This window comes from Alphaproteobacteria bacterium (assembly GCA_030739735.1).
GTDB lineage: Bacteria > Pseudomonadota > Alphaproteobacteria > UBA7887 > UBA7887 > UBA7887.
Genome location: JASLYQ010000002.1, coordinates 172,869 through 226,979 on the forward strand (window position 1 = coordinate 172,869; position 54,111 = coordinate 226,979).

Here is a 54,111-nt window from a genome sequence, read left to right on the forward strand (position 1 = left end):
CCGCCAACTCAGGCGATGCCCCGACCGGCGGAGCTGGTAGCGGTGCAAGCGCCGGCGGCGGCACATCCGGGACCGGCGTGATCCGCGGTTCCGGTGGCGTCGGGCGCGGCAGCGGTTCTTCCGGCAACGGCAGCAGGCGCTCCACTACGGTCTCGACCGAACCGTCCTCGAAGGCTTCGTAGATCAGCTTTTCGCGATGGGGAACATCCATGCCGCCGGGATCTTCCGGGCGCCGGCGGATCGGCCCGGCTTCAGCCCTCAGCAACGGCACTTCGGCTACGATCGTCGCCTCCTGCGCGGCCTTATAAGCGCGCAACATCACCAGCGATAGCAGACCGAGCGCGAGCATGAAAAGCAGCAGCGCAATACGTCGCGGTCTGCGGCCGGGGACATCGACGCCGGCATTCATTCAGCGCATCTCCTCAAGTGGTGTGATACCCATGACACCTAGGCCCGAGGCGATCACCAGCTTGACCCCGGCGAGCAAATCGAGCCGTGCCCGCGACAGAGCAGGGTCGTCATCGATGAGAAAACGCATCTTCGGCTCGTCATTGCCACGGTTCCACAGGGCATGGAAGGCAGCCGCCAGATCATAGAGGTAAAAGGCTAGGCGATGAGGCTCATGCGCCTGGGCAGCCGCCTCCAACAGACGTGGCCAGCCGGCCAGGTTGCGGATAAGTGCTATTTCGTCGGGATGCGAGACCAGGGCAAGGTTCGCCGCGCCAGCATCCAGGCCTGCCTCGGCGGCATTCCGCTGCACGGAGCATATACGCGCGTGGGCATACTGGACGTAGAAGACCGGGTTGTCGCGCGACTTCTCGGTCACCTTGGCAAAGTCGAAGTCGAGCGCCGCGTCATTGCGCCGGGTAAGCATGATGAAGCGGACAACATCCTTACCAACGGCATCGACCACATCGCGTAACGTGACGAAGGTGCCAGCGCGTTTTGACATCTTCACCGGCTCGCCACCGTCGAGCAAATTCACCATCTGACAGATCTTGACGTCAAGATTGGCCCGCCCTTCGCTCACTGCGTTCACGGCTGCGGCGACACGCTTGACGTAACCGCCATGGTCCGCGCCCCAGACGTCGATCATGTCCTCGTAGCCGCGCGCCAGCTTGTCGAGGTGATAGGCGATGTCAGTTGCAAAATAGGTCCACTCGCCATTAGCCTTGCGCAAGGGCCGGTCGACGTCATCGCTAAAATCGGTAGCCTTAAAGAGAGTCTGGGGTCGCGCTTCCCAATCCTCATCCGGCTGCTTACCCTTGGGCGGCTGCAGCACGCCGATATAGAGCAGACCGCGCCTGTCCAGAACCTCCAGAACCTGGTCGACGCGCCCGGCCGCGACCAGCGCCCGCTCTGAGGAAAAGCGGTCCATGTGAATGCCGAGCGCGGCAAGGTCGTCCTGGATCTCGGAGATCATGGCCGTCAGTGCGACTTCACGGCAAACACCGAGCCAATCCTCCTCGGTCGCGTCGCGCCAGCGCTCGCCATCGCGAACGGCAAGCGCCTCACCCACCGGAATCAGGTACTCACCCGGATAGAAGCCCGAGGGAATCTTGCCGATATCCACACCCAGCGCCTCGCGGTAGCGCAAATAGGTCGAACGCGCTAGCACCTCGACTTGGGCACCCGCGTCATTGAGATAATATTCTCGGGTCACGTCGTAGCCGACATGGGCGAGCAGCGAAGCCAGGGCATCGCCGAATACAGCACCACGACTGTGGCCCACGTGCAGCGGCCCTGTCGGGTTAGCCGAGACATATTCGACATTGACCAGCCGGCCATTTCCGATATCGCTACGCCCGTAATCGGAACCGGCCGCAAGCGCCTCCACCAGCGCATCGTGCCAAGCACCGTCGGCTAGGCGCAGATTGAGAAACCCCGACCCGGCAATATCCACCGCCGCGACGCCCTCGACATGGCCCAGATGCGCTGCGAGCGCCTCTGCCAATTCGCGTGACTTCATCCCCGCCTGCTTGGCCAGCACCAGAGCCGCGTTGGTGGCTATATCGCCATGGCTAGCATCGCGCGGCACCTCTACGCTGACGGCGCTAGTATCCAATCCTGCCGACAATACTGCCGTTAGGGCATCATCCACATGGCCACGAAACGTCTTGAAGATATCCATCAGGTCAGGACCGTGACATCGAAGAGGCGGGTATGCTCAGCAAGCGCATAACGGTCTGTCATACCAGCAATATAGTCGCAGACCACGCGAGCGGTAGGCGGCGTTCCAGGTTCAACAACGCCCTGCTGCCAGTCGCCCGGCAAGCATTCGGGCTCGGCCAGGAACAAAGCAAAGAGATCTTCGACCACCCGGCGCGCTTTACTGGCCATGCGGTTAACGCGAAAATGGCGGTACATGTTGGCGAACAGGAAGCGCCTGAGTTCGTCGGTGCACGTGCTCATTTCGTCGGAAAAGCCTATCAGCGGCACGCCCAGCCCGCGAACCGCTGCCGCGGTGTCTGGCGCATGCGCCGCGATGCGCCGACGGCTCTCAACAATAACATCCTCGACCATGGCCGCTATCAGGCGGCGCACCGATTCGTGGATCAGACGCTGGCGCTCGATGCCAGGATAGCGGGCCGCTACCTCAGCAAAGATCGGTCCCGCTAGGCCCGTATCAGCAAGCGCCTCCGTACCAAACAGGTCGGCCCGCAAGGCATCGTCGACATCGTGGTTGTTGTACGCGATATCGTCAGCCAGCGCCGCCACCTGAGCTTCCGGCCCGGGCCAGGTTGCTACCTCCAAGTCATGCCCGCGCAGGTAATTCGCCACCGTCTCGGGCAGTGTCTCCGGCGCTATGGGTCCGTTGTGCTTGACCACACCTTCCAATGTCTCCCAGGTCAGATTGAGGCCGTCAAAACCCGCATAGCGTCCTTCCAGCCGGGTCACGATACGTAGCGCCTGAGCGTTATGGTCGAAACCGCCGAAAGGGGCCATCGCCGCATTTAGTGCATCCTCTCCGGCATGGCCGAAAGGGGTGTGGCCAAGATCGTGAGCCAAGGCAAGCGCCTCGGCCAGATCCTCGTTTAGCGCCAGCACTCGGCTGATGGACCGGGCGATTTGCGCCACCTCCAAACTGTGCGTCAGGCGGCTTCTGTAATGGTCGCCCTCATGATGGACAAACACCTGTGTCTTGTGCTCAAGCCGACGAAAGGCCGCACAATGGACGATGCGGTCACGGTCACGCTGAAAAGGGGTGCGGGAGGCGCTTTCCGGCTCGTCATAAAGGCGGCCACGGCTACCTTCCGGCCGGGTGGCGAACGGCGCCAGCGAATGTACGATCATGGTGGTCAACCTAGCCCTGCGCTGAAAGCTGATCAACGTTGCTGTATGGGCCGATTGACAATGCCCAGCAGGTACCCAAAATACCCTTAGAGACAAGCGCAACGACGCTGCTGATGTGGATGGAGAGCCTATGTTGGAGATGAAGGTGGAATCCGCGGCCGATTTCGGACTCACGATGACCGCCGCGGCGGCCGATCAAGTCAAGCAGGTGATCGCCGCCCAGAAGACGCGCTGTTTTCTGCGCATCGCGGTCGTCGGTGGTGGCTGTTCCGGCTTCCAATACGCCTTCTCCATCGACGACACGGAAGCAGAGGACGACCTGGAAGTGCGCCGGGACAACGCCGTGATTATGGTCGACGAGACATCGCTCAACCTGCTGCAGGGCTCCGAGATCGATTTTCACAGCGGCCTCGAAAGCTCGATGTTCACGGTCTCAAATCCAAACGCGACCTCGTCCTGCGGCTGCGGCACCTCATTTGCGATGGGCTGACGCACAGTGACAACAGCGGCCAATGAGGCGGACAGATTGCTTCATTTTGCGAAGCGCCGCAAAGATAGAGAACACCCTCAGATATCCCACTAGCTGTAACAAACGGCGGTTTCACACTGAAAGTTACAAACGTGCTCCAAGGCGACGAACTACTCGCCGTACCTCTTGACACGATGTCTGATCAGGATGGCTATCAGACCACCTTAGGCGAGATGTGAAGTGAGCATCAGTAGATAACGAATTCAATAGATCGTGTAGCATTTTCTCAGATTCTTGGCACGCTGGGCTTTTCCAGCCAAACCTGAAGGACTAGATCAACAAGACGCCCATGGCAGCCACGCGCGAAAGCAAGGACAACATCACTGACCTGCCCCGCTTAACTTGATCCAGTTTGTAAGTTAGGCTCTAGACACATAATCAATAGCATATCGCAGAAACGAGACAAACGGCGGTGAGACGTTGCTAGGGGGCGCTATCGCTTTCAGCATCATCGCCTCCATCACTGGTCACTATTTTAACCGATTACGACAATCTCGTCTCTCAGTGATAGCGGTGGTTGACGCCAGCCTCGAACATGGCGACCACGTTTCCCGGCGGCACCTCGGCCTGAATGTTATGTACGCTGTTGAGCACGTAGCCGCCACCCTTACCCAGAATGTCGATCACGCGCCGGGTCTCTGCCGCGACCTCCTCGGCCGTACCGAAAGGCAGAATACGCTGGGTGTTGATACCACCCCAGAAGCAGATGCGGTCACCGAACTCTTCCTTGAGGCGCTCGGGCTCCATGTTGCGAGCCGTCACTTGCACCGGATTGAGCGCATCGACCCCGATGTCGATCAGGTGCGGGATGAAATGATAGGCCGAACCGCAACAATGGAAGCAAACCTTGGCGCGCCCGCCGGTCAGGCCCTTGACCGTCTCCACCATGCGGCGGTGGCGCGGCTTGAGATACGTGGCATAGATGTTCTCGGGATCGAACATGCAGCCTTCCTGGGTGCCGAGATCCTCGCCGAAATAGACGATATCCACATTCTTGGGGCCAGCCGCCGCGACCATGGTTTCGGCCGTGTCACACCAGAAATCACAGAGCTTGTCCATCAGACGCTCCAGCGCCTCCGGGGCCTTGTAGAGATCCTTCAGATAGGCCTCGAAACCGCGCATGGCATAGCCGCGGTGGATCACACCGCCAGGCAGATAGAGGCATATGGCGTGATCACCCCGACTCTGGATCTGCTGTACCCGCTCTGCGACGCCCTCGCCCAACCCCGGATTGCTGCCGTCTGGCCAATTGCATTCCTCGACCCGCTCCACGGTCAGCTGGCCGCCATAGAACGGGCCATCTCGGTGCAGAAAGTGCTGGTCAACATCTTTTTCGGTGCGCTTCCACAGCACGCCGAACATATCGACGTAGTTATTGTCGTCGATCCAATGATCGACACCGCCGCGATAGGCACCGGGCTGGATGTTGCGGGTATCCACGCCGAAACGCTCAAGGATGGATTCCGTGGGATGGGCCACCGAATGGATGATCGACATCGGCTCCGTCGGCTCAGTAATGCCCAGATGCGTCTTCAGGCGCTCATACGCCGACAGCGTGATGGTAGTGAACTCGGCCCCACCGAAATCAATCGGCACCCGATCAGGTTGCTCATGGTCGAGCGCAGCCAATATGCGATCACGATGCGTCCACGTCATGCTACAAATCTCCACATCTTAGAGCGTGTCTCCAGCGCCCTGAATTTGCGTTAACTAACCTGCATGAACTGCTCAATCAAAGCAACCAGCACAGCCGGCGCGTCCTCCTGGCAGTAATGCCCGACCCCGGGAAGCCGCACCACGGGCGCCTCCGGAAACAGTGCCTCAAAATCCGCTATGCCATAGTCGGGCACTATGGCCTGGTCCGCCATGCCGTAGGCGAGCATGGCGGGCTTGGCACGTAACGCCATTATGTCTCCCTGCTTGAGACATTGGGTGACAAACGGGCGCGCCTTGCCGAGCACGACATCCAAGGGAAAGGCGATGGCGCCGGCACAGGAGGTACGGTCCGGAAACGGTGTCGCGTAGGCGCGCAGCCAGTCGTCCGTGACCACGGCGCTGTTCTGAAAGCCGGGAATCTTCATCACGGAGAGCACCGTGCTGCCGAGCTCGCCGAGAATGCCGTCTAGGGTGCCTTGCTCGTGATGCTTCGTGATCCAGGCAAACCACGGTGACAGGCGCTCCGGCTGCACGCCGCCATAGCCAAGCAGGGTATTCATCAGTACCAGGCGTTTGACGCGCTGCGGATTGCGCAGGGTGTAGGCGCCCGTCATCGGCCCGCCCCAGTCCTGGCCAACAAAGGTGATGTCATCAGTCCCGAGATATTCAATTAGGTTTTCCAGATTCTCCACATGGGTCTGCAGGGTGTAGACGCGATCAGGTGGCGTTTCGCTCTTGCCGAAACCCATATGGTCCGGCACAATCACGCGGTAGCGCTCCGACAGCTTGGGGATAAAGTTGCGATACAGATAGCCCCATGTTGGTTCGCCATGCAGGAAAATTATCACCTCGCCACCACGCGGTCCCTCATCAACATAATGCTGGCGAAACCCGTGGCCATCGAAGACATGCGGCGCGAAGGGGAACGTTCCGTTAAAAGTCTCAGTATCGGGGATCGTCATGCGGCTCTCCAAGGTGGCAAATGTAGCAACGCGAATTCTCGGATAGCATGCTGCAGCAGCTCGACAAAGGGAGAACATCGTGTTGTTGAACCGCGAGGCCCCTGCCAATATCGCGCCGACGACGACAGGCACCAAATACAGCGACAGCGTCGAGATGTCGGCCGATGCTCGCTCGCTCTACATCTCCGCCCGGCTCGGCGCGCTACCGGACGGCTCGGTACCGGATACTTTCGACAGGCAGAGGCGGCTTGAACCTGCCGCCTTATCTCTGCGAAGTGGTCGCCATCGCCGCAAAAGACTAGGAAGGAGACGCGGTGAGTAAGACCATTCTCCTGATTGGCTCGTTCGATACCAAAGGTGAGGACTATGGCTTCGTGCGCGAGCGCATCCTCGCTCGCGGGCATGAAGTGCTGACGCTCGACACAGGCGTGCTGGGTGAGACCAATCTGTTCCTCGTAGATGTCGGGGCCGCCGCTGTGGCCGCGGCGGGAGGCGGCAATCTCGCAGCGCTGCGTGCAAAGGGCGACCGCGGTGAGGCCATGAAGGTTATGTGCCGCGGTGCCGAGGTCGTGATCGCCAGACTCCACGCCAACAGCCGTTTCGATGCCGTGCTCGGCCTGGGCGGCTCGGGCGGCGCCAGTGTCATCGCGCCAGCCATGCGTGCCCTGCCCCTCGGCCTACCGAAAATACTGGTCTCCACCGTCGCCTCGGGGGACACCTCACCCTATGTCGGGCTAGCCGATATCACCATGATCCCGTCGGTGGTCGATGTCGCCGGCGTCAACCGCATCAGCGAAACGATCTACACCGCAGCGGCCGGCGCCATCTGCGGCATGCTGGAGATGGACTATTCGGCCACAGGCACGAGCAGACCGATCATCGCCGCCTCGATGTTCGGCCAGACCACGCCCTGCGTGACGCGCTGCCGCGACACGCTCACCGCAGAGGGTTACGAGGTCTTGGTCTTTCACGGCAGCGGCACCGGCGGCAGAACCATGGAGCGCATGGTCGAGCAAGGCTATGTCGCAGGCGTGCTCGACATCACCACCACGGAATGGGCGGACGAGCTTTGCGGCGGCGCCTTTAGCGCTGGGCCCGATCGTCTGACCGCGCCAGGCCGGGCCGGCATCGCCCATCTCATCGTACCTGGCTGCGTCGATATGGTGAATTTCGGGCCGCCCGAGACGGTGCCAGAGCGCTATGCCGGGCGTATCCTCTATGAGTCCAAACCCACAGTAACGCTGATGCGCACCACGCCAGAGGAGAACGCCCGCATCGGCACGATCTTCGCCGAGAAAGCCAATGCGGCATTGGGAAAGGTGGCGTTCCTGCTGCCGCTGCAGGGCCTGTCAGTGCTCGACAGCGATGGCGGCCCTTTCTGGTCGCCGGAGGCCGATGGGGCGCTGTTTGATGCCATCAAGGCGAGCTTGCACCCCAGCATCCCTGTGGTCGAGTTCGACGCCCATATCAACGATGAGGTTTTCTCGCAAAAAGCCGTGGCCATGCTGCTCGAACTGATGGCCGAGTAAGGGAGGAGCGATACGATGACGTTCACTAGAAGCGAAGTCATGGCGCGCCTGCGCGACGTCATCGCGGCCGAGCGGCCGATCGTCGGCGGTGGCGCCGGAACCGGCATTACGGCCAAGTGCGAGGAGGCGGGCGGTATCGATCTCATCGTGATCTACAATTCCGGCCGCTTCCGCATGGCCGGGCGCGGATCCTTGGCCGGTCTGATGCCCTACGGCGACGCCAATGCCATCGTCATGGACATGGCCAACGAGGTTCTGCCTGTGGTACGCGATACGCCGGTGCTGGCCGGTATTTGTGGCACAGATCCGTTTCGCAACATAGAGCTGTTCCTCAGGCAGGTGCGTGATGCCGGCTTCTCGGGCATCCAGAATTTCCCCACCGTTGGCCTCATCGACGGCTTGTTCCGGCGGAACCTAGAGGAGACAGGCATGGGCTTCGCGCTGGAAGTGGAGATGATCCGCCTGGCGCGCAAAATGGAGCTTTTCACCAGCCCCTATGCCTTCAACACAGACGACGCTATGGCCATGGCCGGAGTCGGCGCCGATATGATCGTCGCCCATCTCGGGCTCACCACTAAGGGGTCGATCGGGGCGAACACGGCGCTGTCTCTGGAACAGGCCCCTGCCAAGGTGCAGGAGATCTGCGATGCCGCCAAGGCGGCTCGGTCGGACGTCATCGTGCTCTGCCATGGCGGACCGATCGCCATGCCCGACGATGCCACCCATGTGCTCCAAAACACCAACGGGGTAGACGGCTTCTACGGTGCCTCGAGTATGGAGCGTCTACCCACGGAAGTGGCAATACGCGAGCAGGTCGAGGCCTTCAAGGCTATACGGTTCTGATGGCGCCGACCGTCCTCCTGATCGGTGCCTTCGACAGTAAGTGTGAAGAGTACGACTTCGTTCGCAGGCGACTGCAAGCATCGAGTTTAGAGACGCTGACACTGAACTGGGGCGTGCTGGGGGGCTGCGACCACTTTCCGGTCGACATCGAAAGCGCCCATGTCGCCGCCGCGGGCGGCGCGGACCTGGGAGCGCTACGCGAGGCTGGCGACCAAGAAGCGGCGGTGGCCACGATGGCGCGAGGCGTCGCGACCGTGGTGCCAGGCCTCTATCGCGAGGGCCGCTTCGATGGCGTCTTCGCCCTCGGCAAGGCGCGCGGCACCAGCGTCGCCGCCGCGGCCATGCGCGCGCTCCCCATCGGCGTACCGAAAGTCATCGTCTCGACAATCGCCGGCAGCGATACCTCGGCCTTCCTTGGCGCCAAGGACATCAACATCTTTCCCTCGCTAGTCGACGTCTCCGGCCTCAATGCGATTAGTCGGACAATTATGGCGCAGGCCGCAGCGGCACTTGTCGGCATGGTCGCTGCAGAACCCGTGCCTAAGACCGATACAAAGCCGATCATTGCCATGTCCATGTTCGGCCAGACCAGACCCTGCGTCCAGCGCTGCAAGGAGGCACTGAGCACCACGGGCTTTGACGTGCTCACCTTCCACGCCACCGGCAACGGTGGCAGAACAATGGAGAGCATGATTGCAGATGGTCTCATCACCGCCGTGCTAGACATCACCACCACCGAGCTAGCGGACGCCCTGTGCGACGGCATTTTCTCGGCCGGCCCACATCGTCTCGAAGCAGCCGGCAAGGCAGGTATCCCGCAGGTGATCGTTCCGGGCTGCCTAGACATGGTCAATTTCGGTGCTGCCGACACGGTGCCGGTGACATACCGCGAGCGCCACTTGCACGCCGGCAAGCCGACTGTGACGCTGATGCGTACCGACGTGGCGGAAAACCAGCAACTCGGCCGCATTCTGGCCGAAAAGGCCAATGCCGCGCAGGGTCCCGTGGCCCTGCTGGTGCCCCTAAACGGCTGGTCGCGCTTCGATGCCGAAGGTGGCCCCTTCTGGGACCCCGAAGCCGACCGCGCCGCCATCGCAGCGTTGCGCGCCGACCTTCGCCCCGACATCCCGCTGATCGAGATCCCAGCCCACATCAACGACGAGGCTTTCGCCGCCGCCGCGGTCGAGACGTTGCTGGCGATGCTGAGCGAGGAGAGCTGATATGCCCCGCCAAAGCAAGCCCATGCGCCTGTTCTATCACCCCGCCAGCAGCGCCTCGATGCGGGTGACGCTGTATCTGCGCTGTCGCGGCGTGCCCGCCTCTCAGGTCGAACTGGTGAGCACAGGCCTAGCGACCGATCATCGCGGCATTCTGGTCTTCACCATGCCCGAGGGCGATGCCGAGACCGAGAAGGTCGGCACCACTAACCTCACCGCCTTCAATCCTGAAGGGCGCATCCCGGTACTACTGCTGGCGGACGGGCGCAAACTGACCCAGTCGGGCCCGATCGTCGACTTCATCGAGGAAACACTGGCCGTGGAGCCCAGCATGCTGCCTGAGGACGCCTGGGCCCGGGCCGAGGCGCGCCGCATCATGTGGATCATCGCCGCCGATACCCAGCCCTACCAGAACATCCCCTTCATCATCCAGGCGATGGGTGAATGGGGCATGACCAAGGCGCCGCCAACCGTGCACCCGCTGCGCCTGCATTTCATCCGCCGCGAGTTTGGCGCCATCGAGTCTATTCTAACCACCTGCGCCGGCCGCTTCGCAGTTGGTGATGCGGTCACCCAGGCTGATTGCTTTCTGGTACCGCAGGTGCGCAACGCACTACTCGCCGGTATCGATCTGGCCGCCGAATTCCCAACGCTGTCCCGGGTCTGGGAGAACCTGCTCGCAGTGCCAGAGATTGCGGTGGTGATCGAGGACGCCGGCGGTGTCGTTCAGCCGTTGGTTTTCGATTCCGACAAGTTCGAGGTCTACACCACGGCACCAAGCCGCTGAGGCTCTACGTCCTGTATTGCGCGGTCGCGTCCGTGATCCAGCGAAACAAATCGGCGCCCTGCTTACCACCGCCGCCGGTTATGCCGCGGAAATAGAACAGCTATGCCGCCTCGACAGAGTCCTTCGCCACATCGAAACGGGCGGCGGCCGCAACGGTGTCGAGCGCAAGAAAGTCGCTCAGGGATTGGCAGATCTCGCCCAGCGAGACCGAGGCGCTGTCGGTCACCAAGGTGATCTTGCGAATGCCGAAACTGCGCAAAATTTCTGCGACCAAATGCAGCATGTGCCGGTTCTCGTCACAAACGAGGGCGTAAACCCTGTCCGAGCAATACCCGGCCATGCGATCAACACACCTTTGGCGAAGAAGCTCGGCCCACGGCGAACAGCCTAATTTAGCGACACTTCTGGCTCATCTCGATGGCCTCGACGAAGGCCACGGCCGCGGGCTTACGTAGCAGCGCCGGGTTACGGCCGACCCATTTAACAAAAGCCGCCGTTAGGGCATTATGGTCCTCGCGGTTCTCGACGCATTGCCAGATCTGCGCATCGTCGAGCGCGTATTGCCCGGCACCCACCAGTTCGACAACAGCGCCCACCACGGCGCGGCACTGGACGATCAGCATGGCGCGCAGCATCTCCTCGCCGACGACCTGGTCGAAGCCCTTAACACCCTGGCCACAGGCAAATTTCAGGTTGGCACCGGTATGCACCGCCTCAATCGGCCCTTGCGGCGGCGATCCCGCAGCGGCAAAAGCCACGCTCGTTTCGCCGATCAGGCCGACTCCCGTCAGTGCCAGCACCATCGTAAAATTGCGAAAAAAATGGCTCATGGCCGCAGCACTCCGTGGTTTTGGTTAGGATTTTCGGCCTTGGGACGCGGCCACCGGTGACAGTTTAGCATTCGAGCGCAGACGCGCAAAACAGACTCGTTTGTACACGTGCCCGTCTCTTGACTACTCGGTGTTGGCAAGAGAAGATAGAGAAGTTGCCGAATGAGTTAGGGTCTGAACGTGAGTTCAGGCTGCGCGTTCGGTGGCTCGCCGTTCGTTAACACCTGTCCTTGGGTGGACGGCGGATGTGCTCAATCAGGGAGGGAGTTAATGTCCAATAGAATAAATACCAGTGTGGTGGGAACCATTGCTGGCTTCGTTGGGGCGGCCGTGTTCGCTGCCTCGGCAATAGCCGGTAATATTACTCATGACCGCCTGGTGAACAGTGAGAATGAGCCAGAAAACTGGATCAATCATCACGGCAATTACGAAGCCCATCGCTTTTCCGGTCTGCGTGAGATAAATCGGGACAATGTTGGAGACCTAAAAGTCGCGTTCACCTATGCCATGGGCAGCACCCAGGGCGGCGGCACGGACCCGGTTGTGTTTCCGTTCTCCGGTCTCGAAGGCACGCCTACCGCGGAAGACGGCTTTCTGTACTTGACCACCGGTTGGGGCGTCGTGACCAAGATCGACGTGCGCGGTGGTAAAGCGGTCACCGTGTGGAAGTCGGATCCCGAAGCCGATAAGGATTGGGGCACTAGCGTCCTATGCTGCGGCATCAACAACCGCGGCGCCGTGCTGGCTCGCGACATGGTTATCGCGCCGGTCCTTGATGGTCGCATTCGCGCCCTGAACAAGACCGACGGCAGCCTCATCTGGGAGAGCCAGGTCGCAGATCCGGGCATCGCCGAAACTATTACCGGCGCGCCTCTGGTCATCCGTGACACGGTCGTCACCGGCATGGCCGGCGCCGAATTCGGCGTTCGCGGCTGGATTGCCGCTCTCAGCCTCGACGACGGCAAGGAGATCTGGCGCACCCACACCATTCCTGGTGAGGGCGAGCCCGGCAACGAGACCTGGAAGGACGATTTCGGCGCCTGGAAGACGGGCGGCGGCTCCACCTGGGTGACCGGCTCCTACGATCCGGAACTCGACATCATCGTCTGGGGTACCGCGAATCCTGGTCCAGACTGGGATAATGCCTATCGTCCTGGTGACAACCTGTGGACCGACTCCACCATCGCGGTGAATGCGACCACCGGTAAGTTCCTTTGGGGCTTCCAGCACACGCCAAACGATCCGTACGACTATGACTCTATCGCGGAGAACACCTTCGTCGACACCGTGATCAACGGTCAGTTCGTGCGTTCCACCCTGCACGCCAATCGTAACGGTTTCGCCTACGCGCTCGACCGTGCGACAGGCGAGTACGTGTGGGGCACCCAGTTCGTCAAGAAGCTTGACTGGACGGATGGTCTGGACGAAAACGGCCGGCCGGCCTCCTACGATCCTAACTCGGACGTGCAGTCCTACAACGAAGGCTCCGCGGCACATCGTGGCGACCTCGTTGAGGTTGGCGCCCGCAGTGAGATCGAAGGCATTTCCTGCCCCGCTCATACCGGCGGCAAGAACTGGCCCCCGACCGCCTACAGCCCGCATACCGGTCTCTACTACATTCCGGTCATCGAGAGCTGCAATAAGGCCTTCGCCTCGGTCGCACCGGAGAACTGGAATGCCGCGGATCGCAAGTGGTTCCTCGGCGGCGCGCCGTACTTCACCTTTGAGGACCCGCGCTCGGGCCGCATCACCGGCAGCGTGACGGCAATTGACGTCTCCAACGGCGTGGTCGTACGCAAGTGGGAGACCGAGTTCCCGATGCTGGGCGGCGTTTTGGCGACGGCTGGCGGCTTGGTCTTTACCGGCACCGCCGACGGTGCCGTGGTCGCGCTCGACGACACCACTCTCGAGGAGCTATGGCGCTTCGAAACCGGCTCGTCGATCAATGCTCCGCCCATGTCTTACGAGGCCGATGGCAAGCAGTACATTGCTATCGAGGTTGGCCTCGGCGGCGCATGGCCCCAGTGGTTTACCGACTCGACCCCCGAGTTGAAAGCCGCTGTGCCAAGCAACGTTCTCTACGTCTTCTCGATGTAGAATACGGTCTATGGTGTGAGCCGGCGCTACATAGCGCCGGCTCATTCTTTTCTCTGACAATTCGAGTCTCAACTGCCGGCACGCCGGCGCGCCGCTCTTGCCTGTTGACCTGATCGGCGAAGCGCCTCACATATTGTCTAACCAGACGCCACGAACCGGGACGCACCAGAATGAACACGATCACCAAGCGGGGACGTATTGTCGGCGCACTGATGGTTACGGCGTTTTTTGGCGCAGCGGCATTCGTAATGCTGTCAGCTTCGTCCGCCGTGGCCGATGACCCGCCTCGACGCTCCGGTCCTCCGCCCATCGTGTTTGATACATTTCCCAACAAGTGCGCGCGTTGCCACAAACAGGACGGCCGTGGCGGCCCTGCCTATGGCGGCTTTGCCGCAGACCTGCGCGCCACCGAACTCGAGCATGAAGGGCTTGTGTTCATCATCACCGAGGGCATTCGCCAGCGCGGCATGCCCGAGTTCAAGAGTACAATGTCCAAGCGCCAGATCAGCGGTGTCTCCGACTACATCATAAACAAGATCAAGGGCGTGTATTTTGATGCCGAAGGCAATCAAATCACGCCGGAAGAGTGGGCCGCCCTGGAAGAGGCCAAGAAAAAAGCCGCTGCTGAACAATAAGGGTAAGCCGCTTCTGGCTCACTACTCCGCCGCGCCCCGATCGGCTTCAGCACGACGCGCTTCGGCGAGCTGCTCGGGGGTCATGATGGCCTCCAGCCGCCGCTTCCACGGCATCAGGTAATCCGCGCCGTCCGCGATCGCCAGGATGATCCAGCCATGCGCTTCCACGTTATCGTGGTGCAGGCCTTGGCCTGCCTGCAGATGGATCATCTTGAACAGCATCTTACCGCCAAGAAAGCCCGCGTTACGGGCCCGGGTCGCCCACATATAGGCTTCGCTGAAATCGCCGCTTATGCGTGCTTCGTTGTACGCTTCGCGGCCGACCAGATACATCGCGGCCGGGTCGCCGTTCTCGGCCTTGCAGCGAAGGCCTTCCGGGCCGGCCACACAACCATCCGCACCGGCAGGACCCGCGGCAATCATCATCGCGAGCGCAAGCCCAAAAGTTGTCTTCCTCATATCGCTGTCCTTTTCCAGAGCCGTGTATCGCATGGACTTGTCATTACGGCGACTTGGTATTTCCGGTCAACCGGCAGCGTCAAAAAAAATTGCATAACGTCAGAACGTGATGTCCGACCCCGGCTCGACCGCATTCATTTCTGTGCGTTTGACCTGCGAGCATCCGCTGCCGTAGGTGGCGGAGAGCGCACCTACACCCCCCCGTCCACGCAAATCTCGATCTCGTGGGTCTTGCCGGGATCGAGTTGGTCGCGCAGCTCCACACTGAGAAAGAACTCACGCTCGTTGACCACGGAGACGAAAACACGCTCCATCGCGTGGGCGTTGGCAATGATCGCACAGGCGGTCGCCACGACCGACAAGATCGTCGCAGCCGGACCCAACAAGGTCCCCATCGCCATCTCCTTCGCGTTTGGCGTTTGGCGTTTGGCCATGGTGTCACATCCAGCAACCGGCCCAAGGTCAAAACCCTTGGCGCCTTGGTTTTTAACGTGCCATCCCCCCAGAGCTCCGGTATAGCGTTTGCGGGCCGCGTGGCTCCCTTGATCCAGGAAGCGCTCTCATTCATGATCCCGCTCGAAATTTTCCAACAAATCCGGCGGATTCAGATTAGGACGCGGCGATCGGTCGAAAGCATTTTCGCCGGTGGCTATCATAGTGTTTTCAAGGGCCGCGGCATGGAGTTCGCCGAGATTCGCGAATACGTTCCCGGCGACGACGTACGCGATATAGACTGGAACGCCACGGCGCGGCGCGGCCAACCCTACGTCAAGCGTCAGGTCGAAGAGCGCGAACTCACAGTCATGCTTCTGGTCGATCTGAGCGCCTCTGGCCGCTTCGGTAGCGTCACCCGAGTCAAGGCCGAGATCGCCGTTGAGATGTGCGCCGTTCTTGCCTTGAGCGCGATCACCAACAACGACAAAGTGGGCCTAATCCTGTTCAGCGACAAGATCGAGAGATTCGTCCGGCCACAACGCGGCAAGAACCGGGTACTGCGGGTCATTCGCGAGCTGCTCACCGCATCGCCAAGCGGTCGCGGCACCGATGTCGCGCTGGCATTGCAGACCCTGCATCGGGTGAGCCGCCAACCGACGGTGAGCTTTATCATTTCGGACTTTCTCACGGAAAGTTACGAAAAGTCGCTTGGCCTTGTGGCTCAGCGCCACGACGTCATCCCCATCTGCATCAGTGATCGCCGGGAATACCAGTTGCCAGATGCCGGTCTGGTCACGCTGGAGGATTTTGAGAGCGGCGAGTGGATCACACTCGACACGCACGATGCGTCGGTTCGCGAACGCTATGCGGCGATACGCCGCAACCAGGATACCTGCAGGCAACGCCTGTTCACGTCGCTCGGCCTGGATTCCATCGAGGTGCGCACCGACGAGCCTTACGACAGGCCACTCATGCAATTCTTCCAGCGGCGCGAACAGCGATTGCGAGACGGCCGCTAGTGTCTCCGCCATTGTTCACGGCAGGGGCCCTTCTGGCCGCTTGTCTCGCTGCCGGTGCGGTCAAGGCCCGGGATGAGACGGTCGCCATCGTACTCGACGTCGATAGCAGCGTCGTCGCGCTGGACAAGCAGCTTCGCTTAGCGGTGACGGTATCTGGACCCGAGGATACGGAAATCGAGTTCGCGCCGGTCAGGGAAACGGTGGGACCGTTCGAGTTGGTGTATCAAAGCGAAGGTGCGCTCGAATCCTTGGGCGATGGCCAGGCGCGGTGGCAGCGCAGCTATCGCATCAAAGCGCTGCAGGTCGGTGTCCAAACCATTCCGCCGTTCATCATCCATACCAAAGCTGCCGCCGAGACCTCGGCCACGGAGGTCGCCAGCTCACGTCTCGATATCTTCGTCACCCCAGCATTTGCCGTCGGCGACAACGTACGCGCGCCGCGCACCATCGCGCCGGCAGCGAGCGTCAGGCCGCCGTTACTGCCTTGGCCATGGGTCACCGGCGCTATGGCGCTTGCCGCCTTGGTTATCGTGGCCTTCGCCGCAATTCTGCTTCGCCGGCGACGAAGCGCCGAGCACGGCGCACCGGCGCAACCCGCACACGTTGTGGCACTGGCAGCATTGGCGCAGATTCGTCATCAAGGTCTGATCGATGGGGCCCAGTCAGCCGAATTTCATATGCGCCTGTCGCGAATTCTGCGCTCTTATGTGGTTTGGCGCTATGACGCCCGCGCCTTGACCCAGACGACGGAAGAGTTCATCACCGCAGCTGTAGCTATCGAGCCGCTTGTCGGAGTGCGCGGCGACATGGTGGGCCGCCTGCTGGGCCATTGTGATCTGGCAAAATTCGCTGGCTTGGTCTCCGCACCGGCGGCCATGGCCGAGGCGCTGGAAAACAGTGAGCGGTTCGTCAAGGAGGATGCCAGAAATAGCATCTTTGCTCCGCGTGGCGCGAGCCTGGAGGCGTCATGATCCTGGCAAATCCTCTCGCTTTGTTGCTGCTTCTTATCATTCCGTTGCTATGGCACCGGCACATGCGGCAGTCCCGCCCCGCCGCGATCGGGTTCTCCGATGTCGCCCGGGTGGCCGCGCTGGCGCCGCCACGGCGTCGCACGGTGCTGCCAGCAATACGCATCCTGGCCGCTTTCTGCTGCATCTTCGCCGTGGCGAGGCCGCAATTTGGTCTCGAGCTGACCAAAGTCTATGTCAAGGGTATCGCCATTGCTATGGTGGTTGACATCTCGTCGAGCATGAGCGCCCTCGATTTCGTTCTCGACAATAAGCAGAGCAACCGCCTGGATGTGGTCAAGGCAACCATTCGCTCTTTTCTGGTGGGAGACGAAAGCGAACTTACCGGACGGAATGGTGATCTCGTTAGTCTAGTATCGTTCGCTCGCTATGCCGATTCATTAAGCCCACTCACCTTGGATCACAATGCCGTCGTGGCGCTACTCGCCCAGCTCGAGATCGCCGCCCTACCCGCCGAGGACGGCACCTCGATCGGCGAGGCGATCGTGCTCGGCGTTGAGCGGTTGATGAATTCGGCCGAAACCAGTCGCGTGATGATCCTGATGACCGACGGCTACAGTAATTCTGGAGACACTGAGCCCATGGAGGCGGCGCGCATCGCCAAGGCGCTCGGCATCAAGATCTACACCATCGGCACGGGCACGGAGGGTGCCGCAATCATCCCGGTGCGCTATCGCGACGGCCACACGGAGTTGCGCTCGAGTCAGGTCTATATCGACGACCGTACCTTGAGTGAAATCGCCGAGATGACGGGCGGTCTCTATTTCCGTGCCACCGACGCCGATGGCCTGAAATCAATTTATGCGGAAATCGGCCAGCTCGAAAAATCCGAGCATGTTGCCGAGCAATACCAGAAGTATATCGACCTATTTCCCATTCCCCTGGCCCTAGCCCTGGCCCTACTCGCCGCCGAGATGATCCTGGCGAACACCAGACTTCGGTTGGTTCCATGAGAGACGACTGATGGATTTTGCCGTACCGATCTTGGGGTTCTTGCTGGTCCTGATGCCGGCGCTGACCTGGCTCTACCGCTACGGCTTCAGGCGCCGCCGGCAAGCCTTGCACAGCTTCATGGCGAGCGGGCTTGTACCTGACTTGGTGGCGCAGGCCCGGCCTTGGCGCCGCCGGGCCAAGGCTGCATGCCTGCTCCTGGCGGCCGGGCTTCTCGTGATCGCCCTAATGCAGCCGCGCTGGGGCTTAAAGCCCGAGGAGGCGCCGCGCTTCGGCCGCGATATCGTCGTCATTCTTGACGTCTCGCTCAGCATGCTCGCGGCAGATGTGGTGCCCAATCGTCTAGAGCGAGCCAAGGTCATGGTGCAAGGCCTGGTCGAGCAGCTGCGCGAGGACAGCGGCCACCGCCTCGGCCTGGTCGCCTTCGCCGGCCGCGCCAGCCTGCAATCGCCCCTGACCTTAGACTACAGCCTGTTCCTGGATCGGCTTGCCGACGCCAACCCGACCAGCGCGCGGCACAAAGGCACCGATATCGGGGGCGCGTTGCGCCGGAGCCCGGCACGTTTCGAAAATCTCGACCCCGCCTATACCGACCTCATCTTGCTCAGCGACGGCGAGGACCATCCCGGCCAGGCGTTCGACGCCGCGCAGGACTTGGCACAAGAGGGTTTCACGCTTTACTCGGTGGCCGTCGGCGATGACGAGGGGGCTGTCTCGATCAGGGTTCCGGGCGAGAAAGGCGGCTTCGTCCTGCATCGCCACAATGGCAAGGACGTGCAAACCCGCACCCGACCAGCACTTCTCGCCGAGCTATCAAGCCTGACGGGCGGGCGGCTCCAGCTCGCTGTGGCGGACGCCAGTCCGCTGCGCATCATGTACCGCGACGAAATCGCGTCCAAACCGCGCCGGCAGGTCGCCGCCGGAACCGGCGAATTTCTTTCAGACCAGTATCATTGGTTCGTGTTGCTGGCGCTGTTGCTGATCTCCTTGGAGAACATCATTCGAGAACGCGTCGGGAAGCGAGTCTAGCGCATGCTGCGAACATGCCACATCGCCGTTCTAGCCCTGGGCCTTGGGCTCGTCGGCTGCGAGGACCCCGCCTACCAGACGATTGCCGACGGCAACGTGGCTTACGATGCCGGGGATTACGAGGGTGCGGATGCCCTGTACAAGAGCGCCGCGACCACGCTGCCCGATCTCGCGCAACTACACTACAACCGTGGCAACGTCGCCTACCGGCTTGGCCTGCATGACCGGGCCGAGGAATTGTATTCGCTTGCTCTGCGCACCGAGGACCAGATCCTCGGCAGCCGGGTCAAGTACAATCTCGGCCGTGTCAAGCATGCCTTTGCACTGCATAACGTACTGACCTACCGCACCGCTATGGCACCGCTGCGCGAGGCGATCGCCTTCTATCAGGGCAGTCTCCTGCTCGATGGTGACTATGCGGATGCGCTTTACAATCTCGGGCTGGCGCAGCGTCTGATGGAAGAGCTTGTACGCAAGCAGACAGCAGACGAGGACAGGCCGAGAAGCCGCCAGTCCAGCTACTCGCCGCGCATGGGGCAAGTCTTCGAAGAAACCGCCCCCGAGCGCGCACCGGGTATCAACGACCGCGAGGTGAACGTGCAGATGCGTCCCGAGCGCGGTGAGGCTTTACAAGGCCCGCGCGGCAATACCGACAGCGAAACCCGAGGCGAGACCGATCATGGGGAATCAACCCGTGAATTGTCGCCCGACGAAGCCGCGCAGATGGTACAGGATATCCGCGGCCGCGCCCGCGGCGCCCAGGGCCTACACCAGCAATGGAGCCGCCTGCGCATGCCCGAGGGCGAGGACGGCAAGGACTGGTAACCGAAACATGCTCTGATGCGAAGACCTGCCTTTATCCTAGCGGCCTGTCTCGCTCTTTTTCCCGACTCGGTGCTGGCCGATGCCATTGCCTTTATCGGTGCCACGGTCATCAACGACAGCGGTACGCCGCCACGCCGCACCAGCGTCCTAATCGAGAATGGCCGCATTGTCGCGTGTTCGGGCAGTCGCTCGGGCTCAACGCCCTCACCCGCTGCTATGGCGATCCGGACATACTGGCGAGCCTCAACGACCTTTCCAAGATAACCCGCGAGCAGCGCCCCATTGCCTCCGCATCGGTGACCGGCTACCCATCAACCCCTTCATGCTCAAGTATCTGGCGCGCGCGCACACCGCTGGCGTGACTATCGCGGGGGATGCGGGCAACATCGGCACCTTGCCCGACGCCGGCTTCCATCGCGAACTAGCATTGATAGTCACGGCCGGTCTTGCACCAATGGATGTTCCGATCGCCGCTACGAGCGGCGGCGCCACAGCCCTCGACCGAGATAATATAGGCGCTCTCGCCCCCGGCAGACGCACTGATATGCTCGTTCTCGACGCGGACCCGCTCCTCGACATCGCGAATGCCGCACGAATCTACCGGATCATCAAGGACGGCGTGGCGTATGACCCGGACGTCATCTTGGTCGAGCTTCCGAACGACCGGTGACGGCGGTATTATGTTTCGGCGCACTGCAAGAAGGAGATACACCTTGCCGACGACATCTCGCCTACTTCTGGCCGCCACGCTAAAGAGCATACGCAAGACCAGCGCCAAGCGCTGCGGCACCGTCATGCGGGACGGCATGCACGACGACGGGCACTGCTGAGCATGATCAAATCCATTCAGAGCGAGACAAATCTTCGAGAGTTGTTTCCAGAGCAATCAGAAATGGTTATCCGTAAACAACTCATCTGCCTTGACAAGTATTGTAAGCACTTTATTGCGCTCTCGCCTTTCGTCTGCCTAGCCACCTCGGATTCTCAGGGCAATGTCGACGTGAGCCCACGCGGCGACGCGCCCGGATTCGTCAGAGTGCGCGACGATAAAACCTTGGTGCTGCCCGACCGGCGCGGCAACAACCGCCTCGACTCTCTGGCCAACGTGGTCGCCAACGGCCATGTCGGCCTGCTGTTCCTGGTGCCCGGCATTGACGAGACCCTGCGCGTCAACGGCACCGCCGAGATCAGCGACGACCCGACCCTGCTGGCTGATCACGTGGTGCGCGGCAAGACCCCCATCGTGGCACTTGTAGTGCATGTCGAGGAGGCCTTCCTGCATTGCGCTAAGGCGATGATCCGCTCCAAGCTCTGGGCGCCGAAGAGCCAGGTCGAGCGTGGTGTGCTACCCGGCCTCGGCCAGATGGTCGCCGAGCAGATCGCCGGCCGTGAGCTCAGCGACGAGGACGCGGCGGGGGCCGACGCCGTGATCGCCAAAGCCTACAAGAACGACCTTTACTAACCGAGGCTGTGCCCGCCGTCGATAACGACCACGCTGCCGGTCATGAAGGGCGAGGCGTTGGACGCTAATAGCAGCAGCGCCCCGTCCAATTCCTCGGGCTGGCCAAGGCGACGCTGGGGAATGGCGTCTTTGATGACCGCTTTTCCCGTCTCGCTGGCGAAAAAATCACGATTGAGATTGGTTTCCACATAACCCGGCGCGATGGCGTTGACGCGCACGCCGTGGCGCGCCAGTTCGCGCGCGAGCGCGTGAGTGAGATGGATCAGGCCCGCCTTCGAGGCGCAATAGCTTGCCACCCGGCCGAGCGCTATCATGCCGCCGATGGAGGCGATGTTGACGATGCGCCCACCGTCGCGTCCGGCCATGCGCATGGCCACCTCGCGGGCAACGAGAAAGGCCCCGCTGAGATTGGTATCGACGACTTGCTGCCATTCGTTCGGTGTCGTCTCCAAGGCCGGCTTGGTGATGGCCATGCCGGCATTGTTGACCAACACATCGAGGGGGCCGAGCGCCGCCTCCGTCGCCTCGACCGCGTTGGCGACGCTCGCTGCATCGGTGACCTCCATGGCCACGGCAAAGGCCCGCCGACCCAGCGCTTCGACCTCGGCAGCTGTGCCGGCAAGCGCCTCGAGTTTGCGCGCCGTGATCGCCACATCGGCGCCCGCTTTCGCCAAGGTCGCCGCAAAGTGTCGCCCCAAGCCCCGCGAGGCACCGGTAACGAGCGCCCGGCTGCCAGTCATGTCGAAGAGATCGCTCATTTCCCAAGGCTCCGCGCACGCTCGCGCAACTCGTATTTCATAATCTTTCCCGTTGAGGTCTTGGGCAGGGGACCAAAAGTCACCGTCTTGGGTGCCTTGTAGTGCGCCATATTGTCGCGGCAGAAGGCGATAATATCCGCTTCCGTCACCGGTTCTGCACCCTCGACCATGGTGACGAAAGCGCAGGGTGTCTCGCCCCATTTTGCATCGGGGCGCGCCACCACGGCCGCCTCCATCACCGCGGGGTGGCGATAAAGCACTTCCTCGACCTCGAGCGACGAGATGTTCTCGCCGCCGGAGATAATGATATCCTTCGAGCGATCCTTGACCTCGACCGTGCCATCGGCATGGCGCACAGCAAGATCGCCGCTGTGGAACCAGCCATCGCGAAAGGCCTCGGTCGTGGCGGTGGGGTTTTTCAAATAGCCCTTCATCACCGTATTGGCGCGTATCAGGATCTCGCCTACGCTTTCACCGTCAGCTGGGACATCCGCACCGCTTTCCAGATTGGCAACGCGCACGCCCTCGACCAGGGGATAACCGTAGCCCTGACGCGCCATCAGTCGAGTCCGTTCGCCAAGCTCAAGGGCCGCCCACTCGTCCTGCCAGGCCGAAACCATGGAAGGGCCGTAGGTCTCGGTGAGGCCGTAAAGCTGGGTCACCGTGAAGCCGAGCCGTTCCATGCCCTCGATCACAGCGCTGGGCGGTGCCGCACCGCCGGTGAACACGGCACAGCGATGGTTGAAATCGCGGCGCTGCGCGTCTGGTGCATGTAGCAGCATGGTCAGCACCACCGGTGCACCGCAGAACATGGTCACTTTTTCCCTCGCCACCGCCTCGAAGACCGCTTCGGGCAGCACCTCGCGCAAACAGACGTGGGTGCCCGCAACCGCGGTAACCGACCAGGGGAAGGTCCAACCGTTGCAATGGAACATCGGTAGGGTCCAGAGATAGACGCTACTGCCCGTCAGCTCCGTAGCCAGCACATTGGAGAGCGCGTTCAGATAGGCGCCGCGGTGGTGATAGACCACGCCTTTCGGATCGCCCGTGGTCCCGGAGGTGTAGTTGAGCGCGATGGCCTGCCATTCGTTGACCGGCGGTGACGCGATAAAATCGTCGGCATTGTCGGCAAGGAAGCTCTCGTAATCAACACCGCCAAAACTTTCGACGCCTAGCGCCGGGTCATCGACCTCGACCAACAGCGGCGGCGCATCGAGTTCCATCATGGCGGCGCGCACGACCGCACCAAAGCCACGATCGGCGACGAATACCTTGCTTGCCGCGTGGCGCAGGAAAAACGCGACACTGGCCGCATCAAGGCGCGTATTGATAGCATTAAGCACCGCGCCTGTCATCGGCACGCCGTAATGACACTCCAGCATCTCGGGAATATTGGGCAGCAAGGCCGAAACGGTGTCGCCCGGCCCCACGCCTGCGGCAGCCAAAGCCTTGCCTAACCGGCAGCAGCGATTGCGAAATCCAGCATAATCTATCCTGCGCTCACCGTAGACAACGGCCGTGCGACGCGGGTAAATCGTTGCCGCACGGTCGAGAAAGCTCAATGGGCTCAAGGGAACATAGTTGGCCGGTCCCGGATCCAACCCCATATCGTATTGGGAGTCAGGAGAGTGTCGGGCCATTGTAGGCGTTTCGCTCACGGGGTGTCTCCTCGGTCGTCCTTCAGAACGCTATAGATATCCGAATTGGACCCAGGAGACATCCGTCACATGCCCGCGATAGTGCGCATTATGATCGGCGACCAGCAGGGCATCCAGAGCAGGCTGTCCGCCTCCGAGCAATCACAGAGGTTCGACACGATTAGCATCAGTCCTGACAAGCGGCGTGCCGAACTCGAGGCTGTCGCCCCCAACTCGGCGTCGGCCTAGTCACCTAGGATCACGACACCGACGGCAAAACAATCCTGGAACGGGCGCGGGCGTCAGTGAGATAATGGCGCCATAAACGGGTCTATGGAGACGATGACCATGAAGATAGATGTCATTTCCGACACCGTCTGCCCATGGTGTTTTATCGGCAAGCGGCGGCTTGAGACGGCCCTAGCGGGTTTCGACGGCGAGCTGCCTGAGGTGGTATGGCACCCCTTCCAGCTGAATCCCGATTTGCCAGTCGAGGGCATGCCGCGCAGCCAATATCTTGAGCTGAAGTTCGGCGGGCCGGCACGCGCCGAGCGGATCTATCGCAGCGTGGCCGAGGCCGCGAGCGCTGAGGCCCTGCCCTTCGCACTCGACCGCATCGGGCGCACGCCCAACACCGTGGCCTCGCACCGTCTAATTCATTTTGCCGGCGGCCATGGCGATCAGGACAGCGTGGTCGAGGCCCTGTTCCGCGCCTATTTCTTCGACGGGTGCGATATCGGTGAGGTCGAAACGCTAGCCGCGATCGCATTTGGGTGCGGCTTGGACCGCGACGAGGCGCTGGCCTATCTACAAAGCGACGAGGGCGCAGTAGAAGTGGCGCAGTGCGACCGCCATGCCCGCAGCATTGGCATCAACGGCGTGCCCTGTTTCATCATCGATGGCCGCTATGCCGTCTCAGGCGCGCAGGACCCCGAAGTCTTTCAGCAGGTTTTCGCCGTCGCGGTCCAAGAATCCGTACAGGCCGCAGAAGCTGCCGAGTAAGTCTGCCTGTAGCTCCAGCACCTCCTAATAACAGAAGGCGGACCTCAGGCGGGAAACGCCCCGTGAAGTCCAGCTCCGTCTGGCAGCTGTGCTCACTCATTCCAGTGAGGCTACGGTGTCCGCCACCTCACCGCAAAGCGCAGCAAGCTCGCCGACCAACGAGGATAGCCCCGAGAGCCGCTCGCTCTCCCGTACCCACTGGCGACTCGCGACCAGACTGTGGTCGGGGCGCACGCGCAGCCAGCGCGCATTCCTACCGATATAGGCAATGAGCTTATCGGGCGCGGCGAAGTTGTTGTCTCGGAAGCCGATCACGGCGCCCTTTGGACCCGCATCAACCTTCTCGATTCCGGCGATACGGCACAATCGCTTGATGCGCACCACGTCGAGTAGGTTCTCGACCTCTTTCGGCAGCGGCCCGAAGCGGTCCATGAGCTCGGCCGCAAAGGCCTGCCACTCCTCTTCACGTTCCAGCCCCGACAAGCGCCGGTAGAGGCTGAGGCGCACGCCGAGATCGGTGACATAATCCTCCGGGATCAACACAGCGGTGCCAACAGTGATCTGCGGCGACCAGCGCTCCTCGATCTCACCTTCGATACCGGATTCGGCACGTTTGGCCGCCTGCACCGCCTCTTCCAGAAGCTGCTGGTACAGCTCCAGCCCGACCTCCTTGATGTGGCCAAACTGCTCCTCGCCAAGCAGATTGCCGGCACCGCGGATGTCGAGATCGTGGCTGGCCAGCGAGAAGCCGGCGCCGAGGGTGTCAAGAGTCTGAATGACGCGCAGGCGCTTCTCCGCCGCGCCCGCCAGTAGCCGCTCGGATGGCACTGTAAAATAGGCATAGGCCCGGGTCTTCGAGCGCCCGACCCGTCCGCGCAGCTGGTAGAGTTGGGCCAGGCCGAACATGTCGGAGCGATGCACGATCAGAGTGTTGACCCGCGGCATGTCGAGGCCAGATTCGATAATGGTGGTCGTCAGCAGAACGTCGTACTTACCGTCATAAAAGGCGGTCATAGCTTCGTCGATCTTGCCCGCCGCCATGCGCCCGTGGGCCGTAACGATGCTCACCTCGGGCACCAGCTCCTTCAACGCTGCGGCAACCCCGTCGAGGTCCTCGATGCGTGGGCAGACGTAAAAACACTGCCCGCTGCGGAAGCGCTCGCGCAGGATGGCCTCGCGGATTACCACCGGATCGAAAGGCAGTACGAAGGTGCGCACCGCCAAGCGGTCGACCGGCGGGGTCGCGATGAGGCTGAGTTCGCGCACGCCAGACATGGCGAGCTGAAGAGTGCGCGGGATCGGCGTCGCGGTCAGCGTCAGCACGTGCACGTCAGCCTTAAGCGCCTTCAGCTTCTCCTTCTGGGCAACGCCGAAATGCTGCTCCTCGTCGATGATCAGCAGTCCGAGATCGGTGAACATTACCGACTTCGATAGCAGGCTGTGTGTGCCAATGACAATATCGACCGTACCGTCCGCAAGCCCCTCGCGCACCAGCGCCGCGTCCTTTGCGCCAACCATACGGGACAGCTGTCTTATGTGAACCGGATAGCCTACAAATCGTTCACTAAAGGTATGAAAATGTTGTCGACAAAGCAGCGTTGTCGGCACCACGACCGCCACCTGCTTGCCCGACATGGCGGCAGCAAAGGCGGCGCGCAGCGCTACCTCGGTCTTGCCAAAGCCGACATCGCCGCAGACCAGCCGGTCGCTCGGCCTGTCCCCCGCCAATCCGGCCAGGCTCTCATCGATGGCGCGGACCTGATCGTCGGTTTCGGTATAGGGAAAACGGGCAGCGAATTCCTCTGTCAAATCCTGTGGCATCTCTAGCCGCGGCGCGGCGCTGGTGATGCGCTCAGCAGCGACCCGGATCAGAGCTTCGGCCATGTCTCGCAAGCGCTGTTTCAGGCGCGCCTTGCGCCCCTGCCAGCCAGCGCCGCCGAGCTTGTCAAGCGCCCCGCCTTCATCATTGCCGCCAGGACCGTGACGGGACAGCATCTCAATGTTCTCGACCGGCAGATAGAGCTTGTCGTCACCGGCATACACCAGCACAAGGCAATCATGTGGCGCACCGAGGACGGTAAGCGTTTTTAAGCCGGCAAAGCAGCCGATGCCGTGATCGATATGCACGACCCGATCGCCTACATCGAGGCCGCTCGCCTCGGAGAGAAAGTTGGCAGCGCGGCGGCGGCGACGCGGCCGACCGAGGCGATCGCCAAGAATGTCGGGCTCGGCTAACACCTCCAGTGTCGGCGTGACAAAGCCGTGCTCGAGTCCGAGCACAAGCAAGGGCACGGTCTCTGGTGGCAGGATCTCGATATCCTGCCAAAAATCTACGGCTGTCGTCGCCTCCACCCCGTGCTTGGAGAGCAAATGGCCGAGACGATCGCGCGAGCCAGTGCTGGCACAGGCCAGGACCACCCGGCGCCCATTCTCTAGAGACGCGCCGATATGATCGCGCACAGCATCGAATAGCTCGGTATTCTCCTGCCGGCGCTCAGGCGCGAAATCGCGCGCGCGACGGGCACCAAAATCGATGCTACCCTCATTGTCACTGGCCGAGCTAGAGAAAGGAGAGAAGACCACCACAGCACGCCCAGCCAGGCTTTGCTTCCAGGCATCCGGAGCGATATGCAACCGCTCAGGCGGCACCGGGTTGTAGCACTCGCCCGCTAGCGCCGCGCTACCTTCTGCGGCGGTGAGGCGTGCCTCGTAATAGTCCGCGATGGAGTCGGCACGCTGCTTCAGCGCCTCTTCCACCAGGTGTTCCAGGAACACGGCAGCATTTGGCAGATAGTCGAACAGCGTCTCAAGACCATCGTGGAACAGGGGCAGCCAGTGCTCCATGCCGGGATGGCGGCGGCCGGCGGAAATCGCCTCGTAAAGCGGATCGTCTCGGGTCACGGCGCCGAACAGCTCGCGATAGCCGGCGCGAAAGCGTACGATTTCCGCCTCGCCGAGAAAGACTTCCGACACCGGCACCAGCGCAAGGGCGTCGCGAGACGCGTCGGTGCGCTGGCTCAGGGGATCGAAGCTGCGGATGCTCTCGACCATGTCGCCAAAGAGATCGAGGCGGATGGGCTCAGCGCCGCCCGGCGCGAAAAGATCGACGATGCCGCCGCGCACAGCATACTCACCGGGCTCCATAACCGTGCCGACGCGCCGATAGCCGTTGCTTTCAAGGAAGCCGATCAGTGTTTCGGGATCCAGAACTTCGCCAACCGCAATCTCGAAGTGGGAGGTCGCCAGCAAGGCCCGCGGTGGCACCTTCTGGCAGACGGCGTTGATCGTAGTCAGCAGCAGCCGGCCTTGAAACTCTTCGCGCGTCAGGCGGTTCAGACAATACAGGCGCTCGGCGCAGATATCCGAGCGTGGAGACACGCGATCGTAGGGCAAGCAATCCCAAGCCGGGAAGACCAACGGCGCCTTCGCCGGCGCGAAAACGCGCAGCGCCTCGGCCATCGCAGCCAGGTGGCTATCGTCGCGCGCAACATAGAGGATGTCGAGATCGGCATCGGCGCAAAGGTCGGCAAGCGCCAGCGCATCGCGGCCATCCGGGGCGCCCGAGAGGACTACACGGCCGGGTTTGGCCAGCAAGTCGGTGAGGTTATGCATCCGTGCCGACCCCCCGCCGTAGCAACGCCATCACCGGCGTGTCGTGGGCGGCGGGAACGGGCCTGCGGCCGAGCGCCCAGTCCCAGATGTCGGGATCCTCTTCCGCCAGCAGCGCCTCCAGTTGGAACAAACGTTGCGAATCAAGCGCATCCAGATGATGGTCGGCGAAGCGGCCCAATAGCAGGTCCGTTTCGCGCGAGCCCCTGTGCCAGCAGCGAAAACGCACGCGCTTGCGGCGTATTTCGATGTCGTCCCTATCCGCCATGGAGCCAGCGTATACAATACCGGCGCTTCCGATCCCAGGGCGATGCGATGCGGCCAGAGATTCTCAATCCTTTGTTCGCGCCAGTGACCGCGTTAAGCGGCATCGGCCCGCGTTTGGCCGCCCCGATCGGACACCTGACAGGACAGAAGGTGGTCGACCTCTTGTGGCATCTACCGAGCGGGCTCGTCGACCGGCGCTTCTCGCCGCGTGCGGCGGATGCGCCGGAGGGCGTGGTGGTGACGCTCACCCTGCGTGTGCTTGAACATCACGCACCCCACAACAGGCGCCAACCCTATCGCGTCATCTGTAGCGACGACAGCGGCGAGATCGCACTGGTCTATTTCCACGCCCGGCCTGACTACCTGCGCCGGCTGTTGCCGGAGGGCGAGACGCGCGTGATCAGCGGCACCGTCGAGATGTTCTCAGGCCAGCCGCAGATCAGCCATCCCGACTATGTGGTGACGCGCGAGGAAGCTGAGACTCTGCCCCGCATTGAGCCCATTTATCCGCTCACTGAGGGCCTCACTGCCAAGCCGCTAACCAAGGCCGTCAGGCACGCGCTTGAGCGCGTGCCGCAGCTTGCCGAATGGCATGACGCGACGCTGGTCGCACGCGAGGCCTGGCCCGCCTGGCACAAGGCCATCGCGGTCGCACACGCACCGGACAGCCTCGTCGATCTCGATCCCTCGGCCGCGCCGCGGCGGCGCCTCGCATTCGACGAGCTATTAGCTAACCAATTGGCGCTGGGGCTGGTGCGTGCGCATATGCGCGGCAGCGGCGGGCGCGTGCTGGTGGGCGACGGGCGCCTGCGCCGGAAGGCCGTCGCCGCGCTGCCCTTCACCCTAACCGAAGTGCAGCGGCAAAGCCTGGCCGAGATCACCGACGACCTTTCTGTGGGACGGCGCATGCTGCGACTGTTGCAGGGCGATGTCGGCAGTGGCAAGACGATTGTCGCACTGCTCACCATGCTGGTGGCGGTAGAGGCCAGTTCCCAGGCCGCCATGCTGGCGCCAACCGAGATTCTCGCACGCCAGCATTACAAGACCATTGCCCCACTAGCCGAGGCCGCCGGCGTGCGCCTCGCGGTGCTCACCGGCCGCGACAAGGGAAAAGGGCGTGAGCAGACCCTCGCCGCCCTGGCCCACGGCAAAATCGACCTTCTGGTCGGCACCCACGCGCTGATCCAGAAGGACGTGGAATTCGCCGACCTCGGCCTTGCCGTGATCGACGAGCAGCACCGCTTTGGCGTACATCAGCGCATGAACATTCAGGCCAAGGGCGCAGGCGTGCATGTGTTGGTGATGACCGCGACGCCGATCCCGCGCACCCTGATGTTGACCGCCTATGGCGACATGGAGGTCTCGCGCCTGACCGAAAAGCCACCCGGCCGCCTGCCCGTAACCACCGTAGCCCTGCCAGCCACTCGACTCGAACAAGTGATAGAGGCCGTATCGCGTGCAATTGCGGCGGGCGATCGTGTCTATTGGGTTTGTCCGCTGGTGTCCGAGTCGGAAACGCTTGACCTGGCAGCAGCAAAAGCCCGCGCCGAGGCCTTGCGCGAGCACTTCAACGACAAGGTTGGGCTCATCCACGGTCAAATGAAAGCGGCCGAGCGCGATGGCGTAATGGCGGACTTCGCAAGCGGCGCAGTGGCCGTGCTCGTCGCGACCACGGTCATCGAGGTCGGTGTCGACATGCCCGAGGCGACAGTGATGGTAATTGAAGGAGCCGAGCGCTTCGGCCTCGCTCAGCTGCACCAGCTGCGCGGTCGGGTCGGGCGCGGCGAGAAGGCCTCGACATGCCTGCTGCTCTACGGGCCACCGCTCGGTGAAACGGCACGAGCTCGCCTCACTATCCTACGCGAGACCGAGGACGGGTTCCGTATCGCCGAGGAGGACTTACGTTTACGAGGCGCCGGCGAGTTGTTGGGAACGCGGCAGAGCGGCATGCCAGACTTTCGCCTTGCCGACCTCTCTGCCCACGGCGACCTTCTGGCGGTGGCCCACAACGACAGCAAGCGCATCCTGGATGGCGATCCGGAGCTTACCGGCAAGCGCGGCGAAGCGCTACGGACCCTGCTTTATCTGTTCGAGCGCGACCTGGCAGTCAGGTTTTTGAGGTCTGGCTGACCCGCTCGCCCGACTTCACCTTGTCCGCCGCCTCGCGCTGCACGGCACCGTCGGGCGAGACCAATGGACGCGCTCGCACATCTGCCGGGCGACGGTCTGGCGGCGTAACGAGACCGGCCGAGACAACCATCTTGATACCCTCCTCGACCGTCATGTCGAGGCTCACGAGCTCGTTGCGCGGCACGAACAGCAGGAACCCCGAGGTAGGGTTCGGCGTCGTTGGTAGGAAGATGTTTACCACCTCGTCGGTGATTGTGTTCTGCACCTCGCCTTCCGTGGTGCTGGTGATGAAGGCGATGGCCCAGATACCGCGGCGCGGATATTCGACAAGCACCACCTCGCGAAACGAACGTGAGGAAGATTCCAGCACCGTCTCAAAGATCTGCTTGAGCGCACCGTAGACGCTGCGCACCACCGGCATGCGATTGACCAAACGCTCGCTTGAACGCACGAAGAGCCGGCCGATGAAACCCGCCGCCAGAAAACCGATCAGGGTCAGGCCGATGACCACCACGACCAGTCCGAAGCCGGGGATATCCACCTCGACACCGAAATAGGCGTGGAAGTATTTAGCCGGGTTGTAAACGTCGGGCAGCAGCGGCACCACGATCTCGTCGATCAGCTCGATAATGCCGATGAGAATCCACAGCGTGATGGCGATGGGCGCCGTGACCGCGATGCCGGTGAGAAAATAGTTTCGCAGCCGTGCCACGGACCCACGTTTGAGCCCCGGCTCTGGCGACTTGCCTATGCCCAGAGCCTCGCGGACCGATGGTTTCTGTTCATTCGACGAAGGACCGTCGCTCATACTACTCGCTTTCTCGTGGTTACCACGGCTCATATTGGCATTCCCGCCCACTGCCGCAAAGCGTGGCGGTCACACGTCGTGAAAAGCTAGCAGGGCCGCCAGGGTCTCCTGGGGTGCCTCCTCGGGTAGGAAATGGCCACAGGCGATGGCCTCGCCCTCCACCTGATTCGCACGTTTTCGCCATTCCGCGACCACGTCAAAGGTCTTTTGCATCACTGCTTTAGCGCCCCACAGCGCCTGGACCGGGCAAACGATTTTATGGTCAAGATCGACCTCATCATGCTCCAGATCGATGCTGGCCGCGGCGCGATAGTCCTCGCAGCTAGCATGGATCACCTCCGGTTTGGAGAAGCAGCGCAGATATTCGCCAAAGGCCTCGTTCGTAAAGGCCTCACCCGCTCCGGCCCAGCGGCGCGTCAGGAAGTCGAGATAGAATTCCGGATCGTAGCCGATCAACGTCTCAGGGTACGGCTCCGCCTGAATCAAAAAGAACCAGTGATAATAGGCCGTCGCCAGAAACTGGTCAGTGGCCTTGAAGAGCGTGCGCGTCGGCACGATATCGAGCACGCTAAGGCGTTCCACGGCTTGCGGATGATCGAGCGCCAAGCGATGCGCCACCCGTCCGCCGCGATCATGCCCTATCAAGCGGAAACGCTCAAACCCGAGCGCCGCCATCACTTTTGCTTGATCGGCCGCCGTCGCCCGCTTCGAATAGCCAAAATGATTCTCGCCGTCCGGCGGATGGCTACTGTCGCCATAACCACGTAGGTCGCTAGCGACCACCGTAAAGCGGTCGGCCAGTTGCGGCGCGATCTTGTGCCACATGACGTGGGTCTGAGGATAGCCATGCAATAACAGCAAAGGCGGCCCCGAGCCGCCGATCACCAAGTTGATCTCGCTGCCTTCGCCGTCGATGCGCCGGGTCTCGAAGCCTTCGAATACCATCACTCGCTCTTCTGTTCCTTGTTCTCGCCCTGCCACTCGTCGAGCTCACGCTTTGTGCAACGGCGCTTCCACTCATATTCGTCATGACGGCGTTCGACGCAATACGCGAAATCGATCGTGACCGACATATAGCCGAAGACCTCACACTCGGCGCGCCGGCGCTCAATTTGTTCTTGCTGGGTCGTGCACGCGCTTAATGCCAGTCGGCTACCACAAGACATGGCCGCACGGCGTGCTCCTCTCTGGCCCGACCGCAATGATAGCGAAGCGCCTCGCCCCATGCTATGCGATGGTGCCACACGCCAAACGATGAGGCTCGAGCGATGCTCCCTACCCTGGACCAGATGCGGGCGGCGCAGACCATAGTCGCGGACGTAATGCTGCCGACGGCGCAATATGCTTGGCCACTACTGACATGCGAGCTCGGTATGACGGTCTGGGTCAAGCATGAAAACCATACGCCAATCGGGGCCTTCAAAGTACGTGGCGGCACAGTCTATATGGACGCGCTGAAGCGTGCCGAACCGAGTTGCACGGGCGTAGTCGCGGCGACACGGGGCAATCACGGCCAGTCGATCACGGTGGCGGCACGCCATTATGGCTTGCGTGCGGTGATCGTCGTACCCCACGGCAATAATCCCGAGAAGAACGATGCTATGGCGGCGCAAGGCGCGGAACTGGTAGTGCATGGCGAGAATTTCGAGGCTGCGGTCGGCAAAGCACTGAGGCTCGCCGACGCGCAGGGCTTGCACATGGTGTCATCCTTCAACGATACCCTAGTGGCGGGTGTCGGAAGCTATGCGCTGGAGTTGTTTGAGAATGCCGGCCCGCTCGACGCGGTCTATGTGCCGATTGGCCTTGGCTCGGGCATTTGCGGGGTGATTGCGGCGCGCGAGGCGCTTGGGCTCAAGACCGAGGTGATCGGTGTACAGGCAGCCGGTGCGTCATCATACGCCTTGTCCTTCGCCGCTGGCCACGTAGTGCCGACGCAAACCGCGGACACCTATGCCGACGGCATCGCGACAAAATCGCCCGACGAGCAGGCGGTGGCCATCGTCAACCGCCATGCAGCGCGAATTGTCACAGTGGAAGATACAGAGATCTTGGCGGCGCAGAAACTGATGCTGCGGGCGACCCATAATTTGGCGGAGCCGGCCGGCGCGGCGCCGCTTGCAGCGGTGGTCAAGGAACGCGAGGCGATGTCAGAGAAAACGGTTGCCGTGATCCTCTCCGGTGGCAATGCTGATGTCGCCAACCTGCGCTTGATCACGGGGGCTTGAGCTGGGTCGCCGATCAACATCGGCGGGGCATCCAGTTCTGATCGGATGTGGCGATGCAACTCATGCCGTTGGGGCGGGCGACGAGGATCCATCCCGCTACCCGATTCGCCAACATTAACTGCTACCGTGCACCCAGGGCCCGATCAACAAGCGCTAATTGTCGCGCGCCAGCGCGCTGCCAATGTTATCGTACGGGCCCTCATAATTGGCGATGATGCCTCGCAGGAATACGTGGTGCCAGCCGCCGAGATACGCTGCCGGCACAATGAAGTCTGCGTGCTGCGAAAAGGCTAGAGCGTGATCGAGACAAAAAAGCCCCGGCCCGTATCACGGGTCGGGGCTCGTAGATCTTGGCCGCCGGCGGCCTATGCCGCGAGCATGGCCAGCAACAAAATCGCCATGATGTTGGTGATCTTGATCATCGGGTTGACGGCCGGACCGGCGGTGTCCTTGTAGGGATCGCCGACGGTGTCGCCGGTCACCGCGGCCATGTGGGCGTCGGAGCCCTTGCCGCCGTGGTTGCCATCCTCAATGTACTTCTTGGCGTTGTCCCAGGCGCCGCCACCCGAGGTCATCGAGATGGCGACGAAGAGGCCCGTCACGATGGTTCCCAGCAGCATGGCGCCGACGGTCACAAAAGCGGCCGACTGGCCAGCGATCGCCGAGATCACGAAGTAGACCACGACGGGCGCCAGCACCGGCAGCATCGAAGGCACGATCATCTCCTTAATCGCAGCTTTCGTGAGGAGGTCGACCGCCGGGCCGTATTCGGGCTTGGCGGTGCCTTCCATGATGCCCGGGATCTCCTTGAACTGCCTGCGCACCTCGACGACCACGGCAGCGCCTGCGCGACCGACCGCCATCATGCCAAGCGCACCGAACAGATAAGGCAGCAGGCCGCCGATGAAGAGGCCGATGACCACGAACGGATCCTGCAGGCGGAACTCGACGTCGAGGTGGGGGAAGTAATGCTGCAGGTCCTCGGTATAGGCCGCGAACAGCACCAAGGCCGCGAGCGCCGCCGAGCCGATGGCATAGCCCTTGGTCACCGCCTTGGTGGTGTTGCCCACCGCGTCCAGGGCATCGGTGATCTTGCGCACATCCTCGGGTAGATCCGCCATCTCGGCGATGCCGCCGGCATTGTCAGTGACCGGGCCGTAGGCATCAAGCGCCACGACCACGCCGGCCAGCGCCAACATCGTGGTCGCCGCGATGCCGAGGCCGAACAGGCCGGCCGCGCTGTAGGCGATGATGATGCCCGCCGCTATCACCAGCACCGGCAGCGCACAGGCTTCCATCGACACCGCCAAGCCTTGGATGACGTTGGTGGCGTGACCGGTCTCGGAGGCCTTGGCAACGCTGCGCACGGGGCGGAACGATGTCGAGGTGTAGTATTCGGTAATCCAGACCAGCAGACCGGTCACCGCCAGGCCGACCAGGGCGCAGACGAACAGCGAGGTGCCGCTGAGGGTGCTGTCGCCTGCGGTCAATTCCGTATCGAAACCGACCCAGACACCGATGATGATGGCGATCAGCACCGCTGACAGCGCCGCCGCCCCGATCAGGCCTTTATAGAGCGCGGCCATGACGTTGTTGCTGGGTCCGAGCTTGACCAGAAAGTTGCCGGCAACGGAAGCCAGGATGCAGGCGCCGCCGATGACCAGCGGCAGCTCCATCATCATCACCTGAGTCTCGCCGGTGAAGAATATGGCTGCCAGCAGCATGGTGGCGACCATGGTCACCGCGTAGGTCTCGAACAGATCGGCCGCCATGCCGGCGCAATCGCCGACATTGTCGCCAACGTTATCGGCGATCACCGCGGCGTTGCGAGGATCGTCCTCGGGAATTCCGGCCTCGATCTTGCCCACCAGATCGGCACCGACGTCCGCACCCTTGGTGAAGATGCCGCCGCCGAGACGGGCGAAGATGGAGATCAGCGAGGCCCCGAAGCTCAGGGCCACAAGCGCCTCGAGGATACGGCGCAGGCTCTCCTCGTCCTCGCCGCCGTAGACGCCGAGCATGATGGCGAAATAGCCGGCCACGCCGAGCAGGCCGAGGCCTACCACCAGCATGCCGGTGATGGCACCCGATTGGAAAGCGATGGCCAGCGCCGGCGCCATCCCGGTGCGCGCCGCCTCGGCCGTGCGCACATTGGCGCGCACCGAGACGTTCATGCCGATAAAGCCGGCCGCGCCTGAGAGCACCGCGCCGATGACAAAGCCGATCGCCACCGGCAGGCCGAGCAGCGCCAGGAGAATGCCGCCGACCACCACGCCGGCAACGCCGATCGCCATGTATTGCCGATTGAGGTAGGCGCTGGCGCCTTCCTGGATCGCCGCGGCGATCTCCTGCATACGCTCATTGCCGGCTGACGCCGCCGTGACCTGTTTGGTCGTGTAGATACCATAGGCAACGGCAGCAAGGCCGCACAGTAGTGCGAACACTAGCGCAAGTGACATGAATGATTTCCTCTTGACTGAACCGGAATACGCCGCGCTGCCCCAAAGGCGGCGTCACAGGCCGGGAAAATGCCAGAGCCGAATACAGAATGCAATGCGCCAATGCACCTGCGCGGGATAATCGCACTTTCATGCTCGGCGCGCCGGTACACGTACACACGCGCCAGAGGAGACCTTCCGCAGACAATTCTTGCCGGTCAGCTCGTGGCGCCCTGGTATTAAGGTGCGGCTATAAAATCTTTGCCTGGGAGGACAGTATGCGCCGGTTCCCTTTGTTCGTTGCGGTCGTGATAGCGTTGATAATGGCGGGGTCTCTTGCGGGCGTCGCCCCAGTCTCGGCATGGCTACCGTTGCCACACTGGCTCCTGTGGATCGCTGTTGTGCTGTCCGCGGCGGTCGCTCTCAATGAGATCCTGGGTAAACCCGTGCCGTTTCTGCGCTGGTCCTTTCTACGCATGCTGTTCGGCATCAAGACGTTGCTGACAGAATGGCAGGTGGGCGACGGGCGAGAGGAGCGGGTATGCGAAGTAGTACTGAGCAAAGCACGGCGCGGCGACGCGGACGATGTCATACGGACGATCGACGAGTTCTGCTACCAAGACAGCCTGTTGATCAACGTCGGCGACCGCAAGGGCGCCATTCTCGATGCGGCACTAGAGCGGGGTCAGCCCAAGACTATCCTCGAGCTCGGCTGCTATGTCGGATACAGCGCCATAAGGATGGCGCGTAAGCTGCCCGGAGCGGGGCACCTCTACTCTGTCGAGTTCAACGAAGCCAATGCCGAGATCGCGCGCAAGATCATCGACCATGCCGGTTTGAGCGATCGCATACACGTTGTCCTGGGCACGCTTGGCAACGGTGGCCAGACCCTCGACCACCTGGAATCCGTCTGCGGGCTATCCGCGGGCGGACTCGACTTTATCTTCATTGATCACGCCAAGGATGCGTATCTGCCGGACCTCCGTTTGATTCTGGAGAAAGGCTGGCTACACCCGGGAAGCATTGTCGTTGCCGATAACATCAGGGTGCCCGGTGCTCCCGAGTATCGTGCCTATATGAAGAAGCAGGAAGGAAAGCTGTGGCGCTCCAAGGAACATAAGACTTTTGCCGAGTACCAATCGATAATTCCTGATATAGTACTTGAATCTTATTATCTAAATAATTGATTTTTCAAGATTATTTTCCGTTATTTCAAAACACAGAGAAGCCATACGCAGCGACCCGTCCGAAAGGCCACCCTGGCCCGGCAAACCGGCTCCGATTAGCCGCGACAAGCTCTAGGCACGCGGGCGACGATACATATTGACCAGCATGGGCTGATCGAAGACATAACCGTCCTCTGTCCGCGCAGCCGCAAAACTCTTGCGCACCTGCGGCACGTCGATCATGTCGCGTGGAATACGGTTGAACGACCTACTGATATAGCGCTCTACCATGGACTCGAAATCGGAATGCCGGATATGTCTCATATAGACATACCTAGCCTCTTCCTCGAAGAGGGCGTGTCCCGTTCTGTCGAGCGCCTGCTGGGCAAGGGTGCGCACTTCGGTCTCATCGTTGAAGGGGCGCATCATGGCGAAGTTGCTGCCCTCCATGCTGGGCTCCACCGCATAGAGAAAGCCATCCTTCTTGAGCACGCGCGCAGCCTCCCTCAGCGCTGTGTCCATCAGGACAGCGGGAACGTGGTGAAGAGAACGGAAGAACAACACGCCATCGGCAGCGCCATCTTGCGCGGGTAGCGCCTCGCCGCCGGCTTCCACAAACGTGACGTTGGGCGAAGGTGGTTGGGAGGTATTCTTCTCGGCCTGAACAGGGTCGGGCTCAACGCCAAACACCGTCGCGCCTCGCTCGGCAAGCTGGCGGACCGTGTCCCCGCCAGCGCAGCCAACCTCTATCAGGTTAAGGCCGCTGACATGCACCAACCGATCCACTACCGCCAAATCCGTCGACTCACCAAGGTCTGTTCTCATTCCATCCCACCTCGAAGGCCTTCCGATAACCGAGGGTCATGTCCAGCGACATGTCGCACCTGCAAAGTAGTCCGTCAAGAATCCGAAGGGGGGCCCGAGAGCTTCCAAAGCGCAGTCATGTCCCAAGAGAGATTGCCAGTGCCGATCAGGCAAATCAGTTCCAAACATCCGGCTCATAGACTAGCTTGGATGCAGACGAAATCGGGAGATCGGCATGGCGTTTCAGACGGTGATCAAAACGGCATTGGCGCTCGGCCTATTGGCCGCAGGCCCGGCGGCGGCCGAGACGTATAAGTTCATGACCGGCCCCCAGGGGGGGTCATGGTATCCGCTCGGCGGCGCCATCGCCAATTTCGTGCGCGGGGTCGATGCCGATGTGAGATTGCGCGTCCAGCCTGGTGGAGGCATCAGCAATGTCATGGCGGTCGAATCCGGCAAGGCCCAGGTGGGCTTGGGGAATGTCACCTCGACCATGGACGCGATTGCCGGCAACGCACCCTTTCGCGGCCAGGCGCAGAACATCCGCAATCTCGCCGTGCTTTATCCGCAATTCTTCCAGTTTGTCGTGGCGCGCGATGGCGACGTAGGCTCGATCGCCGACATGGCAGGCCGAGCCATTGCGGTCGGCCCGCGCGGCCATTCTGGTGAGCAGGCTTCGCGCCAGTCTCTTGAGGTATTCGGTCTGACCTATGACGACCTCTCGAACGTAAACCATGTTGGTTATGTCGACGCGGTGGCCCTGTTTAAGGACAGGCATGTCGACGCCTATACCGTGTTCACGACCGTACCGGCAGGCGCCGTCATGGATGCGGCCTCGGCCCGCGACGTGCGCGTGTTGTCATATGACGACAAGGCGTTGGCGGCCTTACAGGTCTTCAACCCGCAATATGTCCGCCACGAGATCGCCGCCGGCACCTATCCTGCGCAGGACGAGCCGGTCACCACTTTCGGCACCTGGACTCAGGTGATCGTCAATGCCGCCCTACCCGACGATGCGGCCTATGCGATCGTCAAGGCGCTGGCAGAGAACCTTGAAGGCATCGCGGCCGTAGTCTCGGCCATGGACGGCGCGACGGTCGAGATGCTGGCGACTCCGGTCGGCATGCCGTTGCATCCCGGTGCCCAGCGCTTCTATCACGAAGCGGGAGTCCTCGACTGAGCGAGCCTGCACCAGAGACCGCGGCACCCCGTGGCTGGCTCAGCCTGGCGACCCTAGTCACCGCTCTCGCGGTGACCATGGCCATCTTCCACCTCGGCGTGGCTCTGACCGGCCCGCCCGAGGAACTAGTCTTCCGGCCGCTGCACCTTGCCTTTGCAATGACGCTCATCTTCCTCATGCGCCCGCTCGGCAAGGGGTGGCCGGCCCGCGTCATGCTCGACGGCGTGCCGCTGGCGTTGTCCCTCGCCTGTCTCGGTTACATTCTCTTCAATCAGGACTACCTGACCAACGTTCGTATTCAATATGTCGACCCACCGACCACGACCGAGATGTGGCTCGGCTGCACCCTTGTCGTTTTGGTGCTCGAAGCCTCGCGCCGGGTTATCGGACTGGCGCTGCCGATCACGGCCGCACTCTTTCTCGGCCACGCCCTGCTCGGCCCCTGGCTGCCCTTCGGTCTCGAGCATGACGGCTATCTACTGGAGGAGGTGGTGGAAGAGCTTTATCTCACCACCAACGGTATTTTAGGCATACCGATTAGCGTCTCGGCGAAATATGTCGTGCTGTTCGTGCTGTTCGGCGCCTTTCTCGAACGCGTCGGCACAGGCCACCTCTTCATGTCCTTCGCCATGGCGCTGACCGGCCATACGCCGGGCGGTCCGGCCAAGGTAGCGTGTCTCACCAGCGGCCTGTTCGGCACCGTCTCGGGCAGCGCGGTCTCGAACGTCATGACCACCGGCGTGCTCACCATCCCACTGATGAAGCGCATCGGCTATCGCCCAGCCTTTGCCGGCGCGGTTGAGGCCGTAGCGTCGACGGGAGGCCAGATCATGCCGCCGATCATGGGCGCTGCAGCTTTCGTCATGGCCGAGCTGCTCGGCGTCAGCTTTCTCGAGGTCGCCGGCTACGCGCTTGTGCCCGCGGTACTGTTCTATGTCGCGCTTTTTATGGCCGTGCATTTCGAAGCCAAGCGCACTGGCATGCGCGGCCTACCGCGCGACGAGCTGCCGGTGGTGCACAAGGTGCTGGCCAGCCACGGGCATCTGTTCCTGCCCATGGTAGTGATCATTACCGTGCTCATGAGCGGTCGCAGCGCCCCCTATGCAGCGCTTTGTGGCATCGCTTCTATCATTCCAGTAGCACTGTTGCGCACGACCACGCGCAAGACCGTAAGCATCGGCATGCTCATCGATTCGCTGGCGACGGGCGCCCGCAACTGCCTCGCTGTGGCGGCGGCCTGTGCCTGCGCCGGCATCGTCATCGGCATTATCACCCTGACCGGACTCGGGCTTGATTTCACACAGCTCGTGGTCGACGCGGCTAAGAACGCCCTTTGGCCCGCCCTAGTTCTGACCATGATGGCCGGTATCGTGCTGGGGATGGGCTTGCCAACCACGCCCGCTTACATCATGCAGGTGGCTCTACTGGTGCCAGCGTTGGTGGGCTTGGGTGTCTTCAAGCCGGCGGCACACATGTTTGTCTTTTACTTCGCGATTCTATCGTCTATCACGCCACCGGTAGCGATGGCGGTGTTTGCCGCCAATAGCGTCAGCGGCGCCAAGCTGATGTCCTCAGGATTTGCAGCAGTCAAGCTCGGCGCCACCGGGTACCTGGTGCCCTATATGTTTGTCTTTTCCCCGGCGTTACTACTGGTCGGCAATACCGGAGAAATTATAATTGCTGTACTAACCGGTCTGATTGGTGTCACCTGTTTAGCCGGTTCACTGCACGGCTACTTTCTGCGGCCAGCGTCATGGTGGCAGAGGTTGGTGTTGGCCGCCACAGCAATCCTGCTGCTGCTGCCGAACCTGCTTGCCTCGGCCATCGGCGTGGCCTGCCTGACAGCTATTGTGGCTCTACAGCTGGCCCCGTGGCGCCAGGCCACCCCAGACGCGTCCTGAGAACCTCCGGCAGCGTGGCAAGCACGTCAGGCGGCAAAATCGCCCCATCTGCCACCTGCTTCCACAGCTGCAATGCCCAGGCCTTGGTCTGCCAGCACGGATCAGACAGTCCTTTGATGGCAAGTTTGCGCAAGGGCGCCGCCAACGAAACCTCGCCACCCGCACCGAGGCGCGCCAACGACATCGCCCCGGCCCGGGCCGAGCAGACGGGATTATCCTGCGCCGCCCGGGCCACGGCCAGAGACGTTTGCGGATCGGGCGGCGCACCACGCAATAGGGCAACTGCGAGCCCTGCCTGTCTGGTGTCGTTGTTCACCGCGGCCGCGGTGACGTATTGCAGCACAGTCTGAGCCTGCATCGGCTCAGCAAAGCGGAGATAGCAGCGCAGCAGAGTTTGCAGGTTGGTGGTCAGGGCCGCGTCGGTCGGCGACACGGCCGCCATCATGGCCGGCAGGCTATCAGGCAAGGTTGCCCAGAGGTGGGCGTAATAGGCGAGGCCGACACCGTCGGCGGTACCGAACAGCGGCGCGCTACGTCCCAGCCAGTCACCTACCGGATCACCAGGCTGGTAGATGTGCGGATCATGGCCTGCAACGGGACAGTCGTAGCGCGGGCTCGGCGGCAACTCCTGGTCGCGGTTGGCCATCGGCCCGCCAAGCCCTTGCACCGCCTCGGCTAACGGCTCGCCGTCGAGTTGGAAGCTGGCGTTGCCGTCAGCATCGATCAGGAAGGGTAGACCGGGCAAGCCGCGCGCTGGTACCGCCCGTCCCCAGCCCTCACCGATCCCGGACAGCGCGTAGATATCGCCGCCACCGGCGTCCTCGAGCAGGCCGAAGCCGTTGCTGGTGCTGGCACCCTGGGCCAGGGTCGCGGCCTGATAGCGATCGCCCGCAATACCAGTGTCCTGCAGCACGCCGACGCCAAGGTCGAGTCCCATGCCCTGACCAACACCGACACTCATGACATAGCCGTCAGCGCCATCGGCATCTGCCAACACGCCGATGCCACCATGCGCGCCCATGCCCTGACCGTAGCGGCTACCTTGGTAGCGGTCGTCGCCGCCATGGTCATCAAGGACGCCGAAGCCGAAATAATAGCCGGCGCCTTGGGCAAACATCGGTGCCCGATAGATATCGTTGCCGCCGCCATCGCGCAGCAACCCGACACCGCCGGCCAGCGTCCCGCGCCAGCCGATGCCGGCACCCTGGGCATAGCCAAGCAACCCACCCGAGCGGGTGAAGGGATCGGCCGGACCATCTTTAGCACCATAATCGTCATCGCCATCAGCATCGAGCAAGGCACCAAAGCCGACCGGGCCGCCAAAGCCCTGGCCACGCCAGCTTATGCGGTAGCGGTCATTACCGCCGTCATCCTTTAGTACTGCAAAACCAGCAATCGCCGCGCCCTGCGCAAAGGTCGCCGCCTTATAGCTGTCATCGCCGGAAAGATCATGCAGCAGGGCGATGCCGCCGATGGCCGCAGCAACACCGGAAGTCGGTGTCTGGTACATATCGCTACCCTGCAAATCGATAGTTATAACTACATCTATAACCGCGGCCGAGCTACCACGATAATTATCGTCGCCAGAGATGTCCACGATCAACGACGGGCCCGCGGTAGTGAGGGCCTGCATATCGTATTCGTCGTTGCCACCAACGTCGACAACGATAGTGCCAAACTCGTGCGTATCGTCGCCGAGCCCGGCCAACACGACATGGCCCATCGGCGATTCTATCACCCGACTCGCGGGCAGAAGCGCCAGTTGCCGCGCCAGCTCGCCGTCGGCGAAGTACGCCAAAATAGCTGCATCAAGGCCAAGCACCGCGACAGCCGCCTTGTCGAGCGCGGCAGCGTCGGTCCCCCGTGCCAGACGCGCCAGCTCTGGTGCCGGCCGGCCCGTCGATTCCACGGCAGCGAGGAGGGCCGCTGGATGGCAACAATCCTTGGGCAGGCCGGCCCACAGCCGCTCGCGTGCCGCGGCGAAGCCGGTCACGAGGTAGGAGACGAAATTTGCAACATCCGGCGGCAGGTCCGCAGGCGGTGCCCAGTCCAGCGCCGCCACCACCGCGAACGGCTCGGGCAGGCCAATGCCGCGGGCGACGTCGGAGCTGCGTAGGGGTTGCGCCAGCAAACGCCGGACGCCTGGGCCCACTCCCCAGGGTAGAGCAACGCCCTGGTAACTGATGAGATTGTCGATCATGGCGAGCGCATCGCGGCCATGCCCGCGCGCCGCGAGAGCCTGCTCAACAGGATGGCCGAACAGCCCCGCATCGACGGGCCGACCATCCATCCCGGCACAGGCCGAGAGCAGGAGGGAAATTGCGATCGAGGCGAGCCCTGCAACACGGGTCATCAGTGATCCTTCAAGTAGCGGAACCAGTAAGTGGCGGCGACAATAATATTGCCGATGACGATGGGAACCAAATTGCCGATGGCCGGCACCAGCACAGGCGCCTTGGCCAGATCAACCCGAACGGCACGAGGAACGTGTTTACCACTTAATGCTCAAAGCGGAGCGCGACGAAAGTGGTGATTGGAAAGATGATGGCCGGCACTTTGCCGCTGACCCGGCGCCCAGCATAACTCAGCCAAACTGCGAGACAGACGTGCGCGTTGCAGAGGATGCTGGGGATCAGTTCCTCCAGCAACGCCAGACCGGCCTTGTCCGGCTTGTAGGCGTTGAGGTCGGAATGATCGTTGCGGACCATGCCTTGTCCCCCGAGGGCCGGGCAATATTGGCGAAAGCTGCGGGCCATGCAAAGGCACCGCCTTGACGCGGCCCGGACAGCCGCGAATGATGCTCCCGGCACTGCAGAACACCTGAAAATGGGGAAAGCATGGATATCGCCGTCATCGGCGGCGGCAACGGTGCTTATGCCGCCGCCGCGGACCTTGCCGAGCAGGGACACCGAATCAGGCTCTGGCGCCGCGATACCGCGGCCTTGGCGCCGCTGCGCGAGGCCGGCGGCATCGAGCTGATCGATTTCCGCGGCCAGCGCCAAATTCCGCTGGCGTTGATCACCAGCGATGCCGGCGAAGCGGTTAGCGGCGCCGATCTTCTCGTCAGCCCCCTTCCCGCCTTCGCACAGGCGGACGTTGCCCACGCCATCGCGCCGCATCTCTCCTCGGGGCAAGTGATTTACCTGCCGCCAGGGACCTTCGGCTCCTGCGTGATGGCACGCGCGATCGCCGATGCCGGAGGGCCGCACGATATCGCCATTGCCGAGGCCGGCACCCTGCCATGGCTGACGCGCAAAGCCGGAGCCGCCGCCGTCGCCATCACCACGCGCGCAACGCGGCTGCCGAGCGGCGTTTTTCCCGCCCGGCGCTCTGACGAAGCCTTCGCCGTGCTCGAGCAGGCTTTCCCCACCATCGAGCGACTCAAGGACGGCCTCGACGGCGCCCTGATGAACGCCGGCCCCATCATCCATCCGCCGCTGATCCTAATGAATGCCGGGCCGATCGAGTATTTCGAGCATTGGGACATCCACAACGAAGGCACCCAGCCTGCCATCCGCCGCGTCACCGATGCACTCGACGAAGAGCGCGTGGCAATTCGCGAGGCGCTCGGCTACGGCGCGCCCCACTTCCGCCTGGCCGACCACTACGACGATTCCCGCGAAGAATGGATGTACGGCAATGCCGCGCACGAACGCCTAGTCGACAGCGGCGACTGGCGCGAATCCCTTGACCTAATACGCCACCGCTACATGCGCGAGGACGTGCAGTACGGTCTCGCCCTTCTGGTCTCGATTGGGCGCTGGGCGGGCATCGAAACACCGATCGCCACCGGGCTGTTAGCCATCGCCTCGGCCACCTTGAATGAGGATATTTCCACTACTGGTCGAACTCTTGAATTACTGGAACTTCAATTACTTACACATGAAAATATGAAGAAATTTCTCAAGAAAGGATTCGCGTGACTGCATCGACGACTATCGCCGTGGTCGGCGCCGGGCGCATGGGCCGCGGGCTGGCCCATGTCTTCGCCTATGCCGGTCACCAGATCACACTGATCGACAGCAAGCCCCGCGCCGATGCCGAGCATGAGGCGCTACAGGCGGAGGCCTTCGCTGATATCGAGCGCAGCCTCGCCAGCCTTGTCGAATTCGGTGCCATGTCGGCGGCCAAGGTACCCGACATCCTGGGTCGCATTGCGGTCGTCCGGGACACGGGTCCTCTCGCGGCCGCCGAGGTGGTGTTTGAAGCAGTCCCAGAAACAATGGACGCCAAGCGCGAGGCCTTGGCACTAATTAGCCGCCACGTGCCGCCCGAAGCCATCGTCGCCTCGGCCACGTCAAGCATGATGGTTGACGAATTGGCGGCGATGATCGCGCGTCCGCGGCGCTTTCTCAACGCCCATTGGCTCAACCCGGCCTATCTCATCCCCTTAGTCGAGATCAGCCCCGGCAAGGAAACCGACGCGAGCGTCGTAGAATATCTCGAAGGCCTTCTAAAAGAGGTCGACAAGGTGCCCGTGGTCTGTGCCGCCTCGCCGGGCTTCATCGTGCCGCGGCTACAGGCGCTAGCCATGAACGAAGCGGCGCGCCTGGTCGAGGAGGGCGTGGCCACGCCCGCAGCCATCGATACCGCAACACGCTTCGGGCTCGGCTTCCGCTTCGCCGCCATGGGCGTGATCGAGTTCATCGACTGGGGCGGCGGCGACACCCTCTATCGGGCCAGCGAATATCTGCGCGACCGCCTCGGCGCCGAGCGCTATGCACCACCCGAGAGCGTGCGCGAGAACATGAAAAGCGGCGCTATCGGCGTCAAGAGCGGCCGAGGCTTCTACGACTATGAGGGCCGCGACATGGACAGATATCAAAAAGAAACGCTGGGCCGCCTCCTGACCCTGCTACATCATCACGACCTCTTGAAGCCTCCTGCTTAGGCAATCGCCCGCCTATAAAGCTGCCAAAAGGTATGATCGAGGATCAGCAACATCACGAACAACCCTAGCGGGCCGGTCAGCAGGCAGGCGGAGTTCAGCGCACCAGTACCAGGGCAATATCTGGGAAGGCCACCAGCAGCAAGACCAGCCCGAACCCGCAAGCCATGAAGGGAATGGCAGCGAGATAAATCGTGCGCATGCCCGTGCCGGGTGGTGCCACGCCCTTCATGACGAACAGCAAGAGCCCGAATGGTGGTGTCGTCAGGCTGATCTCGAGTCCCAGCAGCACGATCACAGCAAACCATACGGGATCGAAGCCGAACTGTATTGCCAATGGGAAGAAAATCGGCACCGTCAGCAGCATCATTGAGAGCTGGTCCATGAACATGCCAAGAACGAGCAACGCCCCGAACATGGCGGTTAGTAACAAGAGTGGCGAGACTTGGCCCGAAGTGGCCCAGGTGATGAGCCCGCCGCTGGCGCCAGAAAAGGCCAGGATCTGCGCGAAAGTCGCCGACATCATGATGATCAGAAAGGCCATTGCCGTAACCCGCAGGGCGCCGCGCAAGCTGGCCACCAGCGCCTTCCAAGTAAGGCATCGCAGCACCGCCGCCAGGGTCGCCACCCCGACCACGCCAAAGGCCGCGGCCTCCGAGGGCGTAGCAATGCCACCAAGGATGACACCGATGACCAGGGCCACTACCAAGCCCATCGGCAGCATATCTCGCAGCAGCGCGACGATCTTGCGCCTGAGCGGCACCGGAGCCACGTCATAACCAGGCGCCGCCTCGGGATCGAGTCGCAGGCGCAGCCAGATCAGGCCGATATACATCAACGCAAGTATGAGACCGGGCAGCAGGCCAGCGATCAGCACCTTGCCGACATCGAGCTTGGCGAGGCTGGCTAGCAATACTGCCAGGCTCGACGGAGGAATGATCATGGCTAGGCCGCCGGTGCCAAGGATCGGCCCGATAGCCATGGCCGGCTTGTAGCCACGGCGGCTCATCTCCGGCACCATCAGCGAGCCCAACATGGCCGTATTGGCTATGCTGGAGCCGGACAAAGTGGCGAACATGGTGCCGCCGATCACGGTCATATAACTGAGCCGCCCGCGCACGCGCCCCAAACACAGGTCAAGCGCATCGAAGACACGCATCGCCAGACCTGTATGGAAGAACAGCTCGCCCATGATCAGAAATAGCGGTACCGGCACCAGGGTGAACAAGGTCACAGAAGAGATCGCATTGCCGATGAGCTGGCCGAGGCCATGTGGGCCGCCGAGAAAAATCCAGGCGCCCACTAGGTCCGCTATGAGGAAGGCGAAAGCAACCGGCACCCCAAGCGCCATCAGCCCCACCACCATGCCCAGCATTAGGGCAAGGGTTGTTAGCCATTCCATGGTCCGTCAGACGCGCCCCTCGCCCTCGGGCGCTTCGGCATAGAGCGATTCGCGGCCCAGCAGGAAGCGCAGGAACTCCCCGGCCATCATCACGAAAGACAGAGGAAAGGGGGCATAGAGTAGCCATTTGGGCATATCGAACGAGCGCATGTCGAAGCTGCCGCGTGCCAGATTGTCGAACATGGCATTGCCAGCGGCCCAGACCACCACAAGGCAGGCGGCGCAGCAGATCAGGCAAACCAGCGCTTCCGCCAGGCGACGAAGGTGCTCCGGCAGGACCATCACCACCACCTCCACGTGGACGTGGCCATGACGGCGCAATAGCCAGGGCGCACCCAGCAGCGTGGCATAAAGTAGGCCGTACTCGGTCAGCGACACGGTATGGGCCGGCGGCTGCCACCCCATGGCGCGCAGCAGCACATCGAAAGTGATTAGCAAAGCTGAGAGCCCCAATATCGCGGCGGCAACAACCGCCAGTGCCCTCAGTAAGCACTCATAGGCGCGTGACATGGGCCTGCCCCCCCCCTCAAATCGTGGCAAGGCGCGAGTGTAGCCTTGGCATCCGCCAAGGCAAGAGACCCGGCAACTCTTTCCGCCTACCGGGCGGGAATCAACACTTGTACCCGTGCCACGATTGTCACGCGTGTTCTGCGGCACGCGCGCTATATTATCTTTCATGGTTACACAAAGTGGCGCACCGCAGACGGCCTCGCCGACGCCCCTGATCGATCGCCCTTCGCCCAACAACGACGCCCGCGCGCCGGAGAAAGGCATCGACATGTTGATCCTGCATTACACAGGCATGGCTTCAACTGAGGCCGCGCTCGACCGGCTTTGCGATCCCGAATCCAAGGTCAGCGCCCACTATCTCATCGACGAGCGTGGAACCGTTTATCGCCTGGTTCCGGATCAGCGCCGCGCTTGGCACGCCGGTGTTAGTGCCTGGGCCGGTGATACCGACATTAACGACCGCTCCCTCGGCATCGAGCTTGCCAACCCGGGGCATGAGTTCGGCTACGTGCCGTTTCCCGAGGCCCAGATGGCCAGCCTGGAAACTCTGGCCCAGGACATCTGTCAGCGCCACAGCATTCCTGCACGCCGCGTGCTCGGCCATGCCGACGTGGCGCCCTCGCGTAAACAGGACCCCGGTGAGTTCTTCGATTGGCACCGCTTAGCGGCCAGAAGAATCGGGCTGTGGCCGCAAATGAAAATCATCGTCCCACCTAGCCCGGCCCTGGGGCCAGGCGACAGCGGCCAAAGAGTGCTGAAAGCACAGGCAACCCTCGCAGCATATGGCTACGGCATCGAGATCACCGGCGAATATGACCAGCAGACAGTTGACGTCGTAGTCGCCTTTCAGCGACATTTCCGGCCGCAAGCGGTAGACGGCGCCTTCGACCAAACGACAGAAGCAGCTTTGCGCAATTTGGTGCGCATGGTTACTTGAGCCGACCGATTGATCCTCACCCTTTGAATTTGTCCACGTCCTATCATCAGGAATTAGAAGAGGATCAGTCACGGGAATCAAACGTCACGAACCAGAACAAATCATGAGTAAGCTACACCAGGTAGAGGCACTCGTGGGCCAAGCATGACGCACATCAATGCTCCATTCTCGGCCTCATCGTAATTTAACAGGTTATCCTGAATTCGCCGATCGCAACCGTAAACTTGGGATGTAACCGAGTAAAAACATCGACTTGTACACGGTCTTGATGGCCCCGCGCACGGCGCGCGTGCCAACCCTTCGACAATGCGTCATGCAGAACCAGGACTCTCCTTATGAGTGAGGGAGCCAAGGGGCCCAGGTCACTAAGCAGGCAGCGTACCGACGAACTCCGCGATGATGGTGCGCTAATTCGAGACAGGCTTGTAGAACACACTGTGGCGCTTGCGGCGCGTTAGCCACCAGCCATATTGCACGGGCCAGTGCTCCATCTCGGGGTCGCAACCGAGAAACTCGGCGGCGCGCAAGGGCCAATAGGGATCGGTCAGCGCCTCGCGGCCGATGGCGATGAGGTCGGCCTGGCCGGCCTGCAGAATCGCTTCCGCCTGCTGGCCGTGGGTGATTAGCCCAACGGCCTGGGTCATGAGTTTCGCCTCGCGGCGCACCTGCTCGGCGAACGGCACCTGATAGCCCGGCTCGCGCTTCACACTTGCTGCCGTCACCGCGCCAACAATACCGCCCGATGAGCAATCTATCACATCAACGCCGAGCGCCTTGAGCTCCTTCGCAAACGCCACCGAGTCCTCTATCTCCCAGCCGCCCTCGATGCCATCAACGGACGAGATGCGGAAGAAAAGCGGCTTGTCGTCGGGCCAGACCGCGCGTACGGCCTCGGTGACCTCCAAGGCCAACCGCATGCGTCCCGTACGGTCGCCGCCATAGGCGTCGTTGCGCTGGTTGCCTATGGGGCTGAGGAAGCTCTGGATGAGATAGCCGTGAGCGCCGTGCACCTCGGCGATATCGAAGCCAGCCGCCAATGCACGGCGCGCCGCAGCCGCAAAATCGTCCACGAGTTCGGCGATCTCGCCCGTGCTCAGCGCCTCGGGCACAACCCAGTCGTCATTGACCGGGACAGCGCTCGGGCCAACCGGTTGCCATTGCAGATCACCGCGCGCCAGATCGCCGTCGTCGAGCGGACCGTTTCCGTTCCAAGGCCTCTGCATGCTCGCTTTGCGCCCGCCATGGGCCAGCTGTACGGCGGCAACCGCGCCATGTTCTTTCAAAAAATGGACGATCTTGGCGATGGGCCCAATCTGCCCGTCATGCCACAGTCCGACATCGCCGTGGGTGATGCGGCCGCGCTTTTGCACCGCCGTCGCTTCCATGAAGATTAGCCCGGCCCCGCCCAGCGCATACTGGCCAAGATGCACCGTGTGCCAGTCCATGGCCATGCCTTCGGCAGCGCTGTAGGTAGCCATGGGCGAGATCACGATGCGGTTACGCACGGTCACGTCGCGAAGCTCGAGCGGTGTGAACAGAAGCGGTGCCGGGCGCGGGGAATCAGTAACCACGGGGGCATCTCCATCGCTGGGAAAGGATAGTGTTCCGGGCGGACTATGGCCGATGATGCAGCCGCCCGCAATACCACCTCCCAGGCGCATTTGCATTGCCGGAAACGTGCTCTAGACTCTATCCAATGACAACTGACGCAGCGTAGGGAGACGACGACGTGACCCTGGTTCTGGTGGACAACGAGAAGGGCGGCACGGTGGCCGGTGACTGACGGACGATGACGAACAAGCGCGACAAACTGCCGGCAGCATCTAGCAACAGCGAGATCGATGCCTTTCTCGATACCGTCGGCCGCCTTACCACGCAAAGCGGCGGCAGCCGCAAGGGCCGGCTGATCTTCGCCCTCGATGCCACGGCTAGCCGCGAGCGCAGCTGGGACACGGCTTGCCACATCCAGGCCGAGATGTTTCACGAGACCGCCTCGCTCGGCACCCTTGCCGTGCAACTCGCCTACTATCGCGGTTACGGCGAGTTCAAGGCGACGCCGTTCACCAGCGACAGCAAAGCTCTGTTGCAGCGCATGACCGGGGTGCGCTGCCTCGGTGGTCGCACCCAGATCGGCAGGCTACTGCGTCATGCTCTGGCCGAGAGCGCACGCGAAAAAGTGCATGCCGTGGTCTTCGTCGGTGATGCCTGCGAGGAGAGCATGGACGAGTTGTGCCACCACGCGGGCCAGCTCGGCATCGACGACGTTCCCGTCTTCGTCTTCCACGAGGGGGGCGATGCCGTGGCGGAGCGTGCCTTCCGGCAGATCGCACGGCTCTCGGGCGGCGCCTATTGCCGCTTCGATTCGATAAGCGCAGCCAGCCTGAAAGCATTGCTAGCGGCAGTGGCGATTTACGCCGTCGGCGGCCGGAAGGCCCTGGAGAATTATGAACGCCGCGAGGGACGCACCCTGCTGCGATTGGAAAGCCGGCGCGGCAAGGGAGCTTGAGCATGTTTGCCTATTTTCTCATGGGCGCGGCGCTGCTGCTGGTCTTTCTGGTGCTGGCACGCCTCTTTGTGAGGACCAATCCGCAGTTGTTGGCGCGGGCCCTGCGTTGGGTCGGAATCGTGGCAGCGATCGTGCTCGGCGTGCTGTTGCTGGTGCGCGGCCAAGCGCTGATCGCGGGCCTCTTCGGCGGTCTGGCTGCCGCGCTCTGGCGAGTGCGCAATCTGGTGCCGCTACTGGCCTGGGCCTGGGGCGTACGTCAGGCCGCCCGCCGCACCGCCACGGCCGCTGGGCCAACGCCGGGCGCCCAATCCTCAGCCGAGACCGCTTGGCTGCGTATGCATCTCGACCACGACAGCAACACCCTCGACGGCGAGGTCCTACAAGGTGTCTTCATCGGGCGACGACTGGGCTCGTTGACGCTCGCCGAGCTGCTTGCCTTGCGCCGTGATTGTATCACCGATGAGCGCTCTGTGCGCCTGCTGGAAGGCTTTCTCGACCACGCCCACAGAGACTGGCGCAAACGCGCCGGGACCGGGCCGGCCGGCGGTGATATTGCCATGACCCAGGAGGAAGCGCTCGACATTCTTGGTCTCACACCCGGTGCCAGCGATGCCGAGATCAAGGAGGCCCACCGCCGCCTGATGAAACAGGTGCACCCCGACCACGGCGGCTCCGACTACCTCGCAGCAAAGATCAATCGGGCAAAGGACATCCTGCTTGGCGACGGCGGTTGACCGCACCGCCAACAGCACGATATATCGCCTCCAGCAAAGCCGACGTCCCCTTCGTCTAGCGGTCTAGGACATCGCCCTTTCACGGCGAAAACACGGGTTCGAGTCCCGTAGGGGACACCAGTGTTTTCAATAGGTTATGTGATACCGCCTCAGATTTTCCACAAATATCCAAAAAGCCGACGCCCAAATTGCTGACCTCGGCTGGTGTTCGATAGACTGCGAATGTGGGGCCTCACGAGGGCGCCTCGGACCAGCGGTAGTCGCTGTGATTGCGCCCCAAAAACTCCGTCATCTAAAGCGCTGATGCGGGCGCTAGCTTCAATGGTTTTGCGAAGCGCCGCCGCATCGGCAGCAATATCGGCGGCGGCACGGCTTGGTCTCGCTGCTCATGCCTCCGATCCCCAGGTCCATCGTAGCCGCGACCACACCCAGACCCGACCGCGCGTGGAAAGATCTCACGCATCCTGCTAAGAGAGGGGCGGACATCACAAGAACACAAGGCCACAAGGAGACGCTCGACAATGGATGTGAGCAATCGAAAGGCGATCGTTTTCGGCGGCACCTCTGGCATCGGCTTGGCCACGACGAAACAGCTGGCAGGTCTCGGCGCAGAGGTCGTCGCCGTGAGCCGCAACCCTAACAAGGCGGGCGAGGTGCCGGCCGGCGTCAGCCTGTGCCAGTGCGACGTGCGCGACCGCGAAGCGCTCGCGACCCTGTTCCGCGACCGCGCACCGTTTGACATCCTGGTTAGCGCCGCGACAGGCGGGACCCGCGCCATGGGGCCTTTCCTGGAGATGGACATGGACGGCTACCAGGCCTCGTTCGACAAGCTCTGGGGCTATGCCAACGTGGTACGCCTCGGCACCGAGCATATGAGTGAGGACGGCACCATCGTGCTGGTCAGCGGGGCACCGGCGCGCAAGGCGAAGCCGGGACAGGTGTCGCTGTCCTCGGTCGGGGCCGCGGTCGAGGCGCTGGTGCGCGCCGTGGCGCCAGAGATCGCGCCGCGCCGGCTCAACGTAGTCTCGCCGGGCACCATCGATACGCCCCTGATGTCGCTCGAGGGCGCCGAGCGCCAAGCGTTCTATCAGAAGGCGACCGCCGCCAACGTCATCCCTCGGGCCGGCAAAGCCGAGGAGGTGGCGCAGGCGATCCTGTTGATGATCGAAAACGATTTCGTCACTGGCACGACGATCGATATCGACGGCGGCTGGCTGCTCTCGTAGCCATAAGGCGTGGCTAGCCTGCCACGTCCGCGGCCTGAAGGTCGAGGCCTTAAATCTTTCTCCAGTAACCACAATAAACCATTAAATATCAATAGAATAGAGCCACTCTTCCGAGCGGCCCTTCTTTTGGGTTTTATGATATTGCCGCGTTCGTTGCCGCGTTTGAATGTTGCTTGATGATGCCTGACGGAACCTCTGTAGGGACCAGGGCAGGTGCGAGATCCCAAAATAAGGTTCCGAGACCCCGCTAGCTATGTGGCGCGGGAAACCGGACGGGCGGCCCCTGCCAAACCACCCGCTTCGGGGAAGGACGCGTGACCTGGGCCCCTTGGCTCCCTCACTCATAAGGAGAGTCCTGGTTCTGCATAACGCATTGTCGAAGGGTTGGCACGCGCG

51 protein-coding genes and 1 tRNA gene (1 of these 52 cut by a window edge) are annotated in these 54,111 nt (G+C 62.2%); 29 read left to right on the forward strand and 23 right to left on the reverse strand.

Annotated elements, in window-relative coordinates; translation table 11 throughout:
- The 3 genes in view from QF629_02060 to QF629_02070 are tightly spaced (each overlapping or abutting the next) and all read right to left on the reverse strand, a layout consistent with a single transcriptional unit that may run on beyond the window.
- A protein-coding gene (locus tag QF629_02060; GenBank protein MDP6012320.1) for an SPOR domain-containing protein crosses the window boundary here: on the reverse strand, nucleotides 1-409 show its 5' portion. It extends 332 nt beyond the left edge of the window; 409 of the gene's 741 nt are visible here — the first part of the coding sequence; it begins with the start codon at nucleotides 407-409; its stop codon lies beyond the left edge, outside the window.
- Entirely contained in the window at nucleotides 410-2,131 is a 1,722-nt protein-coding gene (gene argS / locus QF629_02065; protein MDP6012321.1) for an arginine--tRNA ligase, read from the reverse strand.
- Nucleotides 2,131-3,294 (reverse strand): deoxyguanosinetriphosphate triphosphohydrolase, encoded by a 1,164-nt coding sequence (locus QF629_02070; protein ID MDP6012322.1) that lies wholly within the window; start codon nucleotides 3,292-3,294, stop codon nucleotides 2,131-2,133. The genes argS and QF629_02070 overlap by 1 nt, the downstream gene beginning before the upstream one ends.
- Nucleotides 3,295-3,424: 130 nt before the next feature.
- Here QF629_02070 and erpA point away from each other — a divergent pair, with 130 nt between their 5' ends.
- Nucleotides 3,425-3,784 (forward strand): iron-sulfur cluster insertion protein ErpA, encoded by a 360-nt coding sequence (gene erpA, locus QF629_02075; protein MDP6012323.1) that lies wholly within the window; start codon nucleotides 3,425-3,427, stop codon nucleotides 3,782-3,784.
- 540 nt (nucleotides 3,785-4,324) lie between these two features.
- Here the strand turns inward: erpA and QF629_02080 are convergent.
- Nucleotides 4,325-5,479: a uroporphyrinogen decarboxylase family protein gene (locus tag QF629_02080; protein ID MDP6012324.1), complete on the reverse strand. Its 1,155-nt coding sequence runs from the start codon at nucleotides 5,477-5,479 to the stop codon at nucleotides 4,325-4,327.
- A gap of 50 nt (nucleotides 5,480-5,529) precedes the next feature.
- A complete protein-coding gene (locus QF629_02085) occupies nucleotides 5,530-6,441 on the reverse strand; it encodes an alpha/beta fold hydrolase (protein MDP6012325.1) in 912 nt (303 codons plus the stop codon).
- Nucleotides 6,442-6,520: 79 nt separating this feature from the next.
- Here QF629_02085 and QF629_02090 point away from each other — a divergent pair, with 79 nt between their 5' ends.
- The 5 genes from QF629_02090 to QF629_02110 are packed head-to-tail and all read left to right on the forward strand — an operon-like array spanning nucleotide 6,521 to nucleotide 10,817.
- Entirely contained in the window at nucleotides 6,521-6,763 is a 243-nt protein-coding gene (locus QF629_02090; GenBank protein MDP6012326.1) for a hypothetical protein, read from the forward strand.
- A complete protein-coding gene (locus QF629_02095) occupies nucleotides 6,756-7,970 on the forward strand; it encodes a Tm-1-like ATP-binding domain-containing protein (protein MDP6012327.1) in 1,215 nt (404 codons plus the stop codon). Before QF629_02090 ends, QF629_02095 begins: the two co-directional genes overlap by 8 nt.
- A 15-nt stretch (nucleotides 7,971-7,985) precedes the next feature.
- On the forward strand, nucleotides 7,986-8,813 hold the full coding sequence (locus QF629_02100; GenBank protein ID MDP6012328.1) for a phosphoenolpyruvate hydrolase family protein: 828 nt from the start codon (nucleotides 7,986-7,988) through the stop codon (nucleotides 8,811-8,813).
- Nucleotides 8,813-10,033: a Tm-1-like ATP-binding domain-containing protein gene (locus QF629_02105; GenBank protein MDP6012329.1), complete on the forward strand. Its 1,221-nt coding sequence runs from the start codon at nucleotides 8,813-8,815 to the stop codon at nucleotides 10,031-10,033. The genes QF629_02100 and QF629_02105 overlap by 1 nt, the downstream gene beginning before the upstream one ends.
- Nucleotide 10,034: 1 nt before the next feature.
- Nucleotides 10,035-10,817, forward strand: a complete 783-nt coding sequence (locus QF629_02110; protein MDP6012330.1) for a glutathione S-transferase N-terminal domain-containing protein — start codon at nucleotides 10,035-10,037, stop codon at nucleotides 10,815-10,817.
- A gap of 100 nt (nucleotides 10,818-10,917) precedes the next feature.
- Here the strand turns inward: QF629_02110 and QF629_02115 are convergent, their stop codons facing one another.
- Both QF629_02115 and QF629_02120 read right to left on the reverse strand, forming a co-directional pair.
- Nucleotides 10,918-11,100, reverse strand: a complete 183-nt coding sequence (locus QF629_02115) for a hypothetical protein (GenBank protein MDP6012331.1) — start codon at nucleotides 11,098-11,100, stop codon at nucleotides 10,918-10,920.
- 109 nt (nucleotides 11,101-11,209) lie between these two features.
- Nucleotides 11,210-11,647 carry a hypothetical protein gene (locus QF629_02120; GenBank protein ID MDP6012332.1) on the reverse strand — a complete coding sequence of 146 codons (438 nt, stop codon included), beginning with the start codon at nucleotides 11,645-11,647 and terminating at the stop codon, nucleotides 11,210-11,212.
- A 270-nt stretch (nucleotides 11,648-11,917) separates the two neighbouring features.
- Here QF629_02120 and QF629_02125 point away from each other — a divergent pair, with 270 nt between their 5' ends.
- A complete protein-coding gene (locus tag QF629_02125) occupies nucleotides 11,918-13,744 on the forward strand; it encodes a PQQ-dependent dehydrogenase, methanol/ethanol family (protein MDP6012333.1) in 1,827 nt (608 codons plus the stop codon).
- Nucleotides 13,745-13,914: 170 nt separating this feature from the next.
- Nucleotides 13,915-14,379, forward strand: a complete 465-nt coding sequence (locus QF629_02130; protein MDP6012334.1) for a cytochrome c — start codon at nucleotides 13,915-13,917, stop codon at nucleotides 14,377-14,379.
- Nucleotides 14,380-14,400: 21 nt separating this feature from the next.
- On the opposite strand, the gene QF629_02135 is transcribed toward QF629_02130, so the two are convergent.
- Both QF629_02135 and QF629_02140 read right to left on the reverse strand, forming a co-directional pair.
- The gene (locus QF629_02135) at nucleotides 14,401-14,838 is read right to left on the reverse strand and encodes a hypothetical protein (GenBank protein ID MDP6012335.1); all 438 of its coding nucleotides are present in this window, start codon (nucleotides 14,836-14,838) and stop codon (nucleotides 14,401-14,403) included.
- Nucleotides 14,839-15,029: 191 nt separating this feature from the next.
- Nucleotides 15,030-15,272, reverse strand: coding sequence for a hypothetical protein (locus tag QF629_02140; protein ID MDP6012336.1), 243 nt, complete (start codon nucleotides 15,270-15,272; stop codon nucleotides 15,030-15,032).
- 132 nt (nucleotides 15,273-15,404) lie between these two features.
- On the opposite strand from QF629_02140, the gene QF629_02145 reads away from it, so the two are divergent.
- The 8 genes from QF629_02145 to QF629_02180 all read left to right on the forward strand — a co-directional run bounded on the left by QF629_02145 (nucleotide 15,405) and on the right by QF629_02180 (nucleotide 21,587).
- Nucleotides 15,405-16,292: a DUF58 domain-containing protein gene (locus tag QF629_02145; GenBank protein ID MDP6012337.1), complete on the forward strand. Its 888-nt coding sequence runs from the start codon at nucleotides 15,405-15,407 to the stop codon at nucleotides 16,290-16,292.
- Nucleotides 16,292-17,263, forward strand: coding sequence for a hypothetical protein (locus tag QF629_02150; GenBank protein MDP6012338.1), 972 nt, complete (start codon nucleotides 16,292-16,294; stop codon nucleotides 17,261-17,263). The genes QF629_02145 and QF629_02150 overlap by 1 nt, the downstream gene beginning before the upstream one ends.
- Nucleotides 17,260-18,273, forward strand: coding sequence for a VWA domain-containing protein (locus QF629_02155; GenBank protein MDP6012339.1), 1,014 nt, complete (start codon nucleotides 17,260-17,262; stop codon nucleotides 18,271-18,273). Before QF629_02150 ends, QF629_02155 begins: the two co-directional genes overlap by 4 nt.
- A 10-nt stretch (nucleotides 18,274-18,283) precedes the next feature.
- Nucleotides 18,284-19,300 (forward strand): VWA domain-containing protein, encoded by a 1,017-nt coding sequence (locus QF629_02160; GenBank protein MDP6012340.1) that lies wholly within the window; start codon nucleotides 18,284-18,286, stop codon nucleotides 19,298-19,300.
- 3 nt (nucleotides 19,301-19,303) lie between these two features.
- Nucleotides 19,304-20,125, forward strand: a complete 822-nt coding sequence (locus QF629_02165; protein ID MDP6012341.1) for a tetratricopeptide repeat protein — start codon at nucleotides 19,304-19,306, stop codon at nucleotides 20,123-20,125.
- Nucleotides 20,126-20,140: 15 nt separating this feature from the next.
- On the forward strand, nucleotides 20,141-20,389 hold the full coding sequence (locus tag QF629_02170; protein MDP6012342.1) for a hypothetical protein: 249 nt from the start codon (nucleotides 20,141-20,143) through the stop codon (nucleotides 20,387-20,389).
- A gap of 58 nt (nucleotides 20,390-20,447) precedes the next feature.
- Entirely contained in the window at nucleotides 20,448-20,795 is a 348-nt protein-coding gene (locus QF629_02175) for an amidohydrolase family protein (protein MDP6012343.1), read from the forward strand.
- A gap of 162 nt (nucleotides 20,796-20,957) precedes the next feature.
- Complete coding sequence (locus tag QF629_02180) at nucleotides 20,958-21,587, forward strand: pyridoxamine 5'-phosphate oxidase family protein (protein ID MDP6012344.1); 630 nt, start codon at nucleotides 20,958-20,960, stop codon at nucleotides 21,585-21,587.
- Here the strand turns inward: QF629_02180 and QF629_02185 are convergent.
- Nucleotides 21,584-22,345, reverse strand: coding sequence for an SDR family NAD(P)-dependent oxidoreductase (locus tag QF629_02185; protein MDP6012345.1), 762 nt, complete (start codon nucleotides 22,343-22,345; stop codon nucleotides 21,584-21,586). The two genes, QF629_02180 and QF629_02185, sit on opposite strands and share 4 nt — an antisense overlap.
- On the reverse strand, nucleotides 22,342-23,985 hold the full coding sequence (locus QF629_02190; protein MDP6012346.1) for an acyl-CoA synthetase: 1,644 nt from the start codon (nucleotides 23,983-23,985) through the stop codon (nucleotides 22,342-22,344). The genes QF629_02185 and QF629_02190 overlap by 4 nt, the downstream gene beginning before the upstream one ends.
- A 339-nt stretch (nucleotides 23,986-24,324) precedes the next feature.
- Here QF629_02190 and QF629_02195 point away from each other — a divergent pair, with 339 nt between their 5' ends.
- Nucleotides 24,325-24,984 carry a DsbA family oxidoreductase gene (locus QF629_02195; GenBank protein MDP6012347.1) on the forward strand — a complete coding sequence of 220 codons (660 nt, stop codon included), beginning with the start codon at nucleotides 24,325-24,327 and terminating at the stop codon, nucleotides 24,982-24,984.
- Between the two features lie 96 nt (nucleotides 24,985-25,080).
- On the opposite strand, the gene mfd is transcribed toward QF629_02195, so the two are convergent.
- Nucleotides 25,081-28,596: a transcription-repair coupling factor gene (gene mfd, locus QF629_02200; protein MDP6012348.1), complete on the reverse strand. Its 3,516-nt coding sequence runs from the start codon at nucleotides 28,594-28,596 to the stop codon at nucleotides 25,081-25,083.
- Nucleotides 28,589-28,861 (reverse strand): succinate dehydrogenase assembly factor 2, encoded by a 273-nt coding sequence (locus QF629_02205; GenBank protein MDP6012349.1) that lies wholly within the window; start codon nucleotides 28,859-28,861, stop codon nucleotides 28,589-28,591. The genes mfd and QF629_02205 overlap by 8 nt, the downstream gene beginning before the upstream one ends.
- A 47-nt stretch (nucleotides 28,862-28,908) precedes the next feature.
- Between QF629_02205 and recG the strand changes: the two genes are divergently transcribed.
- On the forward strand, nucleotides 28,909-30,990 hold the full coding sequence (gene recG, locus QF629_02210) for an ATP-dependent DNA helicase RecG (protein MDP6012350.1): 2,082 nt from the start codon (nucleotides 28,909-28,911) through the stop codon (nucleotides 30,988-30,990).
- Here recG and QF629_02215 read toward each other — a convergent pair.
- From QF629_02215 to QF629_02225, 3 genes are all read right to left on the reverse strand, one after another.
- Nucleotides 30,968-31,798 carry a DUF502 domain-containing protein gene (locus QF629_02215; protein ID MDP6012351.1) on the reverse strand — a complete coding sequence of 277 codons (831 nt, stop codon included), beginning with the start codon at nucleotides 31,796-31,798 and terminating at the stop codon, nucleotides 30,968-30,970. The genes recG and QF629_02215 overlap by 23 nt on opposite strands.
- A 69-nt stretch (nucleotides 31,799-31,867) precedes the next feature.
- Entirely contained in the window at nucleotides 31,868-32,743 is an 876-nt protein-coding gene (locus QF629_02220) for an alpha/beta hydrolase (GenBank protein MDP6012352.1), read from the reverse strand.
- Nucleotides 32,743-32,964, reverse strand: coding sequence for a hypothetical protein (locus QF629_02225; GenBank protein ID MDP6012353.1), 222 nt, complete (start codon nucleotides 32,962-32,964; stop codon nucleotides 32,743-32,745). The genes QF629_02220 and QF629_02225 overlap by 1 nt, the downstream gene beginning before the upstream one ends.
- A gap of 102 nt (nucleotides 32,965-33,066) precedes the next feature.
- Between QF629_02225 and QF629_02230 the strand changes: the two genes are divergently transcribed.
- Nucleotides 33,067-34,023 (forward strand): threonine dehydratase, encoded by a 957-nt coding sequence (locus QF629_02230; GenBank protein MDP6012354.1) that lies wholly within the window; start codon nucleotides 33,067-33,069, stop codon nucleotides 34,021-34,023.
- Between the two features lie 365 nt (nucleotides 34,024-34,388).
- On the opposite strand, the gene QF629_02235 is transcribed toward QF629_02230, so the two are convergent.
- Nucleotides 34,389-36,482 (reverse strand): sodium-translocating pyrophosphatase, encoded by a 2,094-nt coding sequence (locus QF629_02235; GenBank protein ID MDP6012355.1) that lies wholly within the window; start codon nucleotides 36,480-36,482, stop codon nucleotides 34,389-34,391.
- A gap of 455 nt (nucleotides 36,483-36,937) precedes the next feature.
- Between QF629_02235 and QF629_02240 the strand changes: the two genes are divergently transcribed.
- Nucleotides 36,938-37,648, forward strand: a complete 711-nt coding sequence (locus tag QF629_02240) for an O-methyltransferase (GenBank protein ID MDP6012356.1) — start codon at nucleotides 36,938-36,940, stop codon at nucleotides 37,646-37,648.
- Nucleotides 37,649-37,759: 111 nt separating this feature from the next.
- Here the strand turns inward: QF629_02240 and QF629_02245 are convergent, their stop codons facing one another.
- Nucleotides 37,760-38,452 (reverse strand): class I SAM-dependent methyltransferase, encoded by a 693-nt coding sequence (locus tag QF629_02245; protein MDP6012357.1) that lies wholly within the window; start codon nucleotides 38,450-38,452, stop codon nucleotides 37,760-37,762.
- A 214-nt stretch (nucleotides 38,453-38,666) separates the two neighbouring features.
- On the opposite strand from QF629_02245, the gene QF629_02250 reads away from it, so the two are divergent.
- Both QF629_02250 and QF629_02255 read left to right on the forward strand, forming a co-directional pair.
- Nucleotides 38,667-39,611 (forward strand): TAXI family TRAP transporter solute-binding subunit, encoded by a 945-nt coding sequence (locus QF629_02250; GenBank protein ID MDP6012358.1) that lies wholly within the window; start codon nucleotides 38,667-38,669, stop codon nucleotides 39,609-39,611.
- Between the two features lie 77 nt (nucleotides 39,612-39,688).
- Complete coding sequence (locus tag QF629_02255; GenBank protein MDP6012359.1) at nucleotides 39,689-41,512, forward strand: TRAP transporter permease; 1,824 nt, start codon at nucleotides 39,689-39,691, stop codon at nucleotides 41,510-41,512.
- On the opposite strand, the gene QF629_02260 is transcribed toward QF629_02255, so the two are convergent.
- Together QF629_02260 and QF629_02265 are read right to left on the reverse strand one after the other, a co-directional pair.
- Entirely contained in the window at nucleotides 41,457-43,865 is a 2,409-nt protein-coding gene (locus QF629_02260) for a hypothetical protein (protein ID MDP6012360.1), read from the reverse strand. The two genes, QF629_02255 and QF629_02260, sit on opposite strands and share 56 nt — an antisense overlap.
- A gap of 145 nt (nucleotides 43,866-44,010) precedes the next feature.
- On the reverse strand, nucleotides 44,011-44,220 hold the full coding sequence (locus QF629_02265; protein ID MDP6012361.1) for a formate/nitrite transporter family protein: 210 nt from the start codon (nucleotides 44,218-44,220) through the stop codon (nucleotides 44,011-44,013).
- A gap of 129 nt (nucleotides 44,221-44,349) precedes the next feature.
- On the opposite strand from QF629_02265, the gene QF629_02270 reads away from it, so the two are divergent.
- Nucleotides 44,350-45,435, forward strand: a complete 1,086-nt coding sequence (locus tag QF629_02270) for an NAD/NADP octopine/nopaline dehydrogenase family protein (protein ID MDP6012362.1) — start codon at nucleotides 44,350-44,352, stop codon at nucleotides 45,433-45,435.
- Entirely contained in the window at nucleotides 45,432-46,403 is a 972-nt protein-coding gene (locus QF629_02275; GenBank protein MDP6012363.1) for a 3-hydroxybutyryl-CoA dehydrogenase, read from the forward strand. The genes QF629_02270 and QF629_02275 overlap by 4 nt, the downstream gene beginning before the upstream one ends.
- A 94-nt stretch (nucleotides 46,404-46,497) precedes the next feature.
- Here the strand turns inward: QF629_02275 and QF629_02280 are convergent, their stop codons facing one another.
- Nucleotides 46,498-47,802 carry a TRAP transporter large permease subunit gene (locus QF629_02280; protein MDP6012364.1) on the reverse strand — a complete coding sequence of 435 codons (1,305 nt, stop codon included), beginning with the start codon at nucleotides 47,800-47,802 and terminating at the stop codon, nucleotides 46,498-46,500.
- A gap of 6 nt (nucleotides 47,803-47,808) precedes the next feature.
- Nucleotides 47,809-48,312: a TRAP transporter small permease gene (locus QF629_02285; GenBank protein ID MDP6012365.1), complete on the reverse strand. Its 504-nt coding sequence runs from the start codon at nucleotides 48,310-48,312 to the stop codon at nucleotides 47,809-47,811.
- A gap of 166 nt (nucleotides 48,313-48,478) precedes the next feature.
- On the opposite strand from QF629_02285, the gene QF629_02290 reads away from it, so the two are divergent.
- Complete coding sequence (locus QF629_02290; protein MDP6012366.1) at nucleotides 48,479-49,249, forward strand: N-acetylmuramoyl-L-alanine amidase; 771 nt, start codon at nucleotides 48,479-48,481, stop codon at nucleotides 49,247-49,249.
- Nucleotides 49,250-49,656: 407 nt separating this feature from the next.
- Here the strand turns inward: QF629_02290 and QF629_02295 are convergent, their stop codons facing one another.
- Nucleotides 49,657-50,820 (reverse strand): NADH:flavin oxidoreductase/NADH oxidase, encoded by a 1,164-nt coding sequence (locus QF629_02295; GenBank protein MDP6012367.1) that lies wholly within the window; start codon nucleotides 50,818-50,820, stop codon nucleotides 49,657-49,659.
- Between the two features lie 218 nt (nucleotides 50,821-51,038).
- Here QF629_02295 and QF629_02300 point away from each other — a divergent pair, with 218 nt between their 5' ends.
- The 4 genes from QF629_02300 (at nucleotide 51,039) to QF629_02315 (ending at nucleotide 53,715) form a co-directional block, all read left to right on the forward strand.
- Entirely contained in the window at nucleotides 51,039-51,755 is a 717-nt protein-coding gene (locus QF629_02300) for a VWA domain-containing protein (GenBank protein ID MDP6012368.1), read from the forward strand.
- Nucleotides 51,756-51,757: 2 nt separating this feature from the next.
- Nucleotides 51,758-52,489: a DnaJ domain-containing protein gene (locus QF629_02305; protein ID MDP6012369.1), complete on the forward strand. Its 732-nt coding sequence runs from the start codon at nucleotides 51,758-51,760 to the stop codon at nucleotides 52,487-52,489.
- A gap of 44 nt (nucleotides 52,490-52,533) precedes the next feature.
- Nucleotides 52,534-52,609 (forward strand) — tRNA-Glu (locus QF629_02310).
- A gap of 401 nt (nucleotides 52,610-53,010) precedes the next feature.
- Complete coding sequence (locus QF629_02315; GenBank protein MDP6012370.1) at nucleotides 53,011-53,715, forward strand: SDR family oxidoreductase; 705 nt, start codon at nucleotides 53,011-53,013, stop codon at nucleotides 53,713-53,715.
- Nucleotides 53,716-54,111: the final 396 nt, after the last annotated feature.

What these genes read in the sequence shown, in the direction of transcription:
- QF629_02240 (MDP6012356.1), top strand. Translation starts at nt 36,938, where the DNA reads ATGCTGTTCGGCATCAAGACGTTGCTGACAGAATGGCAGGTGGGCGAC.
- QF629_02160 (MDP6012340.1), top strand. Translation starts at nt 18,284, where the DNA reads ATGGATTTTGCCGTACCGATCTTGGGGTTCTTGCTGGTCCTGATGCCG.
- QF629_02225 (MDP6012353.1), bottom strand. Translation starts at nt 32,964, where the DNA reads ATGTCTTGTGGTAGCCGACTGGCATTAAGCGCGTGCACGACCCAGCAA.
- QF629_02100 (MDP6012328.1), top strand. Translation starts at nt 7,986, where the DNA reads ATGACGTTCACTAGAAGCGAAGTCATGGCGCGCCTGCGCGACGTCATC.
- QF629_02280 (MDP6012364.1), bottom strand. Translation starts at nt 47,802, where the DNA reads ATGGAATGGCTAACAACCCTTGCCCTAATGCTGGGCATGGTGGTGGGG.
- QF629_02220 (MDP6012352.1), bottom strand. Translation starts at nt 32,743, where the DNA reads ATGGTATTCGAAGGCTTCGAGACCCGGCGCATCGACGGCGAAGGCAGC.
- QF629_02070 (MDP6012322.1), bottom strand. Translation starts at nt 3,294, where the DNA reads ATGATCGTACATTCGCTGGCGCCGTTCGCCACCCGGCCGGAAGGTAGC.
- erpA (MDP6012323.1), top strand. Translation starts at nt 3,425, where the DNA reads ATGTTGGAGATGAAGGTGGAATCCGCGGCCGATTTCGGACTCACGATG.
- QF629_02120 (MDP6012332.1), bottom strand. Translation starts at nt 11,647, where the DNA reads ATGAGCCATTTTTTTCGCAATTTTACGATGGTGCTGGCACTGACGGGA.
- QF629_02290 (MDP6012366.1), top strand. Translation starts at nt 48,479, where the DNA reads ATGGTTACACAAAGTGGCGCACCGCAGACGGCCTCGCCGACGCCCCTG.
- QF629_02195 (MDP6012347.1), top strand. Translation starts at nt 24,325, where the DNA reads ATGACCATGAAGATAGATGTCATTTCCGACACCGTCTGCCCATGGTGT.
- recG (MDP6012350.1), top strand. Translation starts at nt 28,909, where the DNA reads ATGCGGCCAGAGATTCTCAATCCTTTGTTCGCGCCAGTGACCGCGTTA.
- QF629_02305 (MDP6012369.1), top strand. Translation starts at nt 51,758, where the DNA reads ATGTTTGCCTATTTTCTCATGGGCGCGGCGCTGCTGCTGGTCTTTCTG.
- QF629_02085 (MDP6012325.1), bottom strand. Translation starts at nt 6,441, where the DNA reads ATGACGATCCCCGATACTGAGACTTTTAACGGAACGTTCCCCTTCGCG.
- QF629_02190 (MDP6012346.1), bottom strand. Translation starts at nt 23,985, where the DNA reads ATGGCCCGACACTCTCCTGACTCCCAATACGATATGGGGTTGGATCCG.
- mfd (MDP6012348.1), bottom strand. Translation starts at nt 28,596, where the DNA reads ATGCATAACCTCACCGACTTGCTGGCCAAACCCGGCCGTGTAGTCCTC.
- QF629_02155 (MDP6012339.1), top strand. Translation starts at nt 17,260, where the DNA reads ATGATCCTGGCAAATCCTCTCGCTTTGTTGCTGCTTCTTATCATTCCG.
- QF629_02185 (MDP6012345.1), bottom strand. Translation starts at nt 22,345, where the DNA reads ATGAGCGATCTCTTCGACATGACTGGCAGCCGGGCGCTCGTTACCGGT.
- QF629_02230 (MDP6012354.1), top strand. Translation starts at nt 33,067, where the DNA reads ATGCTCCCTACCCTGGACCAGATGCGGGCGGCGCAGACCATAGTCGCG.
- QF629_02140 (MDP6012336.1), bottom strand. Translation starts at nt 15,272, where the DNA reads ATGGCCAAACGCCAAACGCCAAACGCGAAGGAGATGGCGATGGGGACC.
- QF629_02080 (MDP6012324.1), bottom strand. Translation starts at nt 5,479, where the DNA reads ATGACGTGGACGCATCGTGATCGCATATTGGCTGCGCTCGACCATGAG.
- QF629_02165 (MDP6012341.1), top strand. Translation starts at nt 19,304, where the DNA reads ATGCTGCGAACATGCCACATCGCCGTTCTAGCCCTGGGCCTTGGGCTC.
- QF629_02215 (MDP6012351.1), bottom strand. Translation starts at nt 31,798, where the DNA reads ATGAGCGACGGTCCTTCGTCGAATGAACAGAAACCATCGGTCCGCGAG.
- QF629_02315 (MDP6012370.1), top strand. Translation starts at nt 53,011, where the DNA reads ATGGATGTGAGCAATCGAAAGGCGATCGTTTTCGGCGGCACCTCTGGC.
- QF629_02145 (MDP6012337.1), top strand. Translation starts at nt 15,405, where the DNA reads ATGATCCCGCTCGAAATTTTCCAACAAATCCGGCGGATTCAGATTAGG.
- argS (MDP6012321.1), bottom strand. Translation starts at nt 2,131, where the DNA reads ATGGATATCTTCAAGACGTTTCGTGGCCATGTGGATGATGCCCTAACG.
- QF629_02170 (MDP6012342.1), top strand. Translation starts at nt 20,141, where the DNA reads ATGCGAAGACCTGCCTTTATCCTAGCGGCCTGTCTCGCTCTTTTTCCC.
- QF629_02180 (MDP6012344.1), top strand. Translation starts at nt 20,958, where the DNA reads ATGATCAAATCCATTCAGAGCGAGACAAATCTTCGAGAGTTGTTTCCA.
- QF629_02130 (MDP6012334.1), top strand. Translation starts at nt 13,915, where the DNA reads ATGAACACGATCACCAAGCGGGGACGTATTGTCGGCGCACTGATGGTT.
- QF629_02300 (MDP6012368.1), top strand. Translation starts at nt 51,039, where the DNA reads ATGACGAACAAGCGCGACAAACTGCCGGCAGCATCTAGCAACAGCGAG.
- QF629_02235 (MDP6012355.1), bottom strand. Translation starts at nt 36,482, where the DNA reads ATGTCACTTGCGCTAGTGTTCGCACTACTGTGCGGCCTTGCTGCCGTT.
- QF629_02135 (MDP6012335.1), bottom strand. Translation starts at nt 14,838, where the DNA reads ATGAGGAAGACAACTTTTGGGCTTGCGCTCGCGATGATGATTGCCGCG.
- QF629_02260 (MDP6012360.1), bottom strand. Translation starts at nt 43,865, where the DNA reads ATGACCCGTGTTGCAGGGCTCGCCTCGATCGCAATTTCCCTCCTGCTC.
- QF629_02105 (MDP6012329.1), top strand. Translation starts at nt 8,813, where the DNA reads ATGGCGCCGACCGTCCTCCTGATCGGTGCCTTCGACAGTAAGTGTGAA.
- QF629_02205 (MDP6012349.1), bottom strand. Translation starts at nt 28,861, where the DNA reads ATGGCGGATAGGGACGACATCGAAATACGCCGCAAGCGCGTGCGTTTT.
- QF629_02285 (MDP6012365.1), bottom strand. Translation starts at nt 48,312, where the DNA reads ATGTCACGCGCCTATGAGTGCTTACTGAGGGCACTGGCGGTTGTTGCC.
- QF629_02250 (MDP6012358.1), top strand. Translation starts at nt 38,667, where the DNA reads ATGGCGTTTCAGACGGTGATCAAAACGGCATTGGCGCTCGGCCTATTG.
- QF629_02110 (MDP6012330.1), top strand. Translation starts at nt 10,035, where the DNA reads ATGCCCCGCCAAAGCAAGCCCATGCGCCTGTTCTATCACCCCGCCAGC.
- QF629_02255 (MDP6012359.1), top strand. Translation starts at nt 39,689, where the DNA reads ATGGCCATCTTCCACCTCGGCGTGGCTCTGACCGGCCCGCCCGAGGAA.
- QF629_02270 (MDP6012362.1), top strand. Translation starts at nt 44,350, where the DNA reads ATGGATATCGCCGTCATCGGCGGCGGCAACGGTGCTTATGCCGCCGCC.
- QF629_02245 (MDP6012357.1), bottom strand. Translation starts at nt 38,452, where the DNA reads ATGAGAACAGACCTTGGTGAGTCGACGGATTTGGCGGTAGTGGATCGG.
- QF629_02125 (MDP6012333.1), top strand. Translation starts at nt 11,918, where the DNA reads ATGTCCAATAGAATAAATACCAGTGTGGTGGGAACCATTGCTGGCTTC.
- QF629_02175 (MDP6012343.1), top strand. Translation starts at nt 20,448, where the DNA reads ATGCTCAAGTATCTGGCGCGCGCGCACACCGCTGGCGTGACTATCGCG.
- QF629_02115 (MDP6012331.1), bottom strand. Translation starts at nt 11,100, where the DNA reads ATGCTGCATTTGGTCGCAGAAATTTTGCGCAGTTTCGGCATTCGCAAG.
- QF629_02265 (MDP6012361.1), bottom strand. Translation starts at nt 44,220, where the DNA reads ATGGTCCGCAACGATCATTCCGACCTCAACGCCTACAAGCCGGACAAG.